This window comes from Moraxella sp. CTOTU49097, from assembly GCF_032064105.1.
GTDB lineage: Bacteria > Pseudomonadota > Gammaproteobacteria > Pseudomonadales > Moraxellaceae > Faucicola > Faucicola osloensis_B.
In genome coordinates, this window is record NZ_DAMBOA010000010.1 from 1 (window position 1) to 57,671 (window position 57,671).

The 57,671-nt window shown below is 43.8% G+C and carries 52 protein-coding genes and 2 tRNA genes (1 of these 54 running past the window's edge); 24 read left to right on the plus strand and 30 right to left on the minus strand.

What is annotated here, in order from left to right; translation table 11 throughout:
- Positions 1–166: 166 nt before the first annotated feature.
- From rsgA to secB, 4 genes are all read left to right on the plus strand, one after another.
- Entirely contained in the window at positions 167–1,237 is a 1,071-nt protein-coding gene (gene rsgA, locus RT064_RS07315; protein ID WP_313062654.1) for a ribosome small subunit-dependent GTPase A, read from the plus strand.
- 131 nt (positions 1,238–1,368) lie between these two features.
- Entirely contained in the window at positions 1,369–1,797 is a 429-nt protein-coding gene (locus RT064_RS07320) for a rhodanese-like domain-containing protein (protein ID WP_313062655.1), read from the plus strand.
- A 134-nt stretch (positions 1,798–1,931) separates the two neighbouring features.
- The gene (grxC, locus tag RT064_RS07325) at positions 1,932–2,192 is read left to right on the plus strand and encodes a glutaredoxin 3 (protein WP_100270201.1); all 261 of its coding nucleotides are present in this window, start codon (positions 1,932–1,934) and stop codon (positions 2,190–2,192) included.
- Positions 2,193–2,344: 152 nt separating this feature from the next.
- The gene (gene secB / locus RT064_RS07330) at positions 2,345–2,776 is read left to right on the plus strand and encodes a protein-export chaperone SecB (protein WP_007114956.1); all 432 of its coding nucleotides are present in this window, start codon (positions 2,345–2,347) and stop codon (positions 2,774–2,776) included.
- 104 nt (positions 2,777–2,880) lie between these two features.
- Here secB and RT064_RS07335 read toward each other — a convergent pair whose 3' ends face one another.
- Entirely contained in the window at positions 2,881–3,018 is a 138-nt protein-coding gene (locus tag RT064_RS07335; protein WP_188875002.1) for a hypothetical protein, read from the minus strand.
- A gap of 110 nt (positions 3,019–3,128) precedes the next feature.
- Between RT064_RS07335 and RT064_RS07340 the strand changes: the two genes are divergently transcribed.
- Positions 3,129–3,929 (plus strand): pteridine reductase, encoded by an 801-nt coding sequence (locus RT064_RS07340; RefSeq protein WP_313062656.1) that lies wholly within the window; start codon positions 3,129–3,131, stop codon positions 3,927–3,929.
- 42 nt (positions 3,930–3,971) lie between these two features.
- On the opposite strand, the gene RT064_RS07345 is transcribed toward RT064_RS07340, so the two are convergent.
- The 7 genes from RT064_RS07345 to folD form a co-directional block, all read right to left on the minus strand.
- Positions 3,972–5,240: a S1C family serine protease gene (locus RT064_RS07345; protein ID WP_312539358.1), complete on the minus strand. Its 1,269-nt coding sequence runs from the start codon at positions 5,238–5,240 to the stop codon at positions 3,972–3,974.
- A gap of 340 nt (positions 5,241–5,580) precedes the next feature.
- Positions 5,581–7,113, minus strand: a complete 1,533-nt coding sequence (gene lysS, locus RT064_RS07350) for a lysine--tRNA ligase (RefSeq protein ID WP_313062657.1) — start codon at positions 7,111–7,113, stop codon at positions 5,581–5,583.
- Positions 7,114–7,492: 379 nt separating this feature from the next.
- Positions 7,493–7,855 (minus strand): hypothetical protein, encoded by a 363-nt coding sequence (locus RT064_RS07355; protein ID WP_101963521.1) that lies wholly within the window; start codon positions 7,853–7,855, stop codon positions 7,493–7,495.
- Positions 7,856–7,863: 8 nt separating this feature from the next.
- Complete coding sequence (gene prfA, locus RT064_RS07360; protein ID WP_313062658.1) at positions 7,864–8,958, minus strand: peptide chain release factor 1; 1,095 nt, start codon at positions 8,956–8,958, stop codon at positions 7,864–7,866.
- 145 nt (positions 8,959–9,103) lie between these two features.
- Complete coding sequence (locus RT064_RS07365) at positions 9,104–10,261, minus strand: beta-ketoacyl-ACP synthase III (RefSeq protein WP_313062659.1); 1,158 nt, start codon at positions 10,259–10,261, stop codon at positions 9,104–9,106.
- A gap of 267 nt (positions 10,262–10,528) precedes the next feature.
- Complete coding sequence (locus RT064_RS07370) at positions 10,529–11,239, minus strand: class I SAM-dependent methyltransferase (RefSeq protein ID WP_313062702.1); 711 nt, start codon at positions 11,237–11,239, stop codon at positions 10,529–10,531.
- Between the two features lie 143 nt (positions 11,240–11,382).
- A complete protein-coding gene (gene folD, locus RT064_RS07375) occupies positions 11,383–12,252 on the minus strand; it encodes a bifunctional methylenetetrahydrofolate dehydrogenase/methenyltetrahydrofolate cyclohydrolase FolD (RefSeq protein WP_313062660.1) in 870 nt (289 codons plus the stop codon).
- Positions 12,253–12,475: 223 nt separating this feature from the next.
- Here folD and RT064_RS07380 point away from each other — a divergent pair.
- Both RT064_RS07380 and RT064_RS07385 read left to right on the plus strand, forming a co-directional pair.
- Positions 12,476–12,549: transfer RNA gene (locus RT064_RS07380), tRNA-Cys, on the plus strand.
- A 177-nt stretch (positions 12,550–12,726) separates the two neighbouring features.
- Positions 12,727–12,813, plus strand: a tRNA-Leu gene (locus RT064_RS07385).
- Positions 12,814–12,904: 91 nt separating this feature from the next.
- Here RT064_RS07385 and tfpB read toward each other — a convergent pair.
- The 12 genes from tfpB to prmB form a co-directional block, all read right to left on the minus strand.
- Positions 12,905–14,668 carry a type IV pilus assembly ATPase TfpB gene (gene tfpB, locus RT064_RS07390; protein ID WP_313062661.1) on the minus strand — a complete coding sequence of 588 codons (1,764 nt, stop codon included), beginning with the start codon at positions 14,666–14,668 and terminating at the stop codon, positions 12,905–12,907.
- Between the two features lie 167 nt (positions 14,669–14,835).
- Complete coding sequence (locus RT064_RS07395; RefSeq protein ID WP_313062662.1) at positions 14,836–16,305, minus strand: DHA2 family efflux MFS transporter permease subunit; 1,470 nt, start codon at positions 16,303–16,305, stop codon at positions 14,836–14,838.
- Positions 16,306–16,491: 186 nt separating this feature from the next.
- Positions 16,492–18,150, minus strand: coding sequence for an ATP-binding cassette domain-containing protein (locus tag RT064_RS07400; RefSeq protein ID WP_409519543.1), 1,659 nt, complete (start codon positions 18,148–18,150; stop codon positions 16,492–16,494).
- Positions 18,143–20,152, minus strand: a complete 2,010-nt coding sequence (locus tag RT064_RS07405; protein ID WP_313062664.1) for an AIPR family protein — start codon at positions 20,150–20,152, stop codon at positions 18,143–18,145. The genes RT064_RS07400 and RT064_RS07405 overlap by 8 nt, the downstream gene beginning before the upstream one ends.
- Positions 20,153–20,190: 38 nt before the next feature.
- Positions 20,191–21,210, minus strand: a complete 1,020-nt coding sequence (locus RT064_RS07410; protein WP_313062665.1) for an ABC transporter permease — start codon at positions 21,208–21,210, stop codon at positions 20,191–20,193.
- A complete protein-coding gene (gene yejB, locus RT064_RS07415; protein WP_313062666.1) occupies positions 21,210–22,259 on the minus strand; it encodes a microcin C ABC transporter permease YejB in 1,050 nt (349 codons plus the stop codon). Before yejB ends, RT064_RS07410 begins: the two co-directional genes overlap by 1 nt.
- Positions 22,260–22,306: 47 nt before the next feature.
- Positions 22,307–23,107: a hydroxyacylglutathione hydrolase gene (gloB, locus tag RT064_RS07420; RefSeq protein ID WP_313062667.1), complete on the minus strand. Its 801-nt coding sequence runs from the start codon at positions 23,105–23,107 to the stop codon at positions 22,307–22,309.
- Between the two features lie 14 nt (positions 23,108–23,121).
- Positions 23,122–25,014, minus strand: coding sequence for an extracellular solute-binding protein (locus tag RT064_RS07425; protein ID WP_313062668.1), 1,893 nt, complete (start codon positions 25,012–25,014; stop codon positions 23,122–23,124).
- Positions 25,015–25,159: 145 nt separating this feature from the next.
- On the minus strand, positions 25,160–26,263 hold the full coding sequence (gene serC / locus RT064_RS07430; RefSeq protein WP_313062669.1) for a 3-phosphoserine/phosphohydroxythreonine transaminase: 1,104 nt from the start codon (positions 26,261–26,263) through the stop codon (positions 25,160–25,162).
- Positions 26,264–26,384: 121 nt separating this feature from the next.
- The gene (locus RT064_RS07435; RefSeq protein WP_313062670.1) at positions 26,385–27,269 is read right to left on the minus strand and encodes a hypothetical protein; all 885 of its coding nucleotides are present in this window, start codon (positions 27,267–27,269) and stop codon (positions 26,385–26,387) included.
- A gap of 75 nt (positions 27,270–27,344) precedes the next feature.
- On the minus strand, positions 27,345–28,448 hold the full coding sequence (gene aroC, locus RT064_RS07440) for a chorismate synthase (RefSeq protein WP_313062671.1): 1,104 nt from the start codon (positions 28,446–28,448) through the stop codon (positions 27,345–27,347).
- Between the two features lie 153 nt (positions 28,449–28,601).
- The gene (gene prmB, locus RT064_RS07445; protein ID WP_409519544.1) at positions 28,602–29,621 is read right to left on the minus strand and encodes a 50S ribosomal protein L3 N(5)-glutamine methyltransferase; all 1,020 of its coding nucleotides are present in this window, start codon (positions 29,619–29,621) and stop codon (positions 28,602–28,604) included.
- A gap of 709 nt (positions 29,622–30,330) precedes the next feature.
- On the opposite strand from prmB, the gene RT064_RS07450 reads away from it, so the two are divergent.
- Complete coding sequence (locus tag RT064_RS07450; protein ID WP_313062672.1) at positions 30,331–31,803, plus strand: L,D-transpeptidase family protein; 1,473 nt, start codon at positions 30,331–30,333, stop codon at positions 31,801–31,803.
- Between the two features lie 185 nt (positions 31,804–31,988).
- On the opposite strand, the gene RT064_RS07455 is transcribed toward RT064_RS07450, so the two are convergent.
- Entirely contained in the window at positions 31,989–32,201 is a 213-nt protein-coding gene (locus RT064_RS07455; protein WP_313062673.1) for a hypothetical protein, read from the minus strand.
- A gap of 423 nt (positions 32,202–32,624) precedes the next feature.
- Between RT064_RS07455 and RT064_RS07460 the strand changes: the two genes are divergently transcribed.
- The 9 genes from RT064_RS07460 (at position 32,625) to RT064_RS07500 (ending at position 39,463) form a co-directional block, all read left to right on the plus strand.
- Complete coding sequence (locus RT064_RS07460; protein WP_313062674.1) at positions 32,625–33,089, plus strand: hypothetical protein; 465 nt, start codon at positions 32,625–32,627, stop codon at positions 33,087–33,089.
- 145 nt (positions 33,090–33,234) lie between these two features.
- Positions 33,235–33,663, plus strand: a complete 429-nt coding sequence (gene rpsF, locus RT064_RS07465; RefSeq protein ID WP_100270219.1) for a 30S ribosomal protein S6 — start codon at positions 33,235–33,237, stop codon at positions 33,661–33,663.
- Between the two features lie 15 nt (positions 33,664–33,678).
- Positions 33,679–33,906 (plus strand): 30S ribosomal protein S18, encoded by a 228-nt coding sequence (gene rpsR, locus RT064_RS07470; RefSeq protein WP_007114928.1) that lies wholly within the window; start codon positions 33,679–33,681, stop codon positions 33,904–33,906.
- Between the two features lie 15 nt (positions 33,907–33,921).
- On the plus strand, positions 33,922–34,380 hold the full coding sequence (gene rplI, locus RT064_RS07475; RefSeq protein ID WP_065252950.1) for a 50S ribosomal protein L9: 459 nt from the start codon (positions 33,922–33,924) through the stop codon (positions 34,378–34,380).
- Between the two features lie 274 nt (positions 34,381–34,654).
- On the plus strand, positions 34,655–36,076 hold the full coding sequence (gene dnaB / locus RT064_RS07480; protein ID WP_099834203.1) for a replicative DNA helicase: 1,422 nt from the start codon (positions 34,655–34,657) through the stop codon (positions 36,074–36,076).
- Positions 36,077–36,103: 27 nt separating this feature from the next.
- Positions 36,104–37,189, plus strand: coding sequence for an alanine racemase (gene alr, locus RT064_RS07485; RefSeq protein ID WP_313062675.1), 1,086 nt, complete (start codon positions 36,104–36,106; stop codon positions 37,187–37,189).
- 126 nt (positions 37,190–37,315) lie between these two features.
- The gene (argF, locus tag RT064_RS07490; RefSeq protein WP_007114922.1) at positions 37,316–38,236 is read left to right on the plus strand and encodes an ornithine carbamoyltransferase; all 921 of its coding nucleotides are present in this window, start codon (positions 37,316–37,318) and stop codon (positions 38,234–38,236) included.
- A gap of 97 nt (positions 38,237–38,333) precedes the next feature.
- Positions 38,334–39,140 carry a peroxide stress protein YaaA gene (gene yaaA / locus RT064_RS07495; protein WP_313062676.1) on the plus strand — a complete coding sequence of 269 codons (807 nt, stop codon included), beginning with the start codon at positions 38,334–38,336 and terminating at the stop codon, positions 39,138–39,140.
- Complete coding sequence (locus tag RT064_RS07500; RefSeq protein ID WP_135888710.1) at positions 39,140–39,463, plus strand: DUF4298 domain-containing protein; 324 nt, start codon at positions 39,140–39,142, stop codon at positions 39,461–39,463. Before yaaA ends, RT064_RS07500 begins: the two co-directional genes overlap by 1 nt.
- An 88-nt stretch (positions 39,464–39,551) precedes the next feature.
- Here RT064_RS07500 and groL read toward each other — a convergent pair whose 3' ends face one another.
- Positions 39,552–41,192: a chaperonin GroEL gene (gene groL / locus RT064_RS07505; protein WP_313062677.1), complete on the minus strand. Its 1,641-nt coding sequence runs from the start codon at positions 41,190–41,192 to the stop codon at positions 39,552–39,554.
- 185 nt (positions 41,193–41,377) lie between these two features.
- A complete protein-coding gene (locus tag RT064_RS07510; protein WP_197931485.1) occupies positions 41,378–41,671 on the minus strand; it encodes a co-chaperone GroES in 294 nt (97 codons plus the stop codon).
- Between the two features lie 402 nt (positions 41,672–42,073).
- Here RT064_RS07510 and RT064_RS07515 point away from each other — a divergent pair, with 402 nt between their 5' ends.
- On the plus strand, positions 42,074–42,769 hold the full coding sequence (locus RT064_RS07515; RefSeq protein WP_313062678.1) for a DUF3108 domain-containing protein: 696 nt from the start codon (positions 42,074–42,076) through the stop codon (positions 42,767–42,769).
- A gap of 229 nt (positions 42,770–42,998) precedes the next feature.
- On the plus strand, positions 42,999–44,171 hold the full coding sequence (locus RT064_RS07520; RefSeq protein ID WP_313062679.1) for an outer membrane protein transport protein: 1,173 nt from the start codon (positions 42,999–43,001) through the stop codon (positions 44,169–44,171).
- A 50-nt stretch (positions 44,172–44,221) separates the two neighbouring features.
- On the opposite strand, the gene RT064_RS07525 is transcribed toward RT064_RS07520, so the two are convergent.
- Complete coding sequence (locus tag RT064_RS07525) at positions 44,222–45,112, minus strand: LysR family transcriptional regulator (RefSeq protein ID WP_095356087.1); 891 nt, start codon at positions 45,110–45,112, stop codon at positions 44,222–44,224.
- Between the two features lie 247 nt (positions 45,113–45,359).
- Here RT064_RS07525 and leuC point away from each other — a divergent pair, with 247 nt between their 5' ends.
- The 5 genes from leuC (at position 45,360) to RT064_RS07550 (ending at position 51,110) form a co-directional block, all read left to right on the plus strand.
- Positions 45,360–46,778, plus strand: a complete 1,419-nt coding sequence (leuC, locus tag RT064_RS07530; RefSeq protein ID WP_313062680.1) for a 3-isopropylmalate dehydratase large subunit — start codon at positions 45,360–45,362, stop codon at positions 46,776–46,778.
- Between the two features lie 9 nt (positions 46,779–46,787).
- Positions 46,788–47,438 (plus strand): 3-isopropylmalate dehydratase small subunit, encoded by a 651-nt coding sequence (gene leuD / locus RT064_RS07535; protein WP_007114912.1) that lies wholly within the window; start codon positions 46,788–46,790, stop codon positions 47,436–47,438.
- A 283-nt stretch (positions 47,439–47,721) separates the two neighbouring features.
- Positions 47,722–48,360, plus strand: a complete 639-nt coding sequence (locus RT064_RS07540; protein ID WP_313062681.1) for a hypothetical protein — start codon at positions 47,722–47,724, stop codon at positions 48,358–48,360.
- A gap of 143 nt (positions 48,361–48,503) precedes the next feature.
- Positions 48,504–49,574: a 3-isopropylmalate dehydrogenase gene (gene leuB / locus RT064_RS07545; protein ID WP_160001445.1), complete on the plus strand. Its 1,071-nt coding sequence runs from the start codon at positions 48,504–48,506 to the stop codon at positions 49,572–49,574.
- A gap of 216 nt (positions 49,575–49,790) precedes the next feature.
- Positions 49,791–51,110, plus strand: a complete 1,320-nt coding sequence (locus RT064_RS07550; RefSeq protein ID WP_313062682.1) for a L,D-transpeptidase family protein — start codon at positions 49,791–49,793, stop codon at positions 51,108–51,110.
- A 54-nt stretch (positions 51,111–51,164) separates the two neighbouring features.
- On the opposite strand, the gene RT064_RS07555 is transcribed toward RT064_RS07550, so the two are convergent.
- From RT064_RS07555 to purU, 6 genes are all read right to left on the minus strand, one after another.
- Positions 51,165–51,389, minus strand: a complete 225-nt coding sequence (locus RT064_RS07555) for a hypothetical protein (protein WP_313062683.1) — start codon at positions 51,387–51,389, stop codon at positions 51,165–51,167.
- Positions 51,390–51,392: 3 nt separating this feature from the next.
- Positions 51,393–52,598: an RtcB family protein gene (locus tag RT064_RS07560; protein WP_313062684.1), complete on the minus strand. Its 1,206-nt coding sequence runs from the start codon at positions 52,596–52,598 to the stop codon at positions 51,393–51,395.
- A 759-nt stretch (positions 52,599–53,357) separates the two neighbouring features.
- Complete coding sequence (gene lysM / locus RT064_RS07565; protein WP_313062685.1) at positions 53,358–53,867, minus strand: peptidoglycan-binding protein LysM; 510 nt, start codon at positions 53,865–53,867, stop codon at positions 53,358–53,360.
- Positions 53,868–54,179: 312 nt separating this feature from the next.
- Entirely contained in the window at positions 54,180–55,283 is a 1,104-nt protein-coding gene (locus tag RT064_RS07570; protein ID WP_313062686.1) for a calcium:cation antiporter, read from the minus strand.
- An 86-nt stretch (positions 55,284–55,369) separates the two neighbouring features.
- On the minus strand, positions 55,370–56,761 hold the full coding sequence (locus tag RT064_RS07575; protein WP_313062687.1) for an MFS transporter: 1,392 nt from the start codon (positions 56,759–56,761) through the stop codon (positions 55,370–55,372).
- Positions 56,762–56,866: 105 nt separating this feature from the next.
- Positions 56,867–57,671: the 3' portion of a formyltetrahydrofolate deformylase gene (gene purU, locus RT064_RS07580; protein ID WP_313062688.1), read on the minus strand. 56 nt of this gene lie beyond the right edge of the window; the window shows 805 of its 861 coding nt (coding positions 57–861); its start codon lies off the right edge, out of view; its stop codon occupies positions 56,867–56,869.

Below are 57,671 nucleotides of genomic sequence, written 5' to 3' on the forward strand. Positions count from 1 at the left end.
GCCATCTTAGCAGATTTTACAGGTAAAATATCGGTTTTGTTGGCGATTGCTCATGCCTGCCCATGTAGCCATGCGTGCTCATGTAGCGAGTCCAAAAGTATTGCAAAATTTTATAAGGTGTTAGTATGGTAAAAAATCCCCTAGTGGCTGAGGTAGTAGATAGCGTATGGCGTTAATCCGTAAACGTAAACTCACTGACCAGCAAACCCGCCGCATCCAAAAACAACAAAAATCCCAGCAAGTGCTGGACGATGCCCAGCTGATGGATGGCATTGTTGTCGCAAACTTCGGCAAGCAGCTTGAAGTCCAAGCCACTAGCCTACCGCAAACCCTGCCTGAAAAACCGATTGTCGCCGCTGACGAGCCAGAACCGTTTTGGCAACCCATCACCCTGCACAGTGTTTGGCGTTGTCACACCCGTACCAACTTGCCACTGATTGCCACTGGGGATAAAGTCCGCTTTGTCGCTGACCCAAATACAGGGCTTGGGCGCATTGAAGCGATTTATGATAGACAAAGCATCATCAACCGCCCCGACCGTTACCACAAGCTCAAACCCATTGCCGCCAATGTCGATATTTTAGCAGTCGTATTCGCCCCGCTGCCGCTGCCGTCTGCCCAGCTGATTGATCGGTATTTGGTGGCTTGCCATCACTCAGACATCACGCCATTGCTGATTTTAAATAAAGCCGATTTGTTGGCAGATGGCAGTCATAGCGAGGTGACAGAGCTACTGTCAGCCTATCAACAGCTTGGCTATGCCACCTTGGTGACCCAATCGAATGGTGATTTAACTGAGCTAAAAAACACCGTTGCCGGCAAGAACGTGATTTTTGCTGGTCAATCAGGGGTTGGCAAAAGCAGCTTGGTCAACCAGTTATTGCCTGCTGCAGGGCAATCAGTCAATGAAATTTCAACCATTTCACAGTTGGGTCAGCATACCACCACCACCAGTCGATTTTTAGCGTTTGACCCGATGGCGCTCAGCAAAGGTGCCATTATTGATACACCCGGTATTCGCGAATATGGGCTTTGGCATTTGACCCCTGATGATATTTTGCAAGGCTTTATCGAGCTTGCGCCGCTTGCACCCTACTGCCGTTTTCGCGATTGCAAACATACCGAGTCCACGCCCAATTGTGCGATGTGGCAGGCGGTGTCAGACGGGCAGGTGCTAGCAAGGCGGGTGGAGAATTTGGTGCTACTGCAACAAGAAGCAGCTTCGCAGGATTTTTAAGCTTGCGATTTTAGAGTAAATATTAGACTAAATAAAAGTTTCTTAAAATTGACAACTACCGTTATAATACAGTCAATTTTTTATGGGCAATGAAACGATAATTTTGACGACATGCCCCTGTGGAGGATATCTTGGAACGTTGGTTTGAGTTTATGGGTCATCACCCATTTTTATTTGGCACCATGTTTGTGCTAATTGTGCTATTTTTTATGCTTGAGAACAAACGCAGTGGCAAAAAAATCAATCCAAATGCAGTCGGTTTGATGATCAACAACCAAAACGCTGAGCTGATTGATATCCGCCCACGAAAAGATTTTGAAAAAGGCTATATCAAAGGCAGCCGCAATATCCCGTTTACTGAGCTTAAAAACCACGTTGACGCACTTCGCAGTGCTGACCATCCTATTATCATCGTTTGTCAAATGGGTATGACCGCGGGTACTGCAGTGGCAATGATTGGTAAAGACAACGTTTATCGTCTTGATGGTGGTATTACCAATTGGCAAGCCGCAGGTTTACCTTTAGTGGTAGAAAAAACCGTGCCCGGCAAAACCAAATAAGACTGCTTGGCTGTTCACAATTTGAAATTTAAATCGCCAAGCCCCATAACCATCAATAACGCTTTATTATGTCATCGGTATCTGATAATAAGCTTTTAACCCATTTTAAAAAATCCAGAAATAAGGAGATTGTTATGGCTATGGTGAAAATTTATACCACACCGACTTGCCCCTACTGTATGCAAGCTAAAATGCTATTAAAAAACAAAGGTCAAGCATTTGAAGAAGTTAACATGTATGATGTGACCACAGAGGAACGTCAGGCATTGGCGCAAAAAACCAATAATTACCGCACTGTACCGCAAATTTTTATTGGCGATAATTTTATTGGTGGTTATGACCAACTTGCCAGTCTTGAGCGTCAAGGCAAACTTGATGGTCTATTAGCGGATTAATCGTTCGCAGATTAAACACCTTTACTAGAACTTTACTAGATAAATAACCCCCATTATAAATACAGTTGATAGTTTTTAGACTTTTTTTAAACAAAGTTAAAGCTGTCATATTGTTATAATCCACTTAAGAGCAGTTAATTGAGGACACTACCATGGCAGACGAACAAAACTTACCACAACTGGCGCTAGAACGTATCTATGTTAAAGATATGTCATTAGAAGTACCGGGTGCAGATGTATTTACCCGTGAATGGCAACCAGAGCTTGATATCAACCTATCAAGTGCCGCTGAAAAATTGGACGATGACCACTACCAAGTAATATTAACGGTTAATGTGACTGCCAATAACGGTGGTGAAACCGCTTTTATCGCAGAAGTACACCAAGCGGGTATCTTTATGTTGCAAAATATCCCTGAAGAACAATTGGGCGCAATTTTAGGTGCGTATTGTCCAAACGTATTGTTCCCTTATGCCCGTGAAGTGGTCAGTGACATTGTGACCCGTGGTAGCTTCCCACAATTGTTACTTGCGCCAGTCAATTTTGACCAAGCCTATCAACAAACGCTTGAGCAAGGTAACTAATTTTTTTTAAAGTTAACTATTTTAAAGCTAACTAATTTTTAAGTGTCAAAAATTAAGAGCAGGATAAGCCCTGCTCTTTTTTTATGTAAATTTAAGGTAAATCGTTAGGACTTGGGTCTGTGGCGTAGTGACCAAATAGCAGTGAGCAGATGTGACGGCTGGCTAAAGGCATGGGTGCTTTGCTGATAATCCTGCAGCGCTTGATAAAGTTGTGTCGCTCGTTCAAGGTGTGTGATAATCATGGGGTTTTCCAATCCCAACCAATTGGGCTCATATGGATTAAAGCATGAATGATTAAAACGATAAACCGCTTAATCAAATAAATGCTTAATCAAATAGACATAGGTAGCAAATGATGTTGAATCCAGCCGCGATAAGCGAAGTATCCAATCCGTGCCGTGTGGCGTGTGTCACAGGTGGCGCCAAACGAATTGGTCGGGCGCTTGTGCTGGCACTGCACCAAGCCAATTATAATATCATTATCCATTACCACACCAGTGAATCAGACGCCATGGAACTTGTTGATTACTGTAATGCCATTCGCCCACAATCAGCAAAAAGCGTGCAAGGGGATTTAGAGGATTTTGAAACGTTGCCACAAGTGACTTGGCGCATAATCAACAGTTTTGGTCGATTGGATTGCTTGGTTCATAATGCCTCACGCTTTTACCCGACGCCCTTTGGTCAAATCTCTCAGCAAGACTGGCAAAATTTATTTTTGACCAATGCGCAAACCCCGTTATTTATCAGCCAATATTTATACCCTTATCTAAAAAAATCGCAAGGCTGCATTATCAGCATTTTGGATATTCACGCTAATGGCAAGCCATTTGGCGGTTATACAGTCTATAACATGGCAAAAGCCGCGCACCAAATGATGGTGCAGTCCCTAGCAATCGAACTAGCGCCCGATATCCGCGTCAATGGCATTGCACCGGGTATTAACATTTTACCCATAGAGGGCTCTGAGCAAGCGCTCACCGCTGAAACGATTGAAAAAATCTGCCATGCCGTACCGTTAAAAAGAATTGGCACACCGCAAGATATCGCGCAAGTGGCGGTATTTTTGGCAGCTGCCCCGTATATCACAGGGCAGATTATTGCAGTGGATGGCGGTCGTGGTTTGACCTTAGCGGGTAACGAAAGCAGGTAAAGCACCCGACTAGCCGCAACGCATCGAAATTTTGAATAACGTTTAATGATGTTTTTTCAGTAATTCCATTAATTCTGCTGGAATGTCATCCTCATTGCTAGCGCCATTTTGATTAGCGCTGTCATTGTTTTGGTCAAAGTTTTGTGACGTGGGTAGCTCGGTCAAAGCCTCTTGGGGTTGTCTTTCACCTAGGGTCACATTGACGCTGCTTTGCGCTTTATTACGCATCACTTGTAGATTAACCACACTGTTGGGGGCTTTACGTGCGACCATTTGAATCAGTGTATTGGCATCATTGACAGGTTTATTATCCATTGCGGTGATGATATCCCCTTTTTGCAAGCCCGCTTTGGCAGCAGGACCATCACGCATCACGTTCATCACTTCAACGCCCTGCGTGTCATCACTGAGTTTGGTTGGGTCTTTCATCGAACTTTGTAATTCAATCCCAAGCCAGCCGCGGTGCACTTTACCATTTTTAATAATGCCATTCATCACAAGCTTAACAATCTCGGTAGGAATCGCAAATCCAATCCCCATCGAGCCGCCCGAGCGTGAAAAAATCGCGGTGTTGATACCAACCAGCTGACCATAAGCATCGACCAGCGCACCCCCTGAGTTACCGGGATTGATAGCGGCATCGGTTTGGATAAAATCTTCCACCGTGTTGATACCCAGTCCCGTGCGCCCCGTTGCCGAGATAATACCTTGGGTGACGGTTTGACCGACCCCAAACGGGTTGCCAATTGCCAACACCACATCGCCCACTTGGGTCGACTGTTCACGAAATCCTAAGGGTTTCAGCCCTGTCAAATCAACCTTAATCACCGCCAAATCACTTTCCACATCGTTGCCGATGACTTTTGCCGTTGCCTTGCGACCATCATTGAGCATCACGATAATGTTATCGGCTTTAGAAATCACATGCGAGTTGGTGACAATATAGCCATCTTGCGAAATAATAACCCCCGAGCCTAAATTGGTATTATCGCTTTCGCCATTAGGGATACCGTGATATTCAAAATAGCGGCGCATCATCGGGTCATTCATATAGGGATGCTCCTCGATTTTTTGCGTGGTATAGATATTGACAACTGACTGGGCAGCGACTGCGACAGCATTGTGATAAGATGCCACCGCAGCATTTGGATTGTCACCGAGTTTTTTGGTATCGACAGGCTCAGATTTGGGCGGCTGCCAACTGGTCTGACTGGCTACCATCGCTTGATTTTTGTGCCAAGGCAGCTGTGGCTTGGTCATCATCCACAAGCCCGCCAACAGCAGTAGCAGTAACAAAATCCAGGGTAGCATTAGAGTAAATTTGTTAGGTTTACGATACGTAGGCGGCAAAACGGGTGGGGTTTCCAAAGGCTTGTCTGAACGAGGGTCTGTCATAGTCAATGTTTCTCAACGATAGGTCAGAAAATAGACGGGTTTGAGCGAAAAATACGGTTTAGTCTAACACTGATTATTTGGTGAGTTGAGCCGATTTTTTATTAGTTTTGTTTCAAAAGATATCTTTGATATTACTGGCTTCAATAAGGGTAAGGGTTGGCTTTGTTGAGGACTGGATTATCATAAAAAAACCGCAGTCATTACTGTGACTGCGGTTTTGAAAGCTATCGCTATATTAACGCTGTATTGGAATTTTTCAGACGTCTTTACGACGCATATGCGGAAACAAAATCACATCACGAATACTTGGTGCATTGGTAAATAACATCACTAAACGGTCAATACCGATGCCCTCGCCTGCAGTCGGTGGCAAGCCATAGGACAATGCTTCGATAAACTCTGCATCATAATGCATCGCTTCATCATCGCCTGCGTCTTTCTCAGCCACTTGTTGTTTAAACCGCTCGGCTTGGTCGATTGGGTCATTGAGCTCGCTAAAGCCGTTGGCAATCTCACGCCCGCCGATAAACAGTTCAAAACGGTCAGTAATTTCGCTGTTGTCATCGTTACGGCGTGCTAGCGGTGAGGTTTCGGCAGGATATTCTGTGACGAAGGTTGGTTGACGCAGTTTGGTTTCTGCGGTTTCTTCAAAGATAATGGTTTGCAGTTTGCCAATCCCAAAGATATCTTTAACGTCTTGTTTGAGTACATTTTTGGCATAATCCGCTAGATAATCACGGTCTGCGATTTTGCTCATGTCAAAATTATCCGCGTATTTTTCAATCGCTTTGGTCATTGGCAAGCGTTCAAAAGGTGCTTTAAAACTAATTGCTTCACCTTGATAATCAATCTCTGTGGTACCTAAAATATCGTTTGCCAGTTTTTCAAACATATTTTCGGTTAGTTTCATCAAATCTTCGTAATCGGCATACGCTTGATAAAACTCAATCATGGTAAATTCTGGGTTGTGACGCGCCGACACCCCTTCGTTACGAAAATTACGGTTAATCTCAAACACACGCTCAAAACCACCCACGACTAGACGTTTTAAGTATAACTCTGGCGCAATGCGTAAGAAAAGCGGCATATCAAGCGCATTGTGATGGGTGACAAATGGACGCGCCACCGCACCGCCTGGAATGACGTGCATCATCGGGGTTTCGACTTCCATGTAACGCTCGTTAAGCATATACTCACGAATACCAGCAATCACTTTACTACGGATAATAAAGGTGTTACGGCTGTCTTCATTGGTCATCAGGTCAAGATGACGGCTACGATAGCGAGCCTCAGTATCGCTTAACCCATGAAATTTGTCTGGCAGGGGGCGTAATGATTTGGTCAATAACTGTACTTCGGTAGCATGCACAGATAATTCACCGGTGTTGGTACGAAATACATAACCTGTCACACCAATAATGTCACCGATATCCCATGTTTTAAAGTCATTATAAATCTCTTCGCCCAAGTCGTTTTTACTGACATAGGCTTGAATACGCCCTGTCATGTCGGCAATGGTGACAAAGCTGGCTTTACCCATCACCCGTTTGAGCATGATACGACCGGCGACAGTCACCATGACTTTATCGCTATTTGCCAATGTTTCTTTGTCTTTATCGGCAAATTGCTGCTGCAAGTCTTGGGCGTAATCTTTGCGTTTGAATTGGTTTGGGTAAGGGTTTTTGCCTGCTTGTTTGATTAAATCTAATTTGCTGTGACGTTGTTTGATAAGTTCGTTGACGTCTTCAACGGGTTGTTCAATTTCAGGATTTTGCGGTTGGTTTGACATGAGTTTTCCTTAAAACAGGCATACAAAAAATAAAAAGCGTCAATATCATGCTAAATCAATATGTTAAAAATTTAACTAGCATCAATGACAAAATCATAGCCATATTGCAAAATCTTTTCATCAACAGTTAAAAATGAAAATGCTCTACTTTGGCTTGAGTAATTAACAATCTATCAAAAGGTTCTTTGTGAACATGGGGCAAATTCTTGATTTCAAACATGTGTTTATTGTCAATGTAGAGTTGATCAAAACCACCTTTGATTAACCCCCTGTGTCAAACTGTCTAGATTGACACAAAAATTAGGTTTAGCCAGTAATGATTTAACCACAACTTCCCACAAACTGACATAACTACAATAAATGTCATTGTCAATATCAATCAATTAATTGAGGCACTTTCATCAGGTTGTTTCCAAGTAGTTTTTGGCAAAAAAAATAACATAGACAAAATTGTACCAATAGGAAATCCTAACAATAAAAACGCAAAAACAATTTTAGATATTTTGCGAGCTAATTCAACTTTATTTTTCGCTCCGATGGCTAAAAACCCATGCAGTAGCATCAATGGCAAAAAGAACAAAAAACATGCTACCAATAATTCAAAGAAGGTTGCATGAGCACCAAAACCATAAGCAAAAAAAGCATACATCATTGCCAGTAATACATAAAAGATTACAAAGCCAATATGCACTCGCATGAGTCGTAAATTATTGTTATTATAGGTTGATTCCCATTTTTTCATTGAAAAAATTACTCTTCCCCACTCACCGATGCCATCAAGTCAGCTTGGTGCTCACGCAATAGGCTATCAAGCAACTCATCTAAGTCACCCTGCATAATGGCATCGAGTTTGTACAAGGTTAAATTAATACGGTGGTCGGTCATCCGCCCTTGGGGAAAATTATAAGTGCGAATGCGCTCCGAGCGGTCACCACTACCGACCAAATTTCGACGCATATCACTTGACGCATCGATTTGTTTTTGTACTTTTTCTTGCTGAATTTTGGATACCAACATTTTCATGGCTTTATCGCGGTTGGCGTGTTGGCTACGCTCTTGCTGACACTCGACCACCGTGCCTGTTGGAATATGGGTAATCCGCACCGCAGAGTCGGTTTTATTGATATGCTGACCACCTGCCCCACTGGCACGATAAGTATCGATACGCAAGTCGGCAGGGTTGATATCTACGGTATCATCAATTTCAACCTCTGGCATCACCGCAACCGTGCAAGCCGAAGTATGCACCCGTCCTTGGCTTTCAGTCTCTGGCACCCGTTGCACCCGGTGTGCGCCCGACTCAAATTTTAAGCGGCCATACACACCCGTGCCTGATACACGGCTGATGATTTCTTTGTAGCCGCCATGCTCGCCTTCGTTCTCGGACAGTACTTCGACTTGCCAGCCTTGGGCTTGGGCATAACGCTCATACATACGAAATAAGTCACCGGCAAAAATTGCCGCTTCATCGCCGCCCGTCCCTGCTCGAATCTCTAAGAAGGCAGGCACTTTATCATTCGGGTCTTTAGGCAGCATCATCACATTGAGCACGTCTTCAAGCGCGTTGATGGTGTCTTTGGCGGTTTGGATTTCTTCCTGCGCCATTTCTTTCATGTCGCCATCGCCCGTTGAATCTGACAGCATTTCTTCAGCGGTTGCCAAATCTTCTTCCGCTTGGCGGTATTTGCCCCAGACATCGACCAATGCGGATAAATCACTGTGCTCAACCGATAATTCACGGAATTTTTTGTTGTCATTCATGGTTTCTGGCTCAGACAGCATGGCGGTGACTTCTTCGAAACGGTCAGACATTTGGTCAAGGCGAAAACGTAAAGATTCTTTCATAATGATGGCTTAAAAGTTTTGGCTTAATTTAGGGCTTAAAAGTTTTGGCGCAATGTGCGCTTAAAAATAAAAATGGCAAAATAATCGGATATTTTGCCACACTTTGGGGGGATTTGCATGGGTTTCGTGAGAGGCAATAAAAAGCTTAGACTTTTTTGACCAACACACCCCCAATTGAGTAACCTGCGCCAAACGAGCAAATCACACCCAAATCACCTGACTGCATATTTTCTTGGTGCTTGTGAAACACAATCATAGGGCTGGCTGAGCTGGTATTGGCATATTCTGCTAGCACCATAGGCGCAATCGATTTATCCGCTTCTTTGCCCAACACAGTGCGTAAAATCAAATCAATCATGTTGGCATTAGCTTGGTGCAGCCACATTTTTTTGAGGCGTTGTGGCTCGATGTGGTTTTTATGGAGTAGTTCAAGGATTAAATTGGACACGGCAGGACACACTTCACGAAATACTTTGCGACCTTCTTGCAAGAACAATTTGTCGGTCACAGGCTCGTCGATATCAGGATACATCGGCGTGCCAGCGGCTAAGAATTCACTGCGATCCAAAAAGCCGTATTCATTTTTAATATTGGTTGAAAACTGGGTAAACAGATGACTATCTAAAATTTCATAGCCTTTGGGTGTGGCTGTTTTTTCGTCAATCTCTTCGATAATCGTCGCGGTTGCCACATCCCCAAAGATAAAGTGGCTGTCACGGTTGCGCCAGTTAAGGTGCGCTGAGGTGATTTCGATATTGACCATGGCGACACGTTTGGCGGTGCCAGATTTGATCAGACCGACCGCTTGGGCGATACCAAAGGTTGCTGCGCTACAGGCGACGTTCATATCAAAGCCAAAACCGCCTTGCATACCAATATATTGCTGAATTTCGATGGCGATGGCAGGATACACGCGCTGGAAATTTGAACAAGCAACAATAATACCGTCTAAGTCGTTACCTTGTAAACCTGCATTGTCCAGTGCTTGTTTGAGTGCATCTAGACCCATTTCTGCCATGATGGACATCTCTTCGCCAAGCTTGCGATAAGGAATCACAGGCGCCATGATATCTGGGTTTAAAATTCCGTCTTTTTCCATCACATAACGCGATTTGATACCTGAGGCTTTTTCGATAAATTCAGCCGTCGAATGCACCAGTGCCGTCTTCTCACCACGGGCGATGGCATCGGCATTTTCGGCATTATAGTTGTCAACGTATTGGTTAAAAGTCGCGACCAACTCTTCGTTACTGATGCTGTAAGGCGGGGTGTATAATCCTGTGGCAGTGATACAAATACTCATATTAGGATTCCTTTTCTAAAGGTAAAACGGCAAGGTAATCATCTAGCTGTTGTCATCAATAACGATGCTGCGCTGCATGCCATCAGGGATGGTATTGAACAAACAGATGATTAAAAATAGGGGTGTGGCTTATTATGCCTTGAAAATAGCGATAATGCGATAACTATGTTACAAATTATTTCATAGCCTTAAAAGTACAGAAAACAAAGGCGAGGGTTTTTTGCGGGCATACACTACCCATACTACTATAATCTTGCTATTTCTGAGTCAATCGGTACTGCGATAAATCACCACTTGGTTAAACTGCTTGGCTTCGTCCATATCGGGCAAAGTGGTTGTGTTATCCAACGTCGTTACCTTTTGGTAGCGCGGGTGAGCAAAGTCTTTGACGCGGCTATCAGCCACCCAAACCTCATGCGCGTATTGTAAGAACACATCTAGTAACGGCAAGTTAGCTTTGTCATACAGCACATCCGCGACCAATAGCACATCGACCTTATCCATGCCCAATTGCTGTTTTAACTCAAATAAATTATCTAACAGCTCAATCGTTACCCCATTTAATTGCGCATTGGCTTGGCAGCTAGTTAGACTTACGCTATCGATATCACAGCAAATGACTCGTTTGGCACCCGCCATTTTTGCGGCAATACCGACAATTCCCGACCCTGCGCCAAAATCCATCACCACTTTATTGCGCACCATCTGTGGCTGCTGCAAAATATACTGCGCCAATACTTGCCCTGACGCCCATGCAAACACCCAATATGGACAATTCTTCCACAGATTTTCTATCACCGCTGGCGTCAAATCTTCATGACAAAAATCTGGATCAATGAGCCATAAATAAAAAGGTTGATTCGGCTTAGATAATAGCGGCACGTATGTCTTGGCAAGATTAGCGTTAGGCAACACTTGCTGCAGTGCGGTAATCAGTTGATGAAAAACGGCTGATGCGTCAGAAGCAGTTGATGGCATTGAAGTTTTATAAGTAGAAGTTTTATAAGCGGAAGTTTCAGCATCAGTCACGTAGAGATTTCCAGTCAGGGTGAAAAAATGAATACAAAAAAATGTACAAAAAAAAGGAAGCTTTAAGCACTTCCTTTTTTAATTTAAACCCATTATTTTGCTGCTGCTTTTTCTGCCGCTTCTACCGTTTGACGGATGAGTGTATTGATGGTCATTGGACCTACGCCACCGGGCACTGGGGTATAGCTTGAGGCAATAGCTTCGATACCTGTCAGCTCAATATCACCCACACCACCGCTCGTACCATCCGCATGGGTACGCGGGTGAAATCCTGCATCGACCACCACGGCGCCCGATTTAATCCAATCTTTTTTGATAAGTTCTGGTTTACCCACAGCACCCACCACGATATCTGCTTGTTTGACCAATTCTGCCAAGTTCTGGGTACGTGAGTGGCAAATGGTCACGGTACAGTTGGCATTTAATAGCATCATCGCCATCGGTTTACCCAAAATCGCGCTACGACCCACGACCACCGCATGCTTACCAGCAAGCTCGACGCCGTTTTTTTCTAATAAATACATAATGCCTTGCGGGGTGCAAGAACCGTACGCAGGCTCGCCCATCGCCATATTGCCAAAGCCTAAACAAGTCACGCCATCCACATCTTTTGCCAGTGCAATGGCATCAAAACAGGCACGCTCATCAATTTGGCTGGGCACAGGGTGCTGTAGCAAAATCCCATGCACGTCTGGATTGTTGTTAAGCTCGGCAATTTTTGCCAATAGTTGCTCGGTGGTGGTGGATTGTGGCATGGCAACTTTTAACGAATCCATACCCACACGTTGACAGGCATTGCCTTTCATTTTGACATAAGTTGCAGAGGCAGGGTCATCGCCCACCAAAATCGTTGCCAAAATCGGCGTGCGTCCAGAGTCTTGTTTTAACTTGGCAACCCGCTCGGCAAGTTCAGCTTCCATTTGTTTGGCATACGCTTTGCCATCTAACACTGTCGCAGTCATGGTGGTTCCTCAATCAATAACGAATCGGTCAACAAAAAGTCGGTTAGCAAAAAATTTGCGTTATTTTAACCGATTTTGCGGTGTGATAACATCCATTGAAAATGTTTAACCATTAAATTAGCGCTCAAATACCCTTCACAATCCTTCATTACATCGCTAAAATGGCTAAAAAAGTCCTTGCACTTTTAAAAATTTTTGCTATCATAGCAAACCTAAATGAAATGGCTGGGTAGCACAGTGGCCATGCATCGGATTGCAAATCCGCGGACGCCGGTTCGATTCCGGCCTCAGCCTCCATTTTCATTTTGCGGTGCCATTATTTTGTTATTATGGGTGTTTTGTTATTATGAGTCAGCAATAAACGCGAAAAATATCGTAAAAAATTGCTTGCAAAGTTAACAAAACTGATTATAATAGCACCCACTTCTGACACAGACACCTCACGACGCCAAGCGTCAGTGCTGTGACTACCCTGCCCGGGTGGTGAAATTGGTAGACACAAGGGATTTAAAATCCCTCGCTCTTACGAGCGTGCCGGTTCAAGTCCGGCCCCGGGCACCATTGATTAAGCCTAAACTTTTACGTTTAGGCTTTTTTGTTGCCGGCTATTTTTTAACTTTTACTTTTTGTCTTTCAAATAATGGTTAGCCGCCTAAGTTAACGGCACCACTCTCATCACTTCTTCAAACGTCGTCACCCCTTCGGCAATTTTTTTCGCGCCTGCCAGTCTTAACGGCTGCAACCCATTTTGATAGGCGATTTGCGACAAGTCAGCGCCTTCGCTAATCAATTTTTTAAGCGCATTACTGATCACCATGATTTCATACAACCCCACTCGCCCAAGATAGCCGGTATTACGGCAGTGTTCACAGCCTACGGCATGATTGATGGTATCTGGGGCTGCGGCTTTCCAAGGACTGACTAACGCCTGCCAAGTCTGCTGCTCAATGTCATTCATGGGCTTATTGGATTTACAATGTGGGCAAAGGGTACGCACCAAACGCTGTGCCATGATGCCCAAGATAGTCGCTGAGGTTAAAAACGGCGCCACGCCCAAATCATGCAGCCTTGTTAACGAACTGGGTGCATCATTGGTATGTAATGTCGATAACACCAAGTGCCCAGTTAGCGAGGCTTGTACCGCCATTTCTGCGGTTTCGGTATCGCGAATCTCGCCAATCATGATGATATCGGGGTCTTGACGCATCAACGAGCGAATACCGTCAGCAAAGGTCAAATCAATGTTGTTTTGAATTTGCATTTGGTTAAACGACGGCTCCACCATCTCAATGGGGTCTTCAATGGTACAGACATTGACTTCTTCTGTCGCCAGTTTTTTGAGGGTACTGTACAGCGTCGTGGTTTTACCCGAGCCTGTCGGACCTGTGACCAAAATAATACCATTGGCTTTACGGGTCATGTCATCCCATTTTTGCAAATCTCGCCCTGTCAGTCCCAACTGTTCAAAAGAGCGCACCAGTACCTCGGGGTCAAATACCCGCATCACCAATTTTTCGCCAAACGCAGTCGGCAGCGTCGATAACCGCAGCTCGGTTTCTTGACCTTTGGGGGTACGGGTTTTGAGCCGTCCGTCTTGCGGTTTACGTTTTTCAGCGACATTGAGTCTTGCTAAAATTTTTATTCGAGCCACCACCGCGGTCATAATCCCAGTCGGCATTTGATAAACGGTATGCAAAATACCATCGATACGAAAACGCACGTTGCTTTTATCTCGGCGCGGCTCTAAGTGAATATCACTGGCACGCTGGTCAAAAGCGTACTGTAATAACCAATCAACAATTTTGACGATGTGTTGGTCATTGGCATCGGGGTTTTCAATATTGGCGGCATTGCCCAGTTGTAATAACGCTTCGACATTGGTGATATCGGCATCCGCGCGTTTTTGCTGATGGTTTGCCCCCGCAATGGCTTTGGTGACTTGATAAAATTCTTGGCGATAGCGGTTGATTTGCTCGGGACTGATTAATACGGTTTTGATTTTTTTGGGCGACACGATATGCGCAATATTGAGCTGCCAATCTTGATAAAATGGCTGGTCAGTACCGATTTCCACCGTATCTTGGGTGACGGCGACTGGCAAAATGTGCTGCGAGCGCGCATATTCAAATGACATAATCGATGTCACTGAGGGCACATCGGTTTTCAGCGGGTCAATACGTACATAATCAACGCCTGCTTTTTGTGCCAACCAGCGATTGAGCTGGTCAAGACTGAGTGCCATGTGCGTGGTTTTATTGACCAGATGAAAGCCTGCAATCACTTGCAGGGGATGCAAGCTTTTGCGGTTATGGGTCATCACCAAATTATAATCACGTTGGTCAATGATGCCATCTTTTAGCAGTTCATCAAGACACCAACGGGTATCAATTATCATTGAAAAAGCATTGGAGAGCATAGGTTTTCCAAAACGATTGCGCCCATAGCCATTAGGGACAATCGGGTTAAAGGATTAAAATTATCATAAAATTGAGTGAAATAAATCACCACGCTACCCATCGTTATGGCTTGGCAACTTATACTGACAATATAGTATCAACAATATGGGCAAGAATATAAGGGCGACTACTGGTATAGTCCTTTGCCATCAAATCGGTGCAACCGCAAAAAATACAGCCCAGATAAAATCGTCATGATACCCAATATGATAAAACTGTATGAAAATGCGGTTTGCGTCTGTGCCAGCGAAGCGCGAGCGGGCGTCAGTAAATGTAGCAGCATCGCCCCAAAGCCAATCCCAAAACTAATCGCCAATTGCTGGTTGACCGCCAATAAACTATTGCCACTGCTGGTTTGACCTGGGCGAAGCCGTGCGATACTGATGGTGTTCATCGTGCTAAATTGTAGCGAATTACACGCCCCCATAAAAGTCAAAAATGGCACACTTAGCCAAATCGGCGTAGTTTGATTGAGTTGTGATAGCAGCATGATATTAACGCCAATCAACAAGGTATTGCCCGCCAATGTTTTACGATAGCCAAATTGCTTCACAATACGCGTGACTAGCGGCTTGGTCAACAATGCGCCCACCGCAATCGGTGCCAACATCCAACCCGCTTGTGATGGCGAATAGCCCTGCACCACTTGTAGCAGTAGCGGCAGTAAAAAAGGAATCGCACTCATCCCCAAACGGGTCAGCAAATTGCCAACAATGCCCACGCGAAAGGTACGCACTTGAAACAAATCCAAGCCAAATAGCGGTTGTTGCCCATTACGCGATTCTGAGTATTTGGCGTGATAATAATAGCCAATAAGCAGCATAATCGCCAATAAAGCAACCATCACGGGAAAAACCGCTGACGCCAGATTATCGGCATGAATGTTATTGGCAAACTCGAGCGCAAAGGTAAAGCTTGCCATCGCGCCACCAAACAGCAAAAATCCCAGCAAATCCATGCTGGGATTGCGCTGTAGATAGTTAGGCATCAGTTTCCACCCTGCCCACATCCCCAATGCCCCCATAGGAATATTAATCAAAAAAATCCAATGCCAGCTTGCCAGCTCCACCAAATACCCCCCGACCAAAGGCCCAATCACTGGCGCAATCATTGCAGGCATCACCGCATAATTCATCACCGACAGCATACGTTCTCGCGGATAGCTTTTAATCAGCGTTAACTTGCCCACAGGCATGAGCATCGCACCGCCCAATCCTTGCACCACGCGAGAAAAAATTAGGCTATTGAGCGTTGGTGACACCGCACACATCATCGAGCCTGCGGTAAACACGCCAATCGCCACCATAAAGGTGGTCTTAGTGCCATACTTATCGGCAATAAAACCACTAATCGGGGTAAAAATTGCCAAAGTGAGCGCATAGCTAATCACTGTCCACTGCATTGATAACGCAGGCTGATTTAAATCATGCGCCATCGCAGGCAAAGCGGTATTGAGCACCGTTGAGTCTAAGATTTGCATAAACAAGGCGATTGCCACCACGATTGGCAAATATTTGGTTTGCGCGGGGGTCAAGGCAGCTGTAGCAAATAGGTCATGCTGTGGCTTTTTGTCTTCGGTAATGATGGAATTTGGCATGGTTAATTTTTAACAATTGCTCAAGGGGCTGTAATTGAGTGCATGTAATTAAGTCGCTGTATAAGTGCTTGTAATAAAATCACTAGGGTTAAATGACTATGGCAAATTGGCTATAACCAAGCAAACTTAGGTAACAACTTATTTCACGATAATTGTTAACTTTCTAATGTTTTGACAGCAAACCGTCTAGTTTTCACTGCTGTGCGCAATTAGGGCAGTCACATACTGATTTTGTGGTTGAGTGAAGATATTGTCTGTCGTATCATACGCTTGCGTTTCGCCATTTTTCAATACCAGTATCGTTTGGCACAATGCCTTAACCACCTGCAAATCATGGCTGATAAAAATATAGCTTAAACCAAATTTTGCTTGAATATCTCGCAATAACTTCACCATTGCCACTTGGGTGCTGCTATCAAGCGCCGATGTGGGTTCATCGAGTAACAAGATTTTGGGCTTCATCACCAATGCCCGCGCAAGTGCCACCCGCTGACGCTGACCGCCTGAAAGCTCATGCGGATAACGGCTGACAAAATCTCGTGGCAACCGTACCGTGTCTAAGGCAGCTAATACCGCTTGTTCACGCGCCGTTTTTGCCATACCTTGGATGGTTAGCCCTTCTTCAATTATCTCAAACACACTAAATCTTGGATTGATACTGGCATACGGGTCTTGAAATACCATTTGAATATCTGAGCGATACGGCAAAAAGGCTTTATTCGACAACGCTAAAACGTCCGTCATGTGAGCATTGGCTGACAGCAAAATCTGACCTTGCACCTTGGCAGCATTCGCCAATAATTTGATGAGTGCCAAAGCCGTGGTAGTTTTGCCAGAACCCGACTCGCCCACTATACCCAAGGATTGCCCTTGCATAAGGGTCAAATTTAACCCTTTGACCGCCTCAAACCATTGGGTGGTTTGACCCAATATATTGTTTTTTTGGGGGAAAGCGATGGTTAACTGTTTAACTTCTAAAACACTGGGTGAATTGTCAATGATTGGCAAACTTTGTCCAAACTCTTGATAAATCAATGAGCGAGTATAATCCTGCTGCGGCTGGTTAAATATCGCTTGGGTCGCCCCCTGTTCCATGACCTTGCCTTGCTGCATGACGATGAGGTTGTCACTGTAGCGTTTGACAAGGTTTAAATCATGGCTAATGAGTAGCATCGCCATGCCACGCTCGTGTTTTAGCCGATGCAGTAACCCCAAAATCTCATGGCGTAAAGTCACATCTAGGGCGGTGGTTGGCTCGTCTGCGATAATAATGTCAGGGTCTTGCGCAAGTGCCATCGCTATCATGATACGCTGGCGTTGACCACCCGAGAGCTCGTGCGGATAGCGCGCAAGTTTGCTTTCAGGGTCGGCAATATTGACTTGGGAAAGTAGGTCGATGGTACGCTGTCGCCAGTGTTTTTTTGCCACGCCAGCCAGACTTAACGATTCGGCGATTTGTTTGCCCACTGTGTGCAAGGGGTTTAAGGCGGTCATCGGTTCTTGAAAAATCATGCCAATACGTTTGCCACGGATTTGGCGAAATAGGTTTTCGGTCTGTTTTGGTTTGTTTTGATTGCTTAGGCTATTTTGTTCGATGGGTAAAATGATAGCTTTGTCAGTTTGGCTATCTTTTTTGCTTTCAAATAAACTGGCTTGTCCTGTTATGCTTAGGCTATTTGGCAATAGTCCAAGCAAGGCTAGGCTTGAGATGGATTTGCCAGAGCCAGATTCGCCGACGATGGCGAGCGTTTCACCTGAGTTTAGGGTGTAAGAAAGATTATCGACCAGTGTTTGATTGGCGGATTTTATGTTTAAATTATCCAACTTTAATGTTTCTTTATTCATTATTTTTATTTAATTTACCTATTGGTTGAATATTAGATATATCTTTTACACGTTCCTCATCTATCAATAATATATCTCCTTCTGAATCGTAAACTACTCCATCACGTTGTCTATAAAAAATACCATCACTTATCAATTTATTTACAACAGCATGATACTCACGTTGAGAGCAGTTTAATTTCGTAAGAATTTCTAAGTGCATCTTAGGTTTCCAAGGTTGGATTGGCAATAATGCTCTAACTTGTTCAACAAATTCATCTGAAATTTCAATAGATTGCCTATTAAAATCTGCTTTATATTCTTGTAATTTATTTATTTGTTCAAATCCTTTTATTTCCCATTTTTTCTCAGCAATTTGACACATTTTTATAAAATGTAAATTACTAAATCTAAGCCTATTTATTGTAATTTGTTCAATTAATTCAAAGCATTCTAAACAAGTTTCGTCAGTAATTTTATCAAGATTAATTTTAATAAAATCAGCTACATTGAAGTTAAAGTTATTTAAAATCTTTGATGCTACTAGAAAAGCAAGAAATTGACGGTTATGTTTAATGAATCTTTCACTTTTTGAATTTGTTTTTTTAATGGAAAATAGAAATTTATCAATTTTTTTCATAAATTTAACTATTTGTGGCCATACTTCTAGATTTGAATTTTGGTCAAAAACCTTATTATATTTATCATCATTTACAATGAATCTTGATTTCAAACCAGTTGCTTCTTTGGGGTTTTTGAGAATGAGCGTAATATAGCCAGTAGATAGATAAAGCGGACTAATTACTTTGTCAGACTCTATACCTTGATTCTTATAAAAATTCGTCCTTCTCTCATAATAAAAATCATTTAGTTTTAAAACTTCTTCAATATCTCGTTGAATTTTATCTGTTGCATGTAAAGCAGATGTTTCAACCTGTGTTTGGTTATTTGTTGCTCTAATAATTGCATCCCTAACTAAACTTTCATTGGTTACTATGATTTTCACTAGAATAAGTCTATCTTTAGGGTCTTTTCCCCCAATAATGAAATGATTAAAGATAGACTCCGTTGTTTGCAGACCATTAACAATTTGGATATCTTCTACTTGAATTGTCTTTCCAATAACTGTTGCACCTGTTGCTAGAATTGTTATTCCATTATTCAACCACCAAAAATCTGGTGACTCAGAATCATTTAAGGTATTTCTTATATCCGTGTTGACTGAATTTAATCCCATAAACGCTCTAATATTAGAATCAAATAAATATCTTCTTAAAGAGCCTTCGTTATTAATAAAATTAAAATAATCTTTTATTTTAACAAGCAGTACATATCGCTCACCTTCAGATAAAAATTCTTTGAATGGTAAACTAAGAGAAAAATTTGGTAATTTTCTATAAGATTCAATTAGTTGAGAAGAACCTATAAATTTAAAATTTACCTCACAATTCCCAAATTGACCCTGTATTAATCCAACAATTTGATTAGACCTAGCAACAATGGTTTCTCCAATAATAGAAGTATCTCCCCTTGATGCGTAGATTAAATTAATTTTAAAACTATTTAATCTAGGTGAAACTTTTCTGTAAGCAAATCTCAGATTATCTCTCATAGATAAAATAATATCTGAATATTCACCTTTTAATTCGCTATTTTCGAGAGATAAATCTAAGAACTCAATCAGTGTTGAATTAAGGTTGTCTAAAGGTGCTTGTTTGAAAGTATCTTGGTGTTTACAAGTCAAAATAAAAATTTCGAGTTCGCAATTTGTTTTAGGCCAAAAAAATGAAGCGATGTCAGTTAAATAATGTCCATTTACAAAGATATAAAATCCATCAATTCCACCATCTGCTCTTCCATCCACAGAGCCAAAAAGGATTTCTTCATCAGATAAATTGTAGTCTTTTAAACTTTGTTCAAACACAAAAAATTCAAAAACCTCGCCTCGTTCTTTTGAAGGTTGGCATTCTTCAATTCTTTCATCAATTATTCCATCAATTAATAAGATATCATTTGTTGCCATATTTTATCCCTTAAAAATTTTACTCTAGAATCTAACATTTATTGTCTAGGGTCAAACGCATCTCGTAACGCTTCCCCAATAAAAATCAATAGCGACAACACAATCGTCAAACTAAAAAAACCCGCCAACGCAAGCCACGGCGAATCCAAATTATCCTTACCCTGCGAAATCAACTCCCCCAAAGACGGCGACCCTGCAGGCAAGCCATAGCCCAAATAATCAAGCGTGGTGAGTGCCGTGATATTTGCCGTCAAAATAAACGGCAACTGCGACAGACTCGACGACATCGCATTGGGCAAAATATGGCGAAACATAATCTTGGCATCTGACACCCCCATCGCTTTTGCCGACCGCACATAATCAAAATTTCTCGCTCGCAAAAACTCGGCACGCACCAAACCAACGAGCCCCATCCAGCCAAAGAGCAGCATTAAGCCAAACAACACAAATACGCTTGGGCTAAACAGACTGACCAAAATAATAATCATAAATAGCTGTGGTAGACCGCCCCACACTTCCATCAACCGCTGACCTACCAAATCTGTCCAGCCGCCAAAATACCCTTGCACCGCCCCCACCGCAATGCCAATAATTGACCCTGCCACCGTCAACGCCAACCCAAATAATAGCGATACACGCAAGCCATACAATACCCTTGCCAGCACATCTCGACCTTGGTCGTCGGTGCCGAGCCAGTTTTGGGCATTGGGCGGGGCAGGAAACGGCACTGAGCGCATGACACTTGGGGTTTGGTCGGCAAACGCTATCACAGGCTCAATCATGTAGCCATGCTGGTTGATTAGGTCTTTAACCACAGGGTCTTGGTAGTTGGTTTCGGTTTCAAATACACCGCCAAAGGTGGTTTCGGGGTAAGACTTGACGATGGGAAAATACCAGTGATTTTGGTAATTGACCAGTATCGGCTTGTCATTGGCGATAAGGTTTGCCCCCATGCAGGCAAGGAAAATCAAACTAAACATGATGAGCGAAAAAAATCCCAACCGATTACGCCGAAAGCGGTGAATGCGCGCTTGCCAAACAGGTTTTTTTATCAGCATTAGCGACCCTCAAAATCAATACGGGGATCAATGAGATGATAAGTTACATCACTTATCAACTGCAAAATCAGCCCCATCAAGGTAAAAATAAACAACGTGCCAAAAATCACCGGATAATCGCGTTGCCCAATCGCTTCAAACCCCAGTCGTCCCAAACCATCCAAGTTAAAAATTACTTCAATCAAAAAATTGCCGGTAAAAAATATTCCTACAATCGCCGACGGCAAGCCTGCAATAATAATCATCATCGCATTGCGAAATACATGACCGTATAGCACTTTTTTTTCGCTTAACCCTTTACTGCGAGCAGTCAGCACGTATTGTTTGTTGAGCTCTTCCATAAAACTAAACTTGGTCAAATACGCGAGTCCCGCAAACCCGCCAATCGTGCTTGCGGTGATGGGTAATGCCAAATGCCAAAAATAATCTTTGATTTTGCCAAACGTGGACAGCTTATCAAAATTCTCACTCACCAAGCCTTGTAGCGGAAAAATCTGCCAATAACTCCCCCCTGCCAACATCACCAGTAACACCACCGCCAACACAAACACAGGCACGGCATAACTCACCGCAAGCAGCAACGCGGTGGTTTTATCCATCAGTGAATTATGCCGTCTGGCTTTGGCAATCCCCAGCGGCACAGCGATTAAATAAATCAGTAGCGTACTCCAAAGCCCTAGCGAAATCGACACGGGCATTTTATCCAAAATCAGCTGTGACACAGGTTTACCTTTAAAAAACGAGGTGCCAAAATCGCCCTTGGCATAGCTTGTCAGCATGAGCCAAAATCGCTCGGGCGCGGATTTATCAAAGCCGTATTGTTTTTTGATAGCCTCGACCATGTCTGGCGATAAACCGCGACTGCCTTGATAAGTGGTCGTCGACAGTTGGGTTTGGGTGGCGCCCTGTTTTTGTTCTGCTTCAATTTGGGATATTTTTTGCTCGACAGGACCGCCAGGGGCAGATTGGACAATGGCAAAATTGGTGAGTAGAATTAAAAACAAGGTGGGGATGATTAATAACAGCCGTTTAAGAATATATTTGCCCATAGTTATCCCTCATTATTAGCCTTAATGGTTACCGTTAACTGTTAGCCTTAAAAGTTATTTTTTAGTTGGCGTAAGGCTTTAAATATCTCAAACGGACTGTCATCCTCAATTCCTGTCTGCGTTTGTACGGTTTTTATCATTTCATCACTGGGTGCAATCACTGCACGCATAAATGGATTGATGGCTTTTTCATCGGCTAACGAGGTCGGCAAGGTTGGCGTATTTTGCTCGCGTAACTCACTGTCATGTGCTATTGCCTGTGCAATGGCTGGGTTATTGGGCTCGATACACTGGGCAAAGTTAAGATTTGACAAGGTATACTCATGGGCAGGATAAAATAGCGTTTCATCGTCATGTAACTGTGCAAAACGGTCAAAGCTTTCAAACAACGTCTCAATCGTGCCGGTGAAAACACGGCCACAACCTGCGCGAAATAGCGTATCCCCACAAAAAATATGCAGACGGTTATCAAGCGTCACTAAGTACGCTAAATGATTTTCGGTATGCCCTGCCACCTGCCACACCTGCACAGGACTACCCCAAGCGATTAATTCGCGCCCTTCAGCGACGGGGATTAACTGTGTGGCATTGATTAACGGGTGAATATTGACGTGTGCAAAAATCTGTGCGTTTGGAAACGCATTTGCCAATGCTGTTACGCCGCCGATGTGGTCGCTGTGATGATGGGTCACCCATATTTGGGTGATGGTTAAATTTTCACGGTTGACAAATTCTAAAACAGGCTCAGCATCGCCAGCATCGACAATAATCACTTCTTGTGTTTCGTCATTGATAATCGCCCAAATGTAGTTGTCAGTGAAAGCTGGGATTGGGTGGATTTTTAGCATTGTTTTATTCCTTATTATTTTCCTAAATACTGCATGACTTGTGCTTGTTTGTCTTTGTTCGCCCACCAATAATCGATACCGATGGCATTGCTTGGCAGCGGCCCATGTTCATAAAATTTCCAATACGCCACATTGTCAGTATGCTTGCCATAAGTCGGCACGACATAATAGCCCGCCCGTAGCAGACGGTCTAACACTTTGCTGTATAGCACAATATCGTCACGATTCTTGGACACTATGAGTTTGGCAATCACCGCATCAATGGCTTTGTTTTTGATACCCGCCGAGTTTTGGTTGCCTTTTTCGTCTGCAGCTTGTGACCCCCACATATAGGTTTGCTCGGCGCCAGGTGACAAACTTTGGGCAAACATATCGATAATCATGTCATAGTCGTATCTGCGAGTGCGCTCTAAGTACTGGGGGACATCGGCTTGGCGAAAGCTTGTCTCAAACCCGAGTCGTTGTAAATTACGTAAAAAAGGCAACACGATGCGCGCATTCTTGTCATCGGCGGATAAAAATTCGATTTTGGCGGGCTGACCATTGGGCTGATATAGCTTCATATTTTGGTATTTAAAACCCGCTTGCAGCAGCAATTCACGCGCTTTTAATAAATTGTCGCGATTAAAGCCATCGCCAGTTGATTTGGGGGCTTGCCAATCGCTTAAAACAGCCTGTCTTTGAATGGGCTCAAGGTCAGGTAATAGCGGATTGATAACCGCCAGCTCTTGGGGCGTTGGCGTGCCGGTTGCGGCAAGTTCTGAGCCATGAAAAAAGCTTTGCAAGCGTTCATATTGGCCATAAAACATGGTTTTATTGAGCCATTCAAAATCATACGCCAGTGTCATCGCTTGGCGCACCCGAATATCTTGAAAAATCGGTCGGCGCAAATTCATCACAATCGCTTGCATCGGTACGGGATTGTTATTGGCGATTTGCGCTTTGGTGATCATGCCTGCTTTGACGGCAGGAAAGTTATAACCGGTCGACCATGTCCGCGCTTTGTTTTCGGCACGAAAAAAATATTCGCCGGATTTAAAGCCTTCAAATGCCACTTCGGGGTTTTGATAATACACATACTTAATTTGGTCAAAATTATAACGCCCGACATTCACCACCACACCTGCATCAGGTTTGGCGCCCCAATAATTGGGGTCACGTACATAGGTAATAGCGCGTCCTGCATCGATTGTGCCGACTTTATACGCGCCACTGCCCATCAGTGGCGTCAGTCCGACTTTATCAAAATAGCCATCAATCGATTTTTTTGACCAAATCGGCATTTGCGCGACGGTCAGTTTGATTTCTTGGTTGTCTTTGGATTTAAAAATAAATTTGACGGTTTGTCGATCTATCACTTGGGTTTCTTTGACATCTGATAGATAGCTACGCATACTCATCACGCCTTTTGTCAGCAGTGCATCCATACTGGCTTTGACATCTTGCGCCGTCACAGGCGTGCCATCCCAAAAATAGGCTTTGGGGTTGATGTGATAGATAACCCAGCTTGGGTCATCTGGGTCATAAGTGACTTTATCCGCCAGTAGTGGGTACTGCACAAACGCTTCAGAAAGCGAGCCTGTCATCAAACTTTCAAACAAATAGTCGGTGCCGGTCACAGGTGTACCGACATCAATCCATTTATTAATACTATCAAAGGTGCCGATGGCAGATAGGCTTAACACACCGCCTTTGGGGGCGTTGGGATTGGCATAGGGTAAATGTGAGACATGGGCAAATTGCGCGGTGCTGTTGTGAGCAATAGACGTGCCAGTGATGATGGCAGTATTGGCAGCGGAAGCGGCCACTAACAAACCCAGCACCCAGTATTTCTTGCCGACTATTTGGCGAGTGACTGCCCTCATCCAGTGGGCTAGTTTTATCGCCCTGTCTTTTTTCACTTGCATCCCCGTGACCCCTTCACCTATTTTTCAAAAACCCTTGGTATTGCTAGCTGTTATCCCTCATATGCTCCACACCCGCTAACTATAAAAAAGACTTAACAAGCATTTTAGCTGTTAAGTCTTAATGTAGCACGATTGTTAAATCTTTTTATACGCTAGTTTGTTCAAACTGCTGCATAAATTTGATTAACTTTTCAATGGTCGCCAAATCAATCGCGTTATAAATACTGGCGCGCATGCCACCCACCGTACGGTGCCCTTTAAGATTCAAAAATCCGGCTTCGTCGGCTTTAGCTAAGAAGGTTTTATCAAGTTGACTATCTGCCAAGGTGAAGGGTACATTCATGATTGAGCGGTTGTCTTTGTTGACAGGGTTTTGGTAAAAATCGCTTTGGTCGATAAATTCATACAGCTTTTGCGCTTTTAACAAATTTTGTTGATAGATTGCCTCGACACCCCCTTGTTCAAGCAACCATTCAAACACCAAACCTGCCAAATACCAAGAAAAAGTTGCTGGGGTATTGACCATCGAATCATTGTCGGCTTGGTTTTTATAGTCCAAGATACTTGGGCAAACCAAGTTGGCATGACCGATCAAATCATCACGGACAATCACAAGCGTTAAGCCCGCAGGACCGATATTTTTTTGCGCACCTGCATAAATCAGTCCAAATTTTGATACATCTATCGGGCTAGATAGGATGCAAGATGACATATCCGCCACGATGGGCACATTCACCGCTGGCACATCAAACATCGCCAAACCATTAATGGTCTCGTTGGGGCAATAATGGAAATAATCGGCGTTGTCATTAAGTTGCCAGCTATCACGTGGGGGGACAATGGTATAGTTGCTGTCTTTGGCAGAAGCGACGACATTGATTTTGCCTAGCCCTGCTTGCTCATAGCGTTTGGCTTCGCTGATAGCTTTTTTAGACCAAATGCCGGTGTCTAAATAATCGGCTTCCCCTTTGAGTAAATTCAAAGGAATGGCTGAAAACTGCAGGCTTGCGCCACCTTGCAAAAATAGCACTTTATAATTGTCAGGAATGTTCATCAGCTTGCGCAAATCCTGCTCGGCTTTTGAGGCAATGCCCACAAATTCACTGCTACGGTGGCTCATCTCCATCACCGACATGCCTGAGCCATGCCAATTTAACAATTCGGCTTGCGCTTTTTGCAGCACCGCAGTCGGCATAGACGCTGGTCCTGCACAAAAGTTAGCAACACGTTGATCAAAGCTGACACTCATAGCACGTTCCTTTTTATCGTGTGAAATGTTATCGTGTGAAATGAAATAAAAAAATACTTTACCACAATATGGCTAGTCGATGAATCATAAAGATGCGTCATCAATCGGTGGCTCATTGCGCTCAACTTGATAGCAACTGCCAAAGTTGGCGTTTTAGGCGATAATCATCGAGCATATCTAGCAGATACGGCAGACGCTGTATCGGTTGTTCATCCAAACAGTCAGGCAATGGCGTCAATGCCCCCACCTTGGGATTGCCTTGATTGATACGGTATAAAAATCCCGAAAACCCTGCGACTGCCATCGGGTAGCTGCTCATTAATTGCACCGTGGCTTTGGGTAAATGCTGGCTATCGGTGAGTAAGGGAAAGTTAAAAAAATGCACTGACGCTTTTAACCCACTGATGATTTGTTGCCATAACTGGTGTTGGCGGCTGTCCGTCTGCAAAAAATGACTGTCAACCACCAGTGTCCACTCACCCACGACTATCGCCTGCACATCAAAACTGGCAGTGAGCAATTCATCATTGAGCTGTTCACTATTGAACCGTTCATCACTATGCCCGGCATCACTGTACCTATCATTATTTGGCGCAGGGTCGCTTTTGAAAGGTGAATCATGGGGTAAAGATGAATCATGCAGTAAAGATGAATGATTGGGTAAAGCTACATCATGGGTTTGAAAATTTGCCAGATTCGCTGGGGGTAATTCTACTGCACTCTCACCGGCATCATCCGCAATAACAGGATGATTGAAGTCTGGCGTTGTATCAATGGGCGCAAGTTCGCTAGTTAACCCAGTTTGAGTGGGTTGTAACTGCTGTGGCATGGCAGAAAGGGTCTCAACCGCTTGATAGGAAGAAACAACCTCAAAATCTTCTAGATTAGCAAACGTTTTGACAGGGCAATCTTGGCGCACCCAACGCGTAACACCCATCTGGGCCAGTATTTCGCTTTGCCAGGCATCGTACTGCTGCTTATCAAGGGTAAGGTCAGGTACAGTCATACCAATGTTAACTCAAGTTGAATGGGGCAACGCATTGTAGCAACCTTATGGCAACCAAATACCCCTATTAAAAAATTACACAATCGGGGTGAGCGGCACAGTGACATCTGCATTTTGCCCACGATGACGCAGATAATGGTCTAACAGCACAATGGCAAGCATGGCTTCTGCAATCGGCGTAGCACGCACGCCGACACAAGGATCATGCCGACCTTTGGTTAGCATCTCTACTGCATTGCCGTGAATATCAATACTTTGACCCGGCGTAGTGATACTGGCAGTAGGTTTTAGCGCAATACTCACTACAATCGTCTGACCCGATGAAATTCCCCCTAAAATTCCCCCGGCATGGTTGGCCTTAAAGCCGTGCAAGGTTAACTCGTCGCGAGATTCATGCCCAAACTGCCCCGCCACTGCCATGCCATCGCCAATTTCAACGCCTTTGACGGCATTGATGCTCATCATCGCATGGGCGATATCCGCATCCAGCCTGTCAAACACAGGCTCACCCAATCCCACCGGTACACCCGATGCCAATATGGTGAGCTTTGCGCCACAACTTGTCCCTTGCTCACGGCATTGGGTAATCAGCTGCTCAAACTTTGGCAAGGCATCTTTATCCGCGCAAAAAAATGGGTTGCTGTTGACAAATTCCCAATCAATTGTATTTTCAGGTATCTGTTTGGCAACCACATCACCAATCTGGGTCACATAACCGCGGACTTCTACGCCCAGCCGTTGTTTCAAATATTTCTTGGCAATCGCGCCCGCTGCCACTCGCATTGCCGTTTCGCGCGCTGATGAGCGACCACCGCCACGATAATCGCGAAACCCATATTTCATGCTATAAGTATAATCGGCATGGTTGGGACGAAAGGTGTCTTTAATATCGCTATAATCTTTGGATTTTTGGTTGGTATTGCGAATCAACAGCCCGATAGAAGTGCCTGTCGTTTTACCCTCAAACACGCCAGAGATAATTTCAACTGCATCGTCTTCACGGCGCTGGGTCGCAAATTTTGACGTGCCCGGCTTACGACGATCCAAGTCAATTTGCAGATCTGCTTCGGTTAAAGGCAACCCTGGTGGCACACCGTCAACGATTGCCATAAGTCCTGCGCCATGTGATTCGCCACAGGTGGTGACGGTAAAAACTTGCCCGATGGTATTGCCTGCCATTTACGCTCCGCTTACTATTTCATGAATGCTTAAAAATAAAATAATAGGTTTGTTGCACCCTGTTTATATATTGCTTTTTTAGCCATTATCCAACTTATTAAATCAACAAGCCCAATTAACAAGTTAAAGATAGCAACCCCAAACAACCGCTTACTAAGAAACACTCACATACTGCTCAAAATATGCCCGATTTTCCATCAATTCATCATAATCCATGGCAAAAATCCCATGTCCCCCATGCGCAAAGGTTAACCAATCAAACTGAATTTCAGGATACGCTTGGCGCAGTGCCCATTCACTATCTCCCACCTCGCACACTAGCAAGCCGTCACGAGTCAGATAATCTGGGGCGCTATATAAAATATGATGCACCAAATCCAAGCCATCTTGTCCCGCTGCCAACGCGTGGTCTGGCTCATGCAAGAACTCGGGTGGTAAATCTGCCATCGTTGCCGCATCGACATACGGCGGGTTGGTGACAATCAAATCATATTGATTTTCCGCAGGCACTTTTTCAAATAAGTTTGACTCAATCAAATTAACCTGATGGTTCATGTGGTGATGTTCCACATTGACCGCTGCCACTTCTAGCGCGTTCTTGTCGATATCACTGGCATCGACCATTGCATCAGGGAAACGGCTTGCCAAGGCAATGGCAATACAGCCTGACCCTGTACACAAATCAAGCATGCGCTCTGGTTGTGCTAACTGCTTATCATACAATCCGTGGTCATGAAATTTTTTGTCATTAGTAGTGCCACTGATTTTTTCAACCAAATCATTGGGCTCAAAATACGGATAAAACTGCTGGCGAATCAGCTCAGCAATGGGCGAGCGTGGAATCAATACCCGCTCATCCACATAAAATGGCAAATTGCAAAAATAAGATAAATTAATTAAATAACTCAAGGGTTTACGTTCTACGATACGACGCTGCAACAATGTCAATACTTCTGATTTTTCGCTATTGGTCAGGCGACAATCTAAAATTTGCTCATCGGCAGACCAATCAAGTGACAAGGTTTGTAGCACAATGGCAGAAGCCTCAGCAAACTCATCTGTGGTACCTTGTGCGACTACCACATCATGCTCGCGTAATTTACTGACCCCAAAACGGATAAAATCGCGAATCGTTTTTAGGCTTTGGTGTGCTTCAGCAAACTCTTGTTGCATGGTGTCAAAGATGTCATCTGACTCACTTTCTCCATCCATATCAAGTGCTTGCAAATCGATTTGCAAATCGCCAAGGTTTTGTGAATCTTGATTTTGGTCAAAAGATGGCGTGTGAGAAACATTGGCTGATGCAAATGGCGATGATGACATAGTGGTTAACCTAAAAAATTTTGAATTAAAATTATAATATACTTTGATTTTTTTACAAATTATTTAACGCGCTAAAGTTATTTAACAAGCTAAAGGGTCGCAGATTTGTACAATTCAATTTTTCATCATCGAGCTGTTCAATAAACATGGTAAAAAACATGGTAAAAATAAATGTTGCGCGCAGGTTTAAATATTTTAAACACTTTTTTAGCTTAATCTTGCTATAAAAATACCGCTTGGTTAAAAAATTTTACTATTGTCTATCGTGCGATTTGTTAATGTTAGACTTAAAGCATGTAAATTCGCCTATGGGAAAGTTTATTCATACGACAATTTAACTGTTTAGCTGTGGAAAATTTAACTATGCAGCGAGGTTTCATGGCGCAAGGTAGTTAAACACCTTGGCAAACGCTACTTAGACTGGTGTGCTATCAACAAATGAGCCATTGCCCGAAAAGTTGGTTTTTATAGTATAATTGCTGCCAATTTATGCTTTTATTGTACGTTAATTATATTGTCCCTTATTTTTATTTGTTATTGCCGATTATTGAGTCAATCTATGAAAAAATTTGTATTATCTACCCTAGCTTGTCTGATTGCCAATCAAGCATTTGCAGCCACCAACACGGTCTCAGACACCACTACCGCCAAAACGGCACCCGCCACCAAAGCTGTGACCAAAACAACGACCACGACTAAAACTGCCACCACGAAAGCGGCGAGCACCTCTACCGCAGCCGCGACTGCTAAAAAAACCACTACCGATAGTAAAACGGCTAAAAAACCGCAAAGCAAAACCGCGACCACTACTGCTAAAAAACCGCAAACCGCTAAGCCCGCAGCTAACGTCACACAATCTACCACCACGCCGAAAGTCGCCTCGGCTACTGCGGTGACGGCGGCAAAACCAACGCCAGCAGCAACCGATATCCCTTTAACCCCAATCCCAGCCACCACCACGGCATTGGGCATTAAAGAAGATGCCACCCAAACAGGTATCGACAGTGACTACACCTCGGGGGCAGGTGTCGCAGGCGCGAGCTCTGAAGAAGTCAACAATACCACGACGGCTGCGCCAACCTTTGACCCGACAACGGTAGGTAACAATAAAACAGCAACGACACCTGCCAGTTTTTCTAACCTAAATTTGTCTGACTATGCACAGCTAGTCAATAGTGCCGACTGGAAACCCGGTCAAAATGTTAACTCAGCAACTACCTTAAAACTTCAAGCCTTGTTAGATTGGAATCATGCTTCACCGGGTCCGATTGATGGCGGCTGGGGTATGAATGCCAAAAAAGCGCTTAAAAATTTCCAAGCCATGCACGGACTACCCCAAGATGGTCGTATGAGCGCAGAAGTTTGGAAACTGTTAAATGAAAAAATTCCTGCCAATCAGCCTGTGTTGGTCGGTTATACCTTGACGCAAGAAGATATCAAAGGTCCGTATCAGCCAACACCGAGTGGTAGTGAAGCCAAATCTAAAATGAAAGGTCTATACTATCAAGACGTCCAAGAAATGTTGGCTGAACGTTTCCACATGGATATTCGCTATCTTAAAAAGCTTAATGGCGATAAAAAATTCACCGTAGGTGAAACCATCACCGTGTTTAACCCAGGTGCACCGCTCAATGAGAAAATCACCCATTTGGTTGCCAAAAAAGCGGACAATATCTTGTACGCTTATAACGGTGACAGGCTCATTGCCACTTATCCTACCACGGTCGGTAGTAGCGACACCCCATCACCCACGGGCAGCTTGACGATTGTCAATCGCGTCAAAAACCCTTGGTACCGCGCTAGTAGTGGTGAGGGCAAAGATAAAAAAGTGTTTATGTTGCCGCCAGGACCCAACGGTCCAGTCGGTGTAGTGTGGATGGGACTAAGTAAGCCATCATACGGCATTCATGGCTCGCCCGTTCCGGAAGGCATTAGCCGTCAAGCCTCGCACGGCTGTGTTCGCTTAACCAACTGGGATGTGCTTGAAGTGTATGCAAATGTTGATACAGGCACCAAGGTAGATTTACAGTAGCTGTTAAGCGACAGCGGTTAGCACCACAGTCTAGCGTGAGTGCTATACACATTTAATCTTATTAGCCATAAAAAAACCGCTTAGCTAGCAATAGCTAAGCGGTTTTTTTAGTTCAGCGGTTTTTGCTATATATTAGTTATCTAGTGAGCTGCTACATTATCAAGGCGCCGTTTAGGGGTTGACAGCTAGGGTGTGACAGGAGTTTTATTTACACCCAAACTCTGTAGTTTTTTTACCACAATCCAAGCAATCGGAATCGATAACATCAGCCCTATAATGGCTGCCGTCACAATGTGTTGAGCCTCATCAAAACCTGTCACCAACGCAATGGTCATTAAAACACCGATAGTCACACCAGAAGCGATTGTAAAAATTGCGCTAAATAATTGCCAGTTCATAACAACTCCTTATCATTGCGTAAATAGATGTATTTGTTAGATATAGTTATAGTCCAATTCCACACTCAAAACAAGGAAAAAAAAGATTAAACAAATGCACGACCTAAAACAATTAGTTATCAATCCCACATTTTTAGTAAGGTTTAATTTGAATCAAATTTATTGAGGAATTTAAAAAACCGCGTTTTTTTCCGATTAATATCACCGAGGTCGAGGGATTTAATTGGATTAGTAAACATTAATGGAAAAAAATTCCACCCGGTTTTTTAAGTTTAATGGCATATTTTTTAGTAACTATTTTTAATAACTATGACCCAATAACAGGGCTTGGTTAAAAAATTTGGGTAAAAAAATTTTCTATAATCTGCTATGTTAACGGTGTTTATCAATTGTTTAACACAGTAAAAGACAGGAGTATTTGACATGCACCAACAATTTTCTTTTTTCGCCGCTATTAAGCCATCTAAACGCCTAGCTATTAAACGCCAAGCTACTAAACGCATAGGAAGTGCCGCTGCAGTAATTGGCTCAGCCCTTGCCTTGGGCGGTTGCGCCTCTACCACAGGTAACGGTGTGATGGATGCTAATAGCACCATCGGCACTGCCAACAATGTCGGCATGGCGATATTTAAAGCCGCGGTGAATCAACAATGCCAGACTCAATTACAAAATAACCAATACTGGCGCTTGGGCAGTGTATTAATGACTTCCGAGAAACAAGCCGAGGTAGCGAGCAATGTCTGTAGCTGCGTCAGCGAAAAAGCCCCGCAGTCCGTCACCATTGTCGATTTGACCACAGCAGCAGTCGACCCGGCCGCGCGCAATGTCATTGTGGCGCGTGCTGTATCGAACACCTTGCAGCAATGCGTGGGCGAATTTGTTAAGTAAATATTAACTTGCTACTGAGTGTGCGCTACTATATAATAGCGCACCTTGTTTATACCAATATAGTTAGATGATTCTAACTTAGGTGCATTCAATCTCCTTGCTGTTGACACGGGGTCAACGGCTGTTTAATCCGTGAGGAGTCTTTATGAGACATTATGAACTGGTATTATTGGTTCACCCAGACCAAAGCGACCAAGTGGTTGGCATGGTTGAGCGTTATATCAACTTAGTAAAAGAACAAGGTGGTGCTATCCATCGCCTAGAAGATTGGGGTCGTCGTCAATTAGCTTACCCAATCAACAAAGTTCACAAAGCTCACTATGTGCTATTAAACATTGAAGCGGGTCAACAAACGCTTGATGAGCTTGAAGAATTATTCCGTTATAACGATGCTATCATCCGTAGCTTAGTTATCCGTCGTGACGAAGCGATTACTGAAGAATCACCATTAGCAAAAAGTGCTGAAGAAAAACGTGCTCGTAAAGCTTCACGCCGTAACGATACAGCTCAAGATGACTATCAATCAAATGATGATGAGTCAGAAGTTGATGCTGATGACAACAACGACGAATAATTAAGGAGACTAATCATGGCACGTTTTTATCGCCGCCGTAAATTTTGCCGTTTTACTGCTGAAGGCATTACCCATATCGATTATAAAGATATCGAAATCCTAAAACAGTATGTCACTGAAAGTGGCAAAATCGTACCAAGCCGTATCACTGGTACTTCAAACAAATATCAACGCCAATTGGCTGTAGCAATCAAACAAGCGCGTTATCTTGCGTTGATTCCTTACACTGACAGCCAAAAATAAACCGAGGAGTGATATATGCAAGTTATTTTATTACAACGTATCGCTAACCTAGGTAAACTAGGCGATACTGTTAATGTAAAAGCAGGTTATGGCCGTAACTTCCTTGTACCACAAGGTAAAGCATTACCAGCCACTGCTTCTAACATCGAAAAATTTGAAGCACGCCGTGCAGAACTTGAAAAAGTGGAAGCTGATGAATTAGCCGCTGCTAATGCACGTGCTGAAGCGCTACAAGATGTCAATGTTATCATCCGTGCAAAATCAGGCGATGAAGGCAAACTATTTGGTTCTATCGGTACTCGCGATATCGCCGATGCCTTAACCAAATCTGGTTTACCTGTTGACCGTTCAGAAGTTAAATTGCCTGAAGGTGCATTACGTCAAATTGGCGAATACAATGTTGATATCCAATTACATCACGATGTAATGACCAACATTCAAGTCACTATCTTGGCAGAAGATTCAGCTGCTTAATTGATAGTTTACTTTAAAAAAGAGATGGCTTTGCTATCTCTTTTTTTTATTGTTGGCGGCGTAAAAATTCAACAAAAAAGCCTAAAATTCAAGCTGATTTCATTCAAAAAAATTGCCGATTTTTTATATTTTTCTCATTAGAATTTAGATGGTTTTTTCGGTATATTGACTGTTCTATTTCGATGCGTGTGTTAGACTCACAATTTGCAACCGATAACTTTTAGCAAACTTTTGCCCTTTCAAACTATTTAAAATAACTTTATCACAGGTCATCATGGCAGACGATAAAACCAAAGAGAACGATCTTAAGAATACTTCGCTGACGCAGCACCAACCGCACAGTATGGATTTAGAAAAGTCCGTCCTAGCGTCGCTGATGAGCCTTGAAGAGTCGTTTGATCGCATCTCAGATATTATTACCAAATATGATTTTTATGCACAGCGCCATCAATATATTTTTGATGCCATCTCTCACCTTGCCAACGCCAATGAGCCGTATGATGCCACCATGGTGATGGACTGGCTCGATATGCAAAAACTGCTTGAGCCCGCGGGGGGTAGCGATTATCTAGGCGATATCCTATCACAAAGCCCAGCGACGCTGTTTAACTTGACTGCTTATGCGCAGCGGGTCAGGGAATTTTCGACTTTACGCCAAATCATCAAAGCCGGCAGCCATATGCTAGAACTTGCCTTTGACCCAAAAAATCAAAGTGTAAGTGATATTTTAGACACCGTTGAAAGCGAAATTTTTGCTATCAATGAAACCCATAGCCGCCAGTCAAAACACAAGGGTCCTACCCAACTGAGCGATGTTATTACCAATGTCGTCAACAATATCCAAGAACTTAAAGACCATCCTGAAGGCATGATTGGGCTTAAGACCCCGTTTGAAGAACTCAATAACAAAACCCAAGGGCTACAAGCAGGCGATCTCATTATCGTGGCAGCGCGTCCTTCGATGGGTAAAACCACGTTTGCGATGAATTTGGCAGAGAGTATTTTATTTCATACCGATTTACCTGTGGTGGTGTTTTCGATGGAAATGCCTGCCGAGTCAATTGTGATGCGTCTATTGTCCTCTTGGGGGGCGATCAACCAAACGCATTTGCGCTCAGGTCAAATGAACGAAGATGAATGGGGTAAACTTTCCAATGCCATCGCCCATCTGCATGCTAAAAAATTGTATATCGATGACAGTACGGCGCTCCCCCCATCTGAGGTTCGTTCACGCTGTCGCCGCATCGCCAAAGACAATGATGGCAAACTTGGGATGGTAATGGTCGACTATCTACAATTGATGAAAGTGCCAGGCTTAGGCGACAACCGCGTGGGTGAGATTTCGGAGATTTCACGAAGCTTAAAAGCGCTTGCCCGTGAGATGAATTGCCCTGTGGTCGCTTTATCACAGCTGAATCGAAGTTTAGAAAATCGACCCAACAAACGTCCGATTATGTCAGACTTACGGGAGTCGGGTGCCATTGAGCAAGATGCCGATTTGATTATGTTCATTTATCGTGATGAGGTTTATAATGAAAACAGCGATGCTAAAGGCACAGCTGAAATCATTATCGGTAAACAGCGTAATGGACCTATTGGGACAGTGCGCCTGTCCTTTGAAGGGCAATTTACCCGTTTTGGTAATCTAACCCCTGAATTTTACCAAACCGCTTCCTTTAGCGAACCTGATGAATAAAAATTTTACTGCAACAAGGTCAAGATTGTGCGTCAAACCAGCATCACCATCGATTTAGCAGCGCTTACCCATAATTTACAACGCGTCAAAGATTATGCTCCGACCGCCAAGGTATTAGCCATGGTCAAAGCCAATGCCTACGGGCATGGCGCCGTCAACTGTTTACCCGCCGTAGCACAAGCCGATGCCTTAGGTGTCGCTTGTTTGCAAGAAGCAATAGAACTACAACAGGCTGGCTGGCAAAAATTAATGGTAGTGATTGAAGGCGCGTTTTCATTAGCAGAATGGCAATATTGTACAGCGCATCAAATCGAATGTGTGGTACATCACCAACGCCAATTAAACTGGGCGTTGCAGCAGCCTGCAAAAACGGGCGCAACCGTCTGGTTAAAACTAAACACTGGCATGAACCGCCTTGGCTTTACATCGGGTGAAATCAGGGAAATTGCCCAGCAATTAACTAGGTCAGGTTACGAGATTGTTTTGACCACCCATTTTGCCAACGCTGACGTCATCGATCATCCCAATAACCAACAACAATTTGAGTTATTTGATTCAACCTTACAAATGCTACGTGACCAAGTAAGCCCAACGATTAAAGGCTCTTTGTGTAATTCAGCAGGGATTGTCAACTGGTCAGACCGCCATTATGATTGGGTGCGCCCAGGCGTTATCTTGTATGGGGCAACGCCTGTAAACCATGCCACTGCCAAACAGCTAAACCTACAACCTGTCATGCATTTTAACGCCAGCATCATGGCAATTCATACGCTAAAAGCGGGCGATAGCGTGGGTTATGGTAGTCGCTGGACTGCCCAAGCCCCAGCGCGCATCGGCATTGTCAGTGTGGGTTATGCTGATGGTTATCCAAGGGTGATTAGCGATGATGCGTATGTCGTCGTCGCAGGTCAACAGGCGCCTATCATCGGTCGCGTGGCGATGGATATGTTGATGGTTGATTTGACCCATACTACTGAGGTAAACCTTGACTGCCCTGTCCAGCTTTGGGGTAACGCACCGACCATTGATGAAGTGGGTAGCTGGAATGATACCATTAGCTATGAGCTGTTAAGCGTGGTCACCCGACGCCCAACATGGATTTATCAGTCATAACTGTTAATTACTTTACTGAGGTTAAAGTCAGACAAATACGTCAATTTGCTAGACAGTTTGGATAAATCCGCTATACTGATAGTTTACTGTAATGTTTATTGACAAAATTGGGATGTAGGACAGGCAATGAGTACCCGCCATTTTTTGACGTTATTGGATTTTAGCAAAGAAGAATTGATGCAAGTGATTAAACGCGGCAGTGAACTGCGTTTGATGCAGCATGAAGGGGTTATTTATCAGCCTTTTGTCGGTCGTACCTTGGGGATGATTTTTGAAAAATCGAGCACCCGTACCCGTATTTCGTTTGAAACAGGGATGGGACAATTTGGCGGTCATGCCATATTTCTATCACCTCGTGATACCCAGCTTGGTCGTGGCGAACCGATTGAAGATTCAGCACGTGTCATCTCACGCATGGTCGATATCGTCATGATTCGCACCTTTGAACACAGTATTGTTGAAAAATTCGCCCAGTATTCGCAAGTGCCTGTTATCAATGCGCTCACTGACGAGCAGCATCCTTGTCAGCTACTAGCCGATATCCAAACCTTTATGGAACACCGTGGCAGCATCGAAGGCAAAACGGTGACTTGGATTGGAGATGGCAACAATATGTGCGCTTCTTTTATCCATGCCGCGCATCAATTTGGCTTTCAGCTGCGGGTTTCCGCCCCTTATGGGTTTGAACCCAATGCCGACCTTATCAAGCAGTATTCACACTGTGTCGAGCTGGTCGAAGATGTTAATGAGGCGGTCAAAGGCTCGCATTTGGTTGCTACCGATGTATGGGCAAGTATGGGACAAGAAAGCGAGCAAAATACTCGTGCGCGGCGATTTGCCCAGTACATGGTGACCCGCTCATTACTGGATAAAGCCGATCCAGACGTCTTGTTTATGCATTGTCTGCCTGCCCACCGCGGCGAAGAAATCTCCTATGATTTGCTTGAGGATCCGCGTGCTGTGGTGTGGGATGAAGCCGAAAATCGTCTGCATGCCCAAAAAGCATTGATGGAATTTTTGTTAACCGATAAAATCAAACTCGCCTAATCTATGTGGTCTGGGCGTTATCTTTGCGCCCTGCTCTGCCATCATCATTATCTTAACCGCTCGAATTCTTAACCGATAAAGCAAACGGAACATAGCCATGTACTTTGTGCTCTCGCCTGCCAAAAATTTGAATGAAAAAAGTGATTTACCTTTTGATTTTAGTCAACATTACACCCAGCCTGCTTTGATGGCGCACGCTTGCGAGTTGATGGGTGAATTAAAAACATTAGCGCCAACTGATTTGTCGGCGCTGATGAGTATCTCAGCTAAACTTGGGCAATTAAATGCCGTGCGCAACCAAAATTGGCGATGGGATACTACCCAGCCATTTAGCACCGATCATGCTGATATACCTGCTAAAGCGGCGCTGTATTTATTTGATGGCGATGTCTATACAGGTTTGGCAGCGCAGCAAATGACTGAACAACAAGTGCACTATTTAAATGAGCGATTAGGAATATTGTCTGGGTTGTACGGCTTGTTAAAACCGCTTGATTTGATGCTACCCTATCGCCTGGAAATGGGCACAAAACTAAAAAATCCCAAAGGCGAGAATTTGTATCAATTTTGGGGCGATACGCTTACTGATTTAATCAATCAACGCATGGCAGACAATGAACAAACAACCTTAATCAATCTCGCTTCCAACGAATACTTCAAGTCCGTCAATCCCAAAAAAATCAATGCAGAAATTATCACGCCCCGTTTTGAAGACGGCAAAAATGGCCAATATAAAGTGGTAAGCTTTTATGCCAAAAAAGCGCGGGGCTTAATGGTGCGTTTTGCGGCAGAGAACCAATTGACCCAAGTGGAAGAGCTTAAAGCATTTAATTTAGAAGGTTATAAATTTGTGGACCATGCGTCGAGTAGCACTGAATATGTGTTTAGAAGAGAGGTTAACTGATGGATAAAGTATCTGCCCAGCAGCGTATTGATGAGGTTCAAGCCATTTATCGTGAGTGGCTTGCCCTACAGCCCAAACTTGTACAAGCGCAAAAAGACTGGAAAAAAAGCGTTAAGTTAATGGCACAGCTTGAAGCGTTTTATTTGCAAGGCGAGTATCGAGACTTATTTGAAAGGCTTGAGCACGGCGAAGACTTGAACTTGACCACGGAAGGTGAATATAGCGTCATGTCAGAAGATGCCATTTGGAACGCCATACAGGAACAGCAGCAGCAACTTTGGCAATTGCTACACTTTGCTGTAAAGCATTTGGACAAATCATAGAAAAAACCCTGTTAAACTTACGTCTAACAGGGTTTTGATTTAAGCTATAGATTATAACTGACTACTATAGACGAGATGTAATACTAGATTACATCATGCCGCCCATACCACCCATGCCGCCCATACCACCCATGGCAGCAGCGCCAGCATCGTCTTTTGGCAAGTCAGTAATCATTGCTTCTGTCGTGAGCATCAAGCCTGCTACAGACGCCGCATTTTCAAGCGCTGAGCGAGTGACTTTGGCAGGGTCTAGGATACCCATTTCTAGCATATCGCCATATTCACCAGTCGCTGCGTTATAACCGTAGTTACCTTGACCGCCTTTGACTTGGTTTACCACCACAGATGCTTCATCACCTGCGTTGGTCACGATTTGACGAAGTGGTGCTTCCATCGCACGGCGTAGAATGTTGATACCCGCGGCTTGGTCGTCATTGTCACCTTTGACATTATCAAGCGCAGAGATAGCACGAACCAATGCCACACCACCACCTGCTACAACGCCTTCTTCGACGGCAGCACGAGTTGCATGCAAGGCATCATCCACACGGTCTTTTTTCTCTTTCATTTCAGTTTCAGTCGCCGCACCGACTTTAATAACTGCCACACCGCCTGCAAGTTTAGCAATACGCTCTTGTAGCTTTTCTTTGTCGTAATCAGAGGTTGATTCTTCCACTTGGCGACGGATAGAGGCAATACGATCTTCGATTTCAGTTTTTTGACCGGCACCATCGACAATCACGGTGTTGTCTTTACCAACCGTCACTTTTTTGGCAGTACCTAATACTGATAAATCCGCAGTTTCTAAGCTCATGCCCAGTTCTTCTGATACAACTGTACCGCCCGTTAAGATCGCGATATCTTGAAGCATCGCTTTACGGCGGTCACCAAAACCAGGGGCTTTAACAGCACAAACTTTTAGACCGCCACGCATGTTATTCACAACCAAAGTTGCCAAGGCTTCGTTTTCGACATCTTCAGCAATAATCAGTAAGGGTTTACCAGATTTCATCACGTTTTCAAGTAGTGGAATCAACTCACGGATGTTGCTGATTTTTTTATCGACTAACAAAATTAATGGGTTTTCTAGTTCAGCGGTCAACGTATCTGCTTTATTGGCGAAATATGGGCTGATGTAGCCACGGTCAAACTGCATACCTTCAACGACTTCAAGGGTATCTTCAAAGCCTGAACCTTCTTCAACCGTAATCACGCCTTCTTTACCCACTTTTTCCATCGCCTGAGCGATTAATTCACCGATAGTTTGGTCAGAGTTAGCTGAGATAGAGCCGACTTGCGCGATGGCTTTGCTGTCATTGGCTGGGGTTGAAAGCGCATGGATTTGTGCAACAACGGCACGTACACCTTTATCGATACCACGTTTTAAGTCCATTGGGTTCATGCCAGCGGCAACTGATTTCATACCTTCTTGCAAAATCGCTTGGGCTAAAACAGTCGCTGTGGTAGTACCGTCACCTGCAACATCATTAGTTTTGCTTGCAACTTCACGCACTAATTGTGCGCCCATGTTCTCAAATTTGTCATCAAGTTCGATTTCTTTGGCCACTGATACGCCATCTTTAGTGATGGTTGGCGCGCCAAAAGATTTGTCAATAACCACGTTACGACCTTTAGGACCCAATGTCACTTTGACCGCATTTGCGAGTACATTGACACCATCAATCATTTTTGCACGGGCATCAATACCAAATTTTACATCTTTAGCCATGTTAAATTCTCCAAATTATAAGTTTTTATTTGTATAAGGTAGTCAAATTGCTACCACGGTTGCTATCAATTACTTTACCAAGCACTTAACCAGTTAGAGTAACACTGGGTAAATTAACGCTAGGTAAATTAAGACTAAGTAAATTAGCTTTTAGGTAAAAAACGATTGTTTAAAACAGTGACTGATTAACCTTCAATCACACCCAATACATCGCTTTCTTTCATAATCAATAATTCTTCACCATCTACTTTAACCGTTGAGCCGGCGTATTGACCAAAGAGTACTTTGTCGCCGACTTTGACGTCGAGCGCACGTACATCACCGTTTTCACGGATTTGACCATTACCTACTGCAATGACTTCCCCTTGAGACGGTTTTTCTTGGGCGCCGCCTGCTAGTAATAAACCGCCAGCCGTTTTTTGTTCTTCTTCGCTGCGACGCACCACGATACGATCATGTAAAGGACGAATTGCCATAATCTACTCCATAAATTAACTGTTAAATTATTGTTTGAAAGCCGTAGTTAGCTTTGAAAGCTGTGATCAGCTCAGAGGTTAGCTCAAAAGACCACCGCTATTTTGCCGACCACAAAAAGATGATAACTATCTGTTTGCATAAATAATCATATGCTTATTACATGTTATCAATTCACTGTCTAACAGTGGGGATGTATGCCAATTTGTTCAAGCATAAATTTGAGAAATTTTGCAATTTGTTGTCAATTTTTTAACCCTTTCACCCAAATACCGCATAAAGACTGTCGTTTATTGCACAATCACAATCTTTTGTTAACTGGCTTGTATTTGCTTGCCGTCAATACTACTGTATGCATACCAAACAGATTTAACCTTATCTTATGAACGTTATTTGATGGATGAAACATGAAAAATTCTTTAGTAAAAAAACTGTTAGTAAGTACTTCACTCGTGTCAGCGATGGCTATCACCTCTATGGCGAATGCAGCAGTTGCCCCTTTTAATGCAACCTATAATTTTAATATTGAAGGCAAATACAATGGTACCGCAAGCCGTGTATTGACCCAAACTGGCAATCAGTATTTTTATAACGTTAATGCAAGTGTCGGTAAGTTAGCCAGTGCCAAGCAAACCGCCAATTTTGTCAATGCCAATGGCGCTATCTTACCGGTGAGCGCGTTAACCCAATACAAAATTCTGGGGACGGGTCGTACTACCACATTGAACTTTAATAACGCAAAAAAACAGCTGGTCACCAATTATAAAGGTCAAAACAAAGTCATTGCTTTGCCACAGTCTGCCTATGATGATTTAAGTTTGGAAATTCAAATTCGGGAAGATTTAAAAGCAGGAAAATTCCGTGGTAATTATTACATGGCAGATCGCAATACAGTTGAAGCGGTGCCCTTCAAAAAATCTGCCATGACTCGCATTACCGTGCCAGCGGGCACTTTTGATGTGGTGCGTATCGATCGCGTGCACGATGACAAAGACCGTCGAACCAGTTTTTGGTTAGCCCCAAAACTTGATTATCTACCTGTCAAAGTCGTTCAAAACAATGATGGTAAAAAAATGGAAATGAATTTGGCTAGAGTAAATTAATACTTTGTCATGTTTTGACTCAAACACCGATTATATTAATCGGTGTTTTTTTATGTTTATGTCACTGTAAATACGCTATTAGTGACTTATCAGGTCAGAAATTGGCGCTATTGATGGCACTTTTGCTTACATCGAACGAATCACCATTGACCCATCGATTAGTGGCAAAGACAACGCTGCCACCACCCCTTCGCCAACCACGTACGAAGAAGGTCGCGATACCAACAACATGGCGCTAAACTATAATTTTATCAATTATGGGGCAAAAGCAGACGTCAACGATAAAGTCAGTGTGGGTGTGTTTTTTGACCAGCCGTGGGGCGCGGATGTTGAGTTCACCGGCAATAACAACTTTGTCAATGGTACTGTCAGCGCGCAGCAGGTTGCTGGTGCAGGACAAGCGGCGCTAGCCGCCGCCACAGCTGAAAAAACTGCCGCCGCCGCTGCAAAAGCAGATCCAACCAACAAAACACTCGCTTATAATGCGGCTACCGCGCTTAAAACCGCACAGCAAGCAGGGGCAGTCTACAATTTAGCAAGCAATATCGCTCAGCACCCCAACGAAGGTACCAACGTCTCTGTTGATAGTAAAAACTTCACAGGTTTGGTGGGGGTCAAATTTGGCGAAAAAAATAATTGGCAAGTATATGGCGGGCCTGTATTACAAAAATTAGAAGGTGAAGTGCATTTACGCGGTAAAGCCTACAATTCTACCCAAGGTTATGATGGTATCTTTGCCCAATCAAATGGTTATGGTTGGATGGCAGGTTTAGCCTATAGCAAACCTGAGATTGCGCTTAAAGCGGCGTTGACTTATCGCTCTGAAATTGATCATGACACCGTAGCATATGAGTCCATGCCTGCAACTGGCGAATCAGGCAGTTATGACATGACCATCACTACCCCAAAATCCGTGAATGTTGACTTTCAAACAGGTCTTAATCCAACCACGCTGTTGACCGCAAAACTGCGCTGGGTACCTTGGAGTGATTTTTCAATCAAACCACCTCTGTATAATGCAACGACCAAAAAAGCCACCGGGGCGGATTTTAAACCCCTATATCCCAATGGTTTAAACTTGATTGATTACTCAGATGATGGCTGGGCAGCAGAAGTGGGCTTGGGTAAAAAATTAAATAACCAATGGGCGGTATCAGGCTCAGTGGGTTGGGATAGCGGCGCGGGTGGTCCCATCACCACCTTAGGACCTGTCGAAGGTCATTGGAATGTAGGTTTAGGCGCCAAATACAATGTTACACCCGAAGTCGCCGTGTCGGCAGGCGTGAAATACTTGATGTTTGGCGATGCCAAATCAAAAATCCCCAATGGCGACTTAGTGGGTGATTTTCAAAACAACGATGCTTGGATTTATGGGCTGCGTTTAACTTATCAGAAGAAGTAAGTCTCATAAAAAAAGCCTATCACGTCGATAGGCTTTTTTATGTCGATCCATTAATCGCGATGTTTACCATCCACCTCTAATCCCAACATGTCAAGCAAGGCTGCCATGCTTGCAGATACCGTGATATTGGGGTTGGTGACCAAACCCAAATAGCGTTGCAACTCAACAGGGGTATCCATATTAATCGGCTGTAAATCTTGATTGACTAAGGTTTGCGGTAACACCGACCAACCTAACCCAACCGATACCAACATACGAATTGACTCTAGCGGATTGGTGCTCATCGTGGCATAGGGTTTTAAGTTATATTTGGCAAATTCAGCTAAAGTGATTTGGCTGGTAAAGGTATTGGCGGCGGGTAGAATCGCTGGATAATTCGCCAATTGCTCAAGCGTCACGTTCATTTTATGCGCCAGTGGCGATAAAACACCCGTCACAAAATGCAGCGGATCTGACCATAGCATATGATAATTTAGACGTTTATCATACACAGGGGGTAGCGTTAAAAAAGCCAATGACAAGTCGCCATCAAGTACCGCTTTATGCGCTTGCTCGGAATCGACAAAATGCACTTCGAGCTGTACCGCAGGATAGCTTTGGATAAATTGTTTGAGAACCGCTGGCAAATGATGTAAGCCAATATGATGACTGGTACCAATAATCAGTTTGCCTGACACCGTTTGCTGGCGGTTTTTAAGATTAATTTTTAGATTATCGTAATCATCTAGCCAGCGTTTGGCATGGGGTATCAAGTCATGCGCCGCTTGGGTTGGGATAATACCACGACCCACGGTATCAAAAAGGGTGACATCAAATTCGTCTTCTAAGTTTTTGATACGCTTACTTACTGCAGGCTGTGTAATAAATAGTTTATCAGCCGCCTGCGAGATACTACCTGTTTGCATAACCGCTAAAAAAGTATTTAAATTTGTGGTATTCATCTTTCCCCCAAAACTAAAACCCTACCATTTGATATAAATAAAAGTTTCATTCTTTAAAAAATACATTAAATAAGATTATAAGACAACGTATGCACAAATACAATTTATTTAATCGTCCAATACATTCCTAAAATTTTTATAAAATATAAAAATCATCAATTAAAATTATCATTTTTCTTTGTTATAATGGCGTTATTGTTTACCCGATTACTACGCCCTTTTATAAAAAAACCATAGGATATGTGTCATGGCAGCGCAAACGCTTTATGATAAACTTTGGCAAGACCACTTAGTCAATCAACGAGACGACGGTTCTAGTCTTATCTATATCGACCGTCATTTATTACACGAAGTCACAAGCCCGCAAGCATTTGAAGGCTTGTCATTGGCAAATCGTGACCCTTGGCGTTTGTCAGCAAACGTCGCTACCCCTGACCATAATGTCCCGACAGTGGCAAGCGAACGTAAAGAAGGGGTGGCAGGCATTAAAGATGACGTCTCTCGCTTGCAAGTAGCCACACTCGATGAAAACTGTGCCAAATTTAACATCACGGAATTTACCATCAATGACGTGCGCCAAGGCATTGTGCATGTGGTAGGTCCAGAACAAGGTTTGGTGTTACCTGGGATGACCGTGGTGTGTGGCGACTCACATACCGCAACCCATGGTGCGTTAGGCTGTCTTGCCCACGGCATCGGTACCAGTGAAGTTGAGCATGTATTGGCAACGCAGTGTCTCGTGCAAACCAAGATGAAAAATATGCTTATCAAAGTCGATGGTAAATTGGGTGAAGGTGTCACCCCAAAAGACGTGGTACTAGCGATTATTGCAAAAATCGGCACCGCGGGCGGGACAGGCTACGCCATTGAATTTGCAGGCGATGTGTTCCGTGACATGAGCATGGAAGGACGTATGACCGTGTGTAACATGGCGATTGAAGCCGGCGCACGCGTTGGTATGGTAGCCGTTGATGACACTACCATTGAATACGTCAAAGGTCGTCCCTATGCGCCTACCGGTGAAATGTGGGATAAAGCCGTGGCTTACTGGCAAACCCTACATTCAGATGCCGATGCCGTGTTTGATACCGTCATTGAAATGGCAGGCGCGGACATCGCACCCCAAGTATCTTGGGGCACCTCCCCTGAGATGGTGGTGGATATCAGCGCACACGTCCCTACCCTAGATGCCGCAAAAGATGACGTCCAAAAAGAGGCTTGGACACGCGCCTATGAGTATATGGGTTTGACCGCGGGTCAACCGGTCACTGACATCAAAGTCGATCGGGTGTTTATCGGCTCTTGTACCAACTCACGCATTGAAGATATTCGCGCGGCGGCGGCTGTTATCAAAGGTCGCAGAGTCGCAGATAGCGTTAAAGAAGCGATTGTGGTAGCCGGTTCTGGGTTAGTTAAACAACAAGCAGAAAGCGAAGGGCTGGATAAAATCTTTACCGCAGCGGGTTTTGAATGGCGGGAGCCAGGCTGCTCGATGTGCCTCGCCATGAACGCGGATAAATTGCAGCCAAAAGAACATTGCGCCAGTACCTCCAATCGTAACTTTGAAGGTCGTCAGGGCAATGGCGGACGCACCCATTTGGTCAGCCCTGCCATGGCAGCTGCCGCGGCATTAGCCGGTCATTTTGTTGACGTGAGAAATTTTTAAGGTAGAACTATGAAAAAATATACCCTTGAGCAAGGCATTGTCTGCCCACTTGATCGCTCTAACGTGGACACTGACCAAATCATTCCAAAACAATTTTTGAAATCTATCAAACGCACAGGATTTGGTGCCAATTTATTTGATGAATGGCGTTATTTGGACGAAGGCTATCCGGGTCAAGACAATAGCAAACGCCCCATTAACCCGGATTTTATTTTGAATCAGCCCCGTTATCAAGGTGCTAACATTTTGCTTGCGCGTAAAAACTTTGGTTGTGGTTCAAGCCGCGAGCATGCCCCTTGGGCACTCGAAGAATACGGTTTTCGTACGGTGATTGCGCCAAGTTTTGCCGATATTTTCTACAACAACTGCTTTAAAAACGGCATGTTGCCAGTGATTTTAAGCGAAGATGCGGTCAGTGAATTGTTTGCCGAATGTTTTGCCCAAGATGGCTATCAATTAACTGTGGATTTAGAAAAACAGCAAGTGATTTCACCCTCTGGCAAAAGCTATGCGTTTGACGTCGATGAATTTCGTAAGCACTGTCTGCTCAACGGTTTAGACGATATTGGTCTGACATTGCAGCAAGCTGATAGCATCAAAGCGTATGAAGAAAACGCCAAACAATCACGCCCTTGGGTATTTGGCACAGGGGCGGCTTAAAGTGCTGCTTGGTTAGGTAAATGTACAATGTCAGTAGCGCTTCATCATTGATGATTTATCATTGAGAGCTTATCCATCATCTATCCCAACCTGCGTATAAGCCGCGTCTAAAAAGGCATTTTTTGACAAAGGTTGGGATATTGGTTATGTTAGTCACATTTTAATGTGCCTAGGACTGTGTTTAAATCATGGCATCATCCGCCATGGTTATCATCATCTAACTGTGGCAACCCTGTTACTGCAATTTTTTAATTGCTTTTTTTGATTTGAGGGAATAATGACCATGATGTTTACGAAGCGCTTTTTTCGCCCTGAGTGTTTGCCTGTTGTGGGCATTGCGATTTGTTCGGCAGTGGCGCTATCTGGCTGTCAATCAATGACAAAGCAGCCAAGCGCACGCGCCAAACCCTCAGTGGTAACAGCGCCGCAACCGATTGCTGCAGGCAAAAGCACACTAAAATGTACCGGTATTTATGCCTGTGAAATCAATCGTATTGGCACGTTGTCAGTTATCGATCAATCGACTCACACCCCGAGCGCTACACTTGGCAACCATAGCCAAGAGACTAGCCCAGTGACCGTCACACCTTTGATGAGTAAGCCGCAGAGCAAATCTACTATACCAAATTACTTGGTAAGTTTTCCCAGTGGTCAGCACGTGGTTGCCACCCGTTTTTATTTGGATGAGGATTTGACGACGGTTGAAAGTTTTAGTTTTATTCATCGTTTTGAAAGCGGTAAACGCTATGAGCTCAAAGCCTACCGCCAAATTCAAAAGACCGATTATAGTTTACTAGCGCAGTCTGCCCCAACGCCACTGTGTATTGATTTGTATGAAAATGCCGAACTTACCAATCAATGGTGTAAAAAACCCAATCAGCAAGGCGCTTTATCGAATGAATTTGTAAAGGTGGCTTTATAGATGCACCTTAAAGCCTCACGCAAAAGCGCCTCTCAAAAAAGCGCCATTCAATAACGCCTGATTCAATTATTTTTTAGAAACTAACAAAATTTTAAAAGCTGCTTTGTCAGCAAAAAGTTGTGGATTAACGTGAAGGAAGTAACATGACAAAACAAATCGCCGTATTACAAGGTGATGGTATTGGTCCTGAAATCATTGGACAAGCTGTCAAAGTATTGGACAAATTAATCGAGCAAGGCTTGGACGCTCACTATGAGTATGGGCTGTTAGGTGGCTCAGCGTATGATGCGCATGGCTCACCCTATCCAGAAGCTACCCAAACCCTGTGCCGCAAGGCTGATGCGGTATTGCTCGGCGCTGTAGGCGGCCCACAGTATGACAACCTTGAACGCTCAGTGCGCCCAGAGCGTGGATTACTGGCGATTCGTAAAGACTTAAATCTATTTGCCAATCTTCGCCCAGCCATTCTTTACCCAGAGCTTGCCAATGCCTCAACTTTAAAACCTGAAGTGGTATCTGGGTTAGATATTTTGATTGTCCGTGAGCTCACCGGTGATATTTATTTTGGTGAACCACGTGGTATTCGCACGCTTGAAAACGGTGAGAAAGAAGGCTACAACACCATGAAATACAGCGAATCAGAAATTCGCCGTATCGCCAAAGTCGCCTTTGAAGCGGCGCAAAAACGCGGTAAAAAACTCTGCTCAGTTGATAAAGCCAACGTACTTGAGACCACAGAGTTTTGGAAGCAGATTTTCACCGAAGTCGCTGCCCAATACCCAGATGTTGAATTGACTCACATGTATGTCGACAATGCAGCGATGCAGCTGGTCAAAGCCCCAAAACAGTTTGATGTGATTGCCACAGGCAATATTTTTGGCGATATTTTGTCAGATCAAGCCTCGATGCTGACTGGTTCTATTGGTATGCTACCATCCGCGAGCTTAAATGACACAGGCAAAGGGCTATATGAACCATCGCATGGTTCTGCCCCTGATATCGCCGGTCAAAATAAAGCCAACCCATTGGCAACCATTTTGTCATTGGCGATGCTGTTACGTTATAGCCTCAATGATGAAGCCCGTGCCACACAAGTTGAGCAAGCAGTGCAAAAAGTATTGCAGCAAGGATTACGTACAGGCGATATCTTTGAACAAGGCACCACGCTGGTTTCTTGCTCAGACATGGGTGATGCAGTTATCGCTAACTTATAATCTTTGATTACCCTAATTTTTATCCTGCGTTAAAGGTAGTGTTAGCCCGTCTAACCTGCCTTTTTTTATAGCATTTTTGCCAACATTTTTTTGAAAAATTTGTAAAATCCTGCTTATCTTCAACTGGGTTTTGCTATAGTATGCCATTATCGTTTCTCTAAAACTTCGATGACCTTCCATCCTCACTTGCTAAATTTTTCTTAAAATTCAATGACTATGTCTTCTTATCATAAAATATTACCTTGCTTTACAAGCCTATTGCTTGCTATCAGTTTATCTGCCTGTCAACAGTCACCCAATCAAGCGATGGATGTACCCACAGTTGCGACAGCAAGTACTACAGTTAGTACTGCAGCCAGTACAACCGCAAGTGTCGCTGCCTCTTCGCCTACCCCAACGCTAAAAGCCAATGTCAGTCAACAGTTTATTGGCACAAGCTTAGTGCAGCAACGACTGAAACAAGCTTTGCCAGAGATTGCCTACACCACTGATAATTTACCGATGGTTGCCCAGCAAGTAAACCAAGTGAGTTGGTCACCCACAGGCGCTATTGATTTGCCAGCCATGCCTGCCTCTGCGGTAGTCGCGTCACAAGCCGCATCAACCGCATCTGCTTCAGCGACCCCATCTGCGCCGAGTTTTCAATCAACTATTGACTATGCTGCACTCAAACAATCTGCTAATGACAATCCGTCATCCGTGGCTAACAAAGACGCGTTACCATCAAAACAAGTGTTCATTAAGCCTGATGAACTGCTGGTATTTAAGACCCAAGCACTGCTTAATTGGCATGGGCATAGTGTGGGTGCGGTGACAGGGATAATGAATAAAAACACCATCAAAGCGATGCAGATTTTTCAGCAAAAGCACAATCTGCCCGTAACCACCACGATGGATGAAGCCACTTGGGCGGCGTTAACCAGCAACGAGACGTTAAATAAGCAGCCGATTTTTATCAATTATCAGCTGACGCGCGATGATTTGGTTATCACCAAAGCGCCCAGAGACATGCAATACAAATCAGCGCGTGAAGCGGTAGCTGAAAAATTTCATATGAGCCAAAAACTGGTGAGTCGATTAAACCCCACCACGCCACTCAAAGCGGGTAACATTATCACTGTCTACAATCCCTATCAGCCCAATATGACGGAAGTGACCAAGGTTGTAAGCGATAAAAAGAAAAATATTCTATACGCCTATGCCGCTAATGGTGAGCTGGTTGCAAGCTATCCAACAACCGTGGGTTCCAACTATACCCCCTCACCGTCTGGCAGTTTAAAAGTTAAAAACCGTGTATTAAACCCGACCTATAATACTGATTTTTCTTCCAAAGAAAAGTGGCTACCACCAGGACCTAACAATCCTGTGGGGCGCGCTTGGATTGGGTTATCAAAACGGAGCTATGGTATTCATGGCTCGCCTGAGCCTGAGTTAATCAGCGCACAAAAATCACACGGTTGTGTGCGTTTGACCAATTGGGATGCGCTAAGTCTGTATGGCACGATAGCCGATGGGGCGGATGTGGTATTTGAATAAGTTTATATTGTATAGGCGTTAAATAAACACCCCAAAATTTGGGGTGTTTGATTATTACGACTCCTGTCGCCAAACTTGTTTTCTCAAATCCTGCTTGGTCTGTCTACGTTGTTTCTTACGGGCGATTTCAACATCGTCTTTTTCATGCAGTCCGCCTTTTTGCAAAAGCGGATTTAACGCCAAGTAATTACGGGGTTTAACAGCTAAATTGGATTGAGCGATTGACGGATTTTTCTCAAGCTCTTCGCCCATTTTGATGAGTTGTTTTTGGTTTTTCATGGTTTATCCTTTAATACACATCACTTGTTTGAGCGTATGGATGACTTCGACCAGCGCCGACTGATTTGCCATTACCGCATCAATATCTTTATACGCCTCTGGAATTTCATCCATCACGCCCTTGTCTTTACGGCACTCCACGCCCGCCGTCTGTGCTCTTAGGTCATCAATGTTAAAATGCCGAATTGCTTTGCCACGGCTCATGCGTCGCCCTGCCCCATGTGAACACGAACACAACGCTTCGCTATTGCCTTTGCCTTTGACGATATAGGATTTTGCCCCCATCGAGCCAGGGATAATGCCAAGCTCGCCCTCATAGGCAGAAATTGCCCCTTTACGGGTGACGTACACATCCTCACCATAGTGGTGTTCTTGGCTAACATAATTGTGATGGCAATTAATCGCCTCGCGAGTCAAGGTAAAATGCGGCAGTTCACGCTGTAGCACATTGACAATGAGTCGCATCATCTCGCGGCGATTCTCCAACGCATAATCTTGCCCCCACTGCACCGCCTCAAGGTAATCGTCAAAACTATGGGAGCCTTGAGCAAAATACGCCAAATCACGGTCAGGCACATGCCCAAAGCGGCTTTGCTGCTCCTTTTTGGCAAGGGTAATAAAATACTCGCCAATACAGTTGCCAATGCCGCGACTGCCCGAATGCAGCATCACCCAGACATCCTCATTTTCATCGATACACAGCTCAATAAAATGATTACCACCGCCCAGCGTACCGAGCTGTTTTGCCCAAGTTCGCTCAAAGTTGCGCAGCATTTTGAGTAGTCCCTTGTGCTTATCGGTGATGCGCTTTAAGCGTTTGGCAAGCGGGTCAAGCGTAGTCATTTTCACCGTGATGGATTGGTGCTGGTTAAAACCGACAGGGACTTTGGCTTCAATCGCTGTACGGATTTTAGCCAGATTATCGGGCAATTGGTGGGCTTTGAGCGACAGTCGCACCGCATTCATGCCGCAGCCGATATCCACACCCACCGCCGCAGGAATAATCGCATCTTTCGTCGGAATCACACTACCCACAGTCGCACCCTTGCCCACATGCACATCAGGCATCACCGCAATGTGGTGATGGACAAATTCAAGCTGGGCAAGATTACGCAACTGCTGGATGGCTTCTTGTTCAATATCTTTGGTAAATACTTTGACAGGTACGCCATGTTGCGCAGATTTATTTAATACTAATTGAATACTCATATATTTTTTCTGTTTTAAGGCTAAATTCACACACCCTTAAAATTTTTAGCGTAGCAAATTTAGACCAATAAGTGATAATTAAAATTTTTTAAAATAACTTTGATAAGTAAATTTAAACAATAAAACGTCGTCCAATCGTTTGACACGACTGGCAAACAAGACTGACACACGTAAATGCGTTTGAAAAATTAATTGCTCTGAAAAAGTTTGTTATCCCAGGGTGCGTTTTAGCTATCCAACGATTTCTGTTACATGTAAAAATAGGGACATGGAAAAATAGGGAAATTTTAGACAACAAAAAACCCAAATCGTTACCATCACAACAAACACAATCAAAAGCCAATATTCGCTTTATTATCTGTCAGTTACTATTGATGGTGATGCTTTGGGTTTAGTAAATCAAAATCGGTAAATGTAGAGCGTATGGCATATACGCGGTTAAAAACCAAATTTTAATTAGTTAAAACAGACGGCAGACACATCAACAGTGTTGTTTAGACGTTTTACGTTATGAGTAAGTACAGACATCATGTGTCTCCTTTTTCCCTTTTGCTAGGGTGGCGGTTTTGGCGATGGTACTAACATCAGAATGCCAAAACAGAGCTGAAATAAAAGTTTGAGTGCATTCACAGTTTGATATGTTATCAAAACTAATGAATAATCGGCATACTATAAAGCTTTATTTGTCGATATGCAAATTTTTTTATAAAAAAACCAGCGACATAGGCCACTGGTTGTTTATAAGGCTTAAGGTAAAAATTAAGCTGGGATACGAAGTACTTGACCTGGATAGATTTTATTTGGGTCAGATAATAATGGTTTGTTGGCTTCAAAGATTTTGTTGTATTGGTTGGTATCGCCATACACTTCTTTTGAAATTTTTGACAGCGTATCGCCTGATTTCACTGTGTACATACGAGATTCTGGCTCTTGCGTCGCAACCGTGATATTGTCTTCCACTTGTGCAACATACTGTACATTACCTGCCGCTAGAATGGCTTTTTCGCGCTCTGCTTGGTTAGCAGCAGAACCATTAATAGTTACTTTGTCAGTGTTACCGTCATAGTTGACTGATAGATTGTCAATGTGTGCGTTTTGTTGGATGCGCTGAATCAATAAGTTTGCAATCTCTTGAGCAGATGGCTCAGTAGAGGCGGCAGGTGCTGCGGTTGGTGCTACGTTTGATGCAGGTGTCGATGCTGGCGCAGCGTCTTTGTTACGATGAAAGATTTTATCACCGATATCTTTTGCAAAACTAAATAGTCCCATTTGTTTTCCTTATGTTGTAATATTTTAATGCACTCTTTTTAATGTGCAATTTTTAATGTATGGTTTGTTGAAACTCCTAAATAATCATTTCAACACCTCAAATTACTAGAACGACCTCAAATCACTACAATGATAATCGTGTTAATTATGGCGTTATTCTAGTTGCCCTCTAGATTAGCAAAAACTTAAATTGATGAGCACGACTATTTAGTAAAAGAATGTTACTGATTGCAAGTATCCTTTCATTTGTTACCTCATTTATTACGTCATTTATTACGTCAATTTTCTATGCCATTTATACCATTCATTCCATTAGGGGATAATGGAGAAAAACACAAAAGTGGCTAACATGACCAAATGGATGATGCCATGTAAAAAAGTGGTGCGCCCGGTACTTAAAGTATTGATGGTTATCATGAGCGTAATGACCAGCATTAGCCCTTCTTTGGCAGACAACCCAAACATGACAGGCGTGGCTGTGAAGATTGAATAAAGCGCGATAACAGGAATTGTCAACGAAATAGACGCCAAAGCCGAGCCTAACGCCAAATTTAAACTGTTTTGCAGTTGGTCGTGGTAGGCAGCTTTTACCGCAGCAATAGATTCAGGCAACAGTACCAAGGCAGCAATGATAATCCCTAACACGATTTTTGGCATACCCATCGCCAGCAGCGCCGCTTCCATCGCAGGCGACAACATCTTAGCAAGACCCACGACCGTCACCAAACTGAAAAACAAAAATCCCACACTCATCGCCGTGGTTAGCGTATTATCACTGTGATGCTGATCATCTACACCGTCGGCAATAAAATAATCACGGTGACGAATGGTTTGGGTAAAGATAAATGCGGCATACAAAATCAAACAGCAAATCGCTACAAACAGCAGCTGAGCGCCAATCATAAAACCGCCTGCAGCAGAGGTGGTAAAATTGGGTAAAATAAATACGATTAATGCAATCGCCAATAACACACTAATTGCCGCTTTACTGCCATGCAAACTATAACGCTGTACATAATTTTTGATACCACCGATTAACAGGCAAATACCAATAATCCCGTTACAAATCAGCATGACTGCTGCAAATACCGTATCACGGGCAAGCACCGCCGCATCGGTGGGTGTACTACTACTCATGAGTGCCAAAATAAGTGCCACTTCAATCACAGTGACCGCCAATGCCAAAACCAACGTACCAAAAGGCTCACCCACTTTGTGAGCAATCACCTCAGCGTGATGCACAGCAGCAAAAACTGACCCCATCAAAAAAATCGCCGTCACGGTATTCATGATGATACCCGAGGGATGCCAAATCAAATGCACCGCAAGCACGAAAGCGGCGATACTTGGCGACAATAACGTCCAAATGGGTAAATTGATATTAAATTTTTGGTTCAGCCAAAATGTTTTTGCCATATCCCCTCCGCTCTATCTATATTTTCTAATTTATCATATAAATAGATAATATGGTCAAAAATATCAAAAATCAATTAAAAATGAAATTATTTCTCATTACTTTGTAATTTATGCCAGTAAATTATTGGTGTAAGACCAACAAAACCAATTAGCATACTCACCAAAAAATGCCATTGATAGCCCAAAAAATGCGCCATATAGCCGCTGGCAAAATGCGCTGAGCCGCCCAACACCGTCAACAGACAAACCTGCACGGTAAAATCACTCCCCGCATTGGCAGGGCGTGAATAATGCATAATGGTCGTGAGCATCGCAATCAGCGCCAACGATGCACAAAAATGCTCCAGCGCATTGACAACATATAGCCACAAAAAATCCGTGAGTAACTGATGATAAAACCCGTAAGCCACCAAGCCATATAACCCTGTGGTCAGCGCTTGGGCAAGATTAAAATATAGCAGGGACGTAAAGTGAGTGAGTCGTTTCATCAAAATTGTGGCGACCCCTGCCCCAGCGACTGAGGCCGCCGAGCCCAAAATAGTTGCCCAAAAGCCAATTTGCTGTAAGTTGAGTCCAACATCGACCATCATCGGTTTGACCATACCGCTTGAAATGCCATCAGCAATTTTGAAGGTCAGTAACACGCCTAGCCAAGCCAGCATCTCACGCGATGACCAAAAATACTGATAATGGTGGCTAAGGTAATTTTTTAGTGCCTTAAAACTGCCAGATTTTGCTGCCTGTACTTGTTTTTTGGAAGGTATAACCGAGGTGTGGGTGTGCTCTTTAAAAAACACAATGGGCACGGTATTCATTGCCACCAAAGCCGCCATGGCAAGAAAACTGTTGCGCCAGCCCCATTGTTCTAACAGCATCAGTAAAACACCGCCACCGACAATAAGTCCCAGCCGATAGCCGATGACTTGTACGGCATTGCCTTGGCTTTGGCGATGATGGTGATTGGGCGTCTGAGTCATCAAATCAGGCGCAGGCATATCATGGGTCAGCGGTTCTTTGGGCGCCATAGCCGCTTTAAGCAAACGGGTTGCTAGCCCATCCGTCGCCACATCGTGTGTCGCACCAATAAGACTTAAGGTAAATAACATCCCATACAATGTCATTACCGAACTGGTTTGTGCCAAATTATGCGGTTCAAAAAACGCCACCGCAACCAGTATGACAATCGACAGCCCTTGCATCGGCAAAATCCAGCTTTTGGCGCGTCCGATTTTTTGTGAATAGTAGCCGTCCACGACAGTAGCCCACAAGAATTTAAGCCCCCAAGGTACCAAAATCAGCCCCGACCAACCAATGGCAACCAGTGAGACTTTGTATTCACGTAAAATCGCTGGCAAAGCTTGGGTGATAAATCCTGCGGGCAAACCTTGAGCCAAATATAAGGTCAGCAGTAAGCCCAAGTTTTTATAGTGGGTCAAATGAGAATTTGATGGTGGCGCTGGCGACTTTGATAACGGCATAGGACTATCACAGGTAGATTATTTTTATAATAATGAGAAGGGCGTAAAACCTACGCCCTCATATAACAAGATAAACTGCAATGATAGCAAATAACGGATGAAAAATTAGTTAAATACCACCGTTTTATTTCCTGTGACAATCACCCGGTTTTGTAGATGCCAACGCACGGCACGGGTCAGCACGCTACGCTCGACATCTTGCCCAATCGCCCGCAATTCTGCCACATGGTGGCGATGGCTGACACGGTGTACGTCTTGCTCAATAATTGGTCCTTGGTCAAGGTCGGCTGTGACATAATGCGCGGTAGCACCAATCAGTTTGACCCCTTTTTCATAGGCTTGGCGGTATGGATCAGCACCGACAAAGGCCGGCAAGAACGAGTGGTGAATATTGATAATTTTCATGTGCCAGGCGGCGGTAAATTCAGCGGACAAAATCTGCATATAGCGCGCCAGCACTAGCAAATCACAATCTTGCACCAATGCTTGAATCTCGGCTTCTGCTTCTACTTTATTGTCTTTGGTCACAGTCACTTGATGAAATGGCACACCAAAATTTTCTACCGCTTGGCGCAAATCATGGTGATTACTAACGACACAGGTAATCTCACAATCTAGTTGCCCTTGTTGCCAACGCCATAGCAAATCAAGGAGTGCATGGTCATATTTTGACACCAAAATCGCCACTTTTTTACGTTTACTATTATCAAATAGTTTCCATTCCATTTGATAGATGCGAGCGACGGTATGCTCAAAACTACCTTTCATATTATCGATGATATTGTCTAAATCATTGATAGCCATTTCAAGGCGCATAAAATATTGACCGCCTTCGGGCTCAGTCGAGTATTGGTCAAGGCTGATAATATTGGCGCCATAACGATAAAAAAATTCGGATACAGCTTGCACA

What these genes read in the sequence shown, in the direction of transcription:
- rsgA (WP_313062654.1), top strand. Translation starts at nt 167, where the DNA reads ATGGCGTTAATCCGTAAACGTAAACTCACTGACCAGCAAACCCGCCGC.
- grxC (WP_100270201.1), top strand. Translation starts at nt 1,932, where the DNA reads ATGGCTATGGTGAAAATTTATACCACACCGACTTGCCCCTACTGTATG.
- secB (WP_007114956.1), top strand. Translation starts at nt 2,345, where the DNA reads ATGGCAGACGAACAAAACTTACCACAACTGGCGCTAGAACGTATCTAT.
- RT064_RS07335 (WP_188875002.1), bottom strand. Translation starts at nt 3,018, where the DNA reads ATGATTATCACACACCTTGAACGAGCGACACAACTTTATCAAGCGCTG.
- RT064_RS07340 (WP_313062656.1), top strand. Translation starts at nt 3,129, where the DNA reads ATGATGTTGAATCCAGCCGCGATAAGCGAAGTATCCAATCCGTGCCGT.
- RT064_RS07345 (WP_312539358.1), bottom strand. Translation starts at nt 5,240, where the DNA reads ATGCTACCCTGGATTTTGTTACTGCTACTGCTGTTGGCGGGCTTGTGG.
- lysS (WP_313062657.1), bottom strand. Translation starts at nt 7,113, where the DNA reads ATGTCAAACCAACCGCAAAATCCTGAAATTGAACAACCCGTTGAAGAC.
- RT064_RS07355 (WP_101963521.1), bottom strand. Translation starts at nt 7,855, where the DNA reads ATGAAAAAATGGGAATCAACCTATAATAACAATAATTTACGACTCATG.
- prfA (WP_313062658.1), bottom strand. Translation starts at nt 8,958, where the DNA reads ATGAAAGAATCTTTACGTTTTCGCCTTGACCAAATGTCTGACCGTTTC.
- RT064_RS07365 (WP_313062659.1), bottom strand. Translation starts at nt 10,261, where the DNA reads ATGAGTATTTGTATCACTGCCACAGGATTATACACCCCGCCTTACAGC.
- RT064_RS07370 (WP_313062702.1), bottom strand. Translation starts at nt 11,239, where the DNA reads ATGCCATCAACTGCTTCTGACGCATCAGCCGTTTTTCATCAACTGATT.
- folD (WP_313062660.1), bottom strand. Translation starts at nt 12,252, where the DNA reads ATGACTGCGACAGTGTTAGATGGCAAAGCGTATGCCAAACAAATGGAA.
- tfpB (WP_313062661.1), bottom strand. Translation starts at nt 14,668, where the DNA reads ATGCTCTCCAATGCTTTTTCAATGATAATTGATACCCGTTGGTGTCTT.
- RT064_RS07395 (WP_313062662.1), bottom strand. Translation starts at nt 16,305, where the DNA reads ATGCCAAATTCCATCATTACCGAAGACAAAAAGCCACAGCATGACCTA.
- RT064_RS07400 (WP_409519543.1), bottom strand. Translation starts at nt 18,150, where the DNA reads ATGAATAAAGAAACATTAAAGTTGGATAATTTAAACATAAAATCCGCC.
- RT064_RS07405 (WP_313062664.1), bottom strand. Translation starts at nt 20,152, where the DNA reads ATGGCAACAAATGATATCTTATTAATTGATGGAATAATTGATGAAAGA.
- RT064_RS07410 (WP_313062665.1), bottom strand. Translation starts at nt 21,210, where the DNA reads ATGCTGATAAAAAAACCTGTTTGGCAAGCGCGCATTCACCGCTTTCGG.
- yejB (WP_313062666.1), bottom strand. Translation starts at nt 22,259, where the DNA reads ATGGGCAAATATATTCTTAAACGGCTGTTATTAATCATCCCCACCTTG.
- gloB (WP_313062667.1), bottom strand. Translation starts at nt 23,107, where the DNA reads ATGCTAAAAATCCACCCAATCCCAGCTTTCACTGACAACTACATTTGG.
- RT064_RS07425 (WP_313062668.1), bottom strand. Translation starts at nt 25,014, where the DNA reads ATGCAAGTGAAAAAAGACAGGGCGATAAAACTAGCCCACTGGATGAGG.
- serC (WP_313062669.1), bottom strand. Translation starts at nt 26,263, where the DNA reads ATGAGTGTCAGCTTTGATCAACGTGTTGCTAACTTTTGTGCAGGACCA.
- RT064_RS07435 (WP_313062670.1), bottom strand. Translation starts at nt 27,269, where the DNA reads ATGACTGTACCTGACCTTACCCTTGATAAGCAGCAGTACGATGCCTGG.
- aroC (WP_313062671.1), bottom strand. Translation starts at nt 28,448, where the DNA reads ATGGCAGGCAATACCATCGGGCAAGTTTTTACCGTCACCACCTGTGGC.
- prmB (WP_409519544.1), bottom strand. Translation starts at nt 29,621, where the DNA reads ATGCAACAAGAGTTTGCTGAAGCACACCAAAGCCTAAAAACGATTCGC.
- RT064_RS07450 (WP_313062672.1), top strand. Translation starts at nt 30,331, where the DNA reads ATGAAAAAATTTGTATTATCTACCCTAGCTTGTCTGATTGCCAATCAA.
- RT064_RS07455 (WP_313062673.1), bottom strand. Translation starts at nt 32,201, where the DNA reads ATGAACTGGCAATTATTTAGCGCAATTTTTACAATCGCTTCTGGTGTG.
- RT064_RS07460 (WP_313062674.1), top strand. Translation starts at nt 32,625, where the DNA reads ATGCACCAACAATTTTCTTTTTTCGCCGCTATTAAGCCATCTAAACGC.
- rpsF (WP_100270219.1), top strand. Translation starts at nt 33,235, where the DNA reads ATGAGACATTATGAACTGGTATTATTGGTTCACCCAGACCAAAGCGAC.
- rpsR (WP_007114928.1), top strand. Translation starts at nt 33,679, where the DNA reads ATGGCACGTTTTTATCGCCGCCGTAAATTTTGCCGTTTTACTGCTGAA.
- rplI (WP_065252950.1), top strand. Translation starts at nt 33,922, where the DNA reads ATGCAAGTTATTTTATTACAACGTATCGCTAACCTAGGTAAACTAGGC.
- dnaB (WP_099834203.1), top strand. Translation starts at nt 34,655, where the DNA reads ATGGCAGACGATAAAACCAAAGAGAACGATCTTAAGAATACTTCGCTG.
- argF (WP_007114922.1), top strand. Translation starts at nt 37,316, where the DNA reads ATGAGTACCCGCCATTTTTTGACGTTATTGGATTTTAGCAAAGAAGAA.
- yaaA (WP_313062676.1), top strand. Translation starts at nt 38,334, where the DNA reads ATGTACTTTGTGCTCTCGCCTGCCAAAAATTTGAATGAAAAAAGTGAT.
- RT064_RS07500 (WP_135888710.1), top strand. Translation starts at nt 39,140, where the DNA reads ATGGATAAAGTATCTGCCCAGCAGCGTATTGATGAGGTTCAAGCCATT.
- groL (WP_313062677.1), bottom strand. Translation starts at nt 41,192, where the DNA reads ATGGCTAAAGATGTAAAATTTGGTATTGATGCCCGTGCAAAAATGATT.
- RT064_RS07515 (WP_313062678.1), top strand. Translation starts at nt 42,074, where the DNA reads ATGAAAAATTCTTTAGTAAAAAAACTGTTAGTAAGTACTTCACTCGTG.
- RT064_RS07520 (WP_313062679.1), top strand. Translation starts at nt 42,999, where the DNA reads ATGGCGCTAAACTATAATTTTATCAATTATGGGGCAAAAGCAGACGTC.
- RT064_RS07525 (WP_095356087.1), bottom strand. Translation starts at nt 45,112, where the DNA reads ATGAATACCACAAATTTAAATACTTTTTTAGCGGTTATGCAAACAGGT.
- leuC (WP_313062680.1), top strand. Translation starts at nt 45,360, where the DNA reads ATGGCAGCGCAAACGCTTTATGATAAACTTTGGCAAGACCACTTAGTC.
- leuD (WP_007114912.1), top strand. Translation starts at nt 46,788, where the DNA reads ATGAAAAAATATACCCTTGAGCAAGGCATTGTCTGCCCACTTGATCGC.
- RT064_RS07540 (WP_313062681.1), top strand. Translation starts at nt 47,722, where the DNA reads ATGATGTTTACGAAGCGCTTTTTTCGCCCTGAGTGTTTGCCTGTTGTG.
- leuB (WP_160001445.1), top strand. Translation starts at nt 48,504, where the DNA reads ATGACAAAACAAATCGCCGTATTACAAGGTGATGGTATTGGTCCTGAA.
- RT064_RS07550 (WP_313062682.1), top strand. Translation starts at nt 49,791, where the DNA reads ATGTCTTCTTATCATAAAATATTACCTTGCTTTACAAGCCTATTGCTT.
- RT064_RS07555 (WP_313062683.1), bottom strand. Translation starts at nt 51,389, where the DNA reads ATGAAAAACCAAAAACAACTCATCAAAATGGGCGAAGAGCTTGAGAAA.
- RT064_RS07560 (WP_313062684.1), bottom strand. Translation starts at nt 52,598, where the DNA reads ATGAGTATTCAATTAGTATTAAATAAATCTGCGCAACATGGCGTACCT.
- lysM (WP_313062685.1), bottom strand. Translation starts at nt 53,867, where the DNA reads ATGGGACTATTTAGTTTTGCAAAAGATATCGGTGATAAAATCTTTCAT.
- RT064_RS07570 (WP_313062686.1), bottom strand. Translation starts at nt 55,283, where the DNA reads ATGGCAAAAACATTTTGGCTGAACCAAAAATTTAATATCAATTTACCC.
- RT064_RS07575 (WP_313062687.1), bottom strand. Translation starts at nt 56,761, where the DNA reads ATGCCGTTATCAAAGTCGCCAGCGCCACCATCAAATTCTCATTTGACC.